General features: G+C 71.5%; 51 protein-coding genes, 1 pseudogene and 2 riboswitches (2 of these 54 running past the window's edge). Of the genes and pseudogenes, 24 read left to right on the forward strand and 28 right to left on the reverse strand.

Going from position 1 to position 56430, the window contains the following annotated elements; translation table 11 throughout:
- From PCA76_RS10440 to PCA76_RS10450, 3 genes are all read right to left on the reverse strand, one after another.
- A protein-coding gene (locus PCA76_RS10440; protein WP_272617020.1) for an ABC transporter substrate-binding protein crosses the window boundary here: on the reverse strand, nucleotides 1–794 show its 5' portion. The gene continues 67 nt to the left of window position 1, outside the view; only the first 794 of its 861 coding nucleotides appear in the window; its start codon is at nucleotides 792–794; its stop codon lies off the left edge, out of view.
- A 103-nt stretch (nucleotides 795–897) separates the two neighbouring features.
- Complete coding sequence (locus tag PCA76_RS10445; RefSeq protein ID WP_272617022.1) at nucleotides 898–1038, reverse strand: hypothetical protein; 141 nt, start codon at nucleotides 1036–1038, stop codon at nucleotides 898–900.
- A 32-nt stretch (nucleotides 1039–1070) separates the two neighbouring features.
- Nucleotides 1071–1182: riboswitch (SAM riboswitch) on the reverse strand.
- 87 nt (nucleotides 1183–1269) lie between these two features.
- Nucleotides 1270–3210, reverse strand: a complete 1941-nt coding sequence (locus PCA76_RS10450; RefSeq protein WP_272617024.1) for an amino acid transporter — start codon at nucleotides 3208–3210, stop codon at nucleotides 1270–1272.
- Nucleotides 3211–3430: 220 nt separating this feature from the next.
- Here PCA76_RS10450 and corA point away from each other — a divergent pair, with 220 nt between their 5' ends.
- Nucleotides 3431–4561, forward strand: a complete 1131-nt coding sequence (gene corA / locus PCA76_RS10455) for a magnesium/cobalt transporter CorA (RefSeq protein WP_272617027.1) — start codon at nucleotides 3431–3433, stop codon at nucleotides 4559–4561.
- 16 nt (nucleotides 4562–4577) lie between these two features.
- Here corA and PCA76_RS10460 read toward each other — a convergent pair whose 3' ends face one another.
- Nucleotides 4578–4763, reverse strand: coding sequence for a hypothetical protein (locus PCA76_RS10460; RefSeq protein ID WP_238677098.1), 186 nt, complete (start codon nucleotides 4761–4763; stop codon nucleotides 4578–4580).
- Nucleotides 4764–4993: 230 nt separating this feature from the next.
- Entirely contained in the window at nucleotides 4994–5509 is a 516-nt protein-coding gene (locus tag PCA76_RS10465; RefSeq protein WP_272617030.1) for a 2'-5' RNA ligase family protein, read from the reverse strand.
- 78 nt (nucleotides 5510–5587) lie between these two features.
- Here PCA76_RS10465 and PCA76_RS10470 point away from each other — a divergent pair, with 78 nt between their 5' ends.
- Nucleotides 5588–6097, forward strand: coding sequence for a mycothiol transferase (locus PCA76_RS10470; protein WP_272617032.1), 510 nt, complete (start codon nucleotides 5588–5590; stop codon nucleotides 6095–6097).
- Nucleotides 6098–6116: 19 nt separating this feature from the next.
- Here the strand turns inward: PCA76_RS10470 and PCA76_RS10475 are convergent, their stop codons facing one another.
- Nucleotides 6117–7163: an NAD(P)-dependent alcohol dehydrogenase gene (locus tag PCA76_RS10475; RefSeq protein ID WP_272617034.1), complete on the reverse strand. Its 1047-nt coding sequence runs from the start codon at nucleotides 7161–7163 to the stop codon at nucleotides 6117–6119.
- A gap of 166 nt (nucleotides 7164–7329) precedes the next feature.
- Here PCA76_RS10475 and PCA76_RS10480 point away from each other — a divergent pair, with 166 nt between their 5' ends.
- Both PCA76_RS10480 and PCA76_RS10485 read left to right on the forward strand, forming a co-directional pair.
- Complete coding sequence (locus PCA76_RS10480; RefSeq protein ID WP_272617036.1) at nucleotides 7330–7737, forward strand: SCP2 sterol-binding domain-containing protein; 408 nt, start codon at nucleotides 7330–7332, stop codon at nucleotides 7735–7737.
- Entirely contained in the window at nucleotides 7734–9791 is a 2058-nt protein-coding gene (locus tag PCA76_RS10485) for an amylo-alpha-1,6-glucosidase (RefSeq protein ID WP_272617038.1), read from the forward strand. The genes PCA76_RS10480 and PCA76_RS10485 overlap by 4 nt, the downstream gene beginning before the upstream one ends.
- A gap of 39 nt (nucleotides 9792–9830) precedes the next feature.
- On the opposite strand, the gene PCA76_RS10490 is transcribed toward PCA76_RS10485, so the two are convergent.
- Nucleotides 9831–10334, reverse strand: a complete 504-nt coding sequence (locus PCA76_RS10490) for a DinB family protein (protein ID WP_272617040.1) — start codon at nucleotides 10332–10334, stop codon at nucleotides 9831–9833.
- 197 nt (nucleotides 10335–10531) lie between these two features.
- Here PCA76_RS10490 and PCA76_RS10495 point away from each other — a divergent pair, with 197 nt between their 5' ends.
- Entirely contained in the window at nucleotides 10532–11449 is a 918-nt protein-coding gene (locus PCA76_RS10495; protein WP_272617042.1) for a DUF72 domain-containing protein, read from the forward strand.
- A 35-nt stretch (nucleotides 11450–11484) separates the two neighbouring features.
- Here the strand turns inward: PCA76_RS10495 and PCA76_RS10500 are convergent, their stop codons facing one another.
- Together PCA76_RS10500 and PCA76_RS10505 are read right to left on the reverse strand one after the other, a co-directional pair.
- Nucleotides 11485–11856 carry a hypothetical protein gene (locus tag PCA76_RS10500; RefSeq protein WP_272617044.1) on the reverse strand — a complete coding sequence of 124 codons (372 nt, stop codon included), beginning with the start codon at nucleotides 11854–11856 and terminating at the stop codon, nucleotides 11485–11487.
- A gap of 169 nt (nucleotides 11857–12025) precedes the next feature.
- Complete coding sequence (locus tag PCA76_RS10505; protein ID WP_272617046.1) at nucleotides 12026–12655, reverse strand: hypothetical protein; 630 nt, start codon at nucleotides 12653–12655, stop codon at nucleotides 12026–12028.
- A gap of 194 nt (nucleotides 12656–12849) precedes the next feature.
- Here PCA76_RS10505 and PCA76_RS10510 point away from each other — a divergent pair, with 194 nt between their 5' ends.
- The gene (locus PCA76_RS10510) at nucleotides 12850–13020 is read left to right on the forward strand and encodes a hypothetical protein (protein WP_272617048.1); all 171 of its coding nucleotides are present in this window, start codon (nucleotides 12850–12852) and stop codon (nucleotides 13018–13020) included.
- A gap of 46 nt (nucleotides 13021–13066) precedes the next feature.
- Here PCA76_RS10510 and PCA76_RS10515 read toward each other — a convergent pair whose 3' ends face one another.
- The 3 genes from PCA76_RS10515 to PCA76_RS10525 all read right to left on the reverse strand — a co-directional run bounded on the left by PCA76_RS10515 (nucleotide 13067) and on the right by PCA76_RS10525 (nucleotide 16146).
- Nucleotides 13067–13930 carry an alpha/beta hydrolase family protein gene (locus PCA76_RS10515; RefSeq protein ID WP_272617050.1) on the reverse strand — a complete coding sequence of 288 codons (864 nt, stop codon included), beginning with the start codon at nucleotides 13928–13930 and terminating at the stop codon, nucleotides 13067–13069.
- 99 nt (nucleotides 13931–14029) lie between these two features.
- The gene (locus PCA76_RS10520) at nucleotides 14030–15286 is read right to left on the reverse strand and encodes a hypothetical protein (protein ID WP_442930216.1); all 1257 of its coding nucleotides are present in this window, start codon (nucleotides 15284–15286) and stop codon (nucleotides 14030–14032) included.
- A gap of 176 nt (nucleotides 15287–15462) precedes the next feature.
- A complete protein-coding gene (locus tag PCA76_RS10525) occupies nucleotides 15463–16146 on the reverse strand; it encodes a hypothetical protein (protein WP_272617052.1) in 684 nt (227 codons plus the stop codon).
- A 370-nt stretch (nucleotides 16147–16516) separates the two neighbouring features.
- Between PCA76_RS10525 and PCA76_RS10530 the strand changes: the two genes are divergently transcribed.
- Both PCA76_RS10530 and PCA76_RS10535 read left to right on the forward strand, forming a co-directional pair.
- Entirely contained in the window at nucleotides 16517–18574 is a 2058-nt protein-coding gene (locus PCA76_RS10530; protein ID WP_272619288.1) for a DNA gyrase/topoisomerase IV subunit B, read from the forward strand.
- 32 nt (nucleotides 18575–18606) lie between these two features.
- The gene (locus PCA76_RS10535) at nucleotides 18607–21090 is read left to right on the forward strand and encodes a DNA gyrase/topoisomerase IV subunit A (protein ID WP_272617054.1); all 2484 of its coding nucleotides are present in this window, start codon (nucleotides 18607–18609) and stop codon (nucleotides 21088–21090) included.
- Between the two features lie 347 nt (nucleotides 21091–21437).
- Here PCA76_RS10535 and PCA76_RS10540 read toward each other — a convergent pair whose 3' ends face one another.
- Genes PCA76_RS10540 through pseB form a run of 7 tightly spaced genes read right to left on the reverse strand, consistent with a single transcriptional unit; the run spans nucleotide 21438 to nucleotide 28762 of the window.
- Nucleotides 21438–22073, reverse strand: a complete 636-nt coding sequence (locus PCA76_RS10540; protein WP_272617056.1) for an alpha-ketoglutarate-dependent dioxygenase AlkB — start codon at nucleotides 22071–22073, stop codon at nucleotides 21438–21440.
- Between the two features lie 45 nt (nucleotides 22074–22118).
- Complete coding sequence (locus PCA76_RS10545; RefSeq protein WP_272619290.1) at nucleotides 22119–23177, reverse strand: PseG/SpsG family protein; 1059 nt, start codon at nucleotides 23175–23177, stop codon at nucleotides 22119–22121.
- Nucleotides 23174–23926 (reverse strand): glycosyltransferase family protein, encoded by a 753-nt coding sequence (locus tag PCA76_RS10550; protein WP_272619292.1) that lies wholly within the window; start codon nucleotides 23924–23926, stop codon nucleotides 23174–23176. The genes PCA76_RS10545 and PCA76_RS10550 overlap by 4 nt, the downstream gene beginning before the upstream one ends.
- Before the next feature lie 20 nt (nucleotides 23927–23946).
- Nucleotides 23947–25773, reverse strand: coding sequence for a class I SAM-dependent methyltransferase (locus tag PCA76_RS10555; protein WP_272617058.1), 1827 nt, complete (start codon nucleotides 25771–25773; stop codon nucleotides 23947–23949).
- Complete coding sequence (locus tag PCA76_RS10560; protein WP_272617060.1) at nucleotides 25763–26611, reverse strand: hypothetical protein; 849 nt, start codon at nucleotides 26609–26611, stop codon at nucleotides 25763–25765. Before PCA76_RS10560 ends, PCA76_RS10555 begins: the two co-directional genes overlap by 11 nt.
- A gap of 10 nt (nucleotides 26612–26621) precedes the next feature.
- Nucleotides 26622–27779 (reverse strand): DegT/DnrJ/EryC1/StrS family aminotransferase, encoded by a 1158-nt coding sequence (locus PCA76_RS10565; protein WP_272617062.1) that lies wholly within the window; start codon nucleotides 27777–27779, stop codon nucleotides 26622–26624.
- Nucleotides 27776–28762: a UDP-N-acetylglucosamine 4,6-dehydratase (inverting) gene (pseB, locus tag PCA76_RS10570; RefSeq protein WP_272617064.1), complete on the reverse strand. Its 987-nt coding sequence runs from the start codon at nucleotides 28760–28762 to the stop codon at nucleotides 27776–27778. Before pseB ends, PCA76_RS10565 begins: the two co-directional genes overlap by 4 nt.
- 365 nt (nucleotides 28763–29127) lie before the next feature.
- Here pseB and PCA76_RS10575 point away from each other — a divergent pair, with 365 nt between their 5' ends.
- Nucleotides 29128–30864 carry a hypothetical protein gene (locus PCA76_RS10575; RefSeq protein ID WP_272617066.1) on the forward strand — a complete coding sequence of 579 codons (1737 nt, stop codon included), beginning with the start codon at nucleotides 29128–29130 and terminating at the stop codon, nucleotides 30862–30864.
- Nucleotides 30865–30965: 101 nt separating this feature from the next.
- Here PCA76_RS10575 and PCA76_RS10580 read toward each other — a convergent pair whose 3' ends face one another.
- On the reverse strand, nucleotides 30966–31475 hold the full coding sequence (locus PCA76_RS10580) for a GNAT family N-acetyltransferase (protein WP_272617068.1): 510 nt from the start codon (nucleotides 31473–31475) through the stop codon (nucleotides 30966–30968).
- Between the two features lie 100 nt (nucleotides 31476–31575).
- Here PCA76_RS10580 and PCA76_RS10585 point away from each other — a divergent pair, with 100 nt between their 5' ends.
- Genes PCA76_RS10585 through PCA76_RS10600 form a run of 4 tightly spaced genes read left to right on the forward strand, consistent with a single transcriptional unit; the run spans nucleotide 31576 to nucleotide 34345 of the window.
- Nucleotides 31576–31827, forward strand: coding sequence for an acyl carrier protein (locus tag PCA76_RS10585; protein WP_091401397.1), 252 nt, complete (start codon nucleotides 31576–31578; stop codon nucleotides 31825–31827).
- On the forward strand, nucleotides 31824–33107 hold the full coding sequence (locus PCA76_RS10590) for an AMP-binding protein (protein WP_272617073.1): 1284 nt from the start codon (nucleotides 31824–31826) through the stop codon (nucleotides 33105–33107). Before PCA76_RS10585 ends, PCA76_RS10590 begins: the two co-directional genes overlap by 4 nt.
- Nucleotides 33100–33855 carry an SDR family NAD(P)-dependent oxidoreductase gene (locus tag PCA76_RS10595; RefSeq protein ID WP_272617075.1) on the forward strand — a complete coding sequence of 252 codons (756 nt, stop codon included), beginning with the start codon at nucleotides 33100–33102 and terminating at the stop codon, nucleotides 33853–33855. The genes PCA76_RS10590 and PCA76_RS10595 overlap by 8 nt, the downstream gene beginning before the upstream one ends.
- Nucleotides 33839–34345, forward strand: a complete 507-nt coding sequence (locus PCA76_RS10600; protein ID WP_272617077.1) for a hypothetical protein — start codon at nucleotides 33839–33841, stop codon at nucleotides 34343–34345. Before PCA76_RS10595 ends, PCA76_RS10600 begins: the two co-directional genes overlap by 17 nt.
- A 64-nt stretch (nucleotides 34346–34409) precedes the next feature.
- Here PCA76_RS10600 and pseI read toward each other — a convergent pair whose 3' ends face one another.
- Nucleotides 34410–35462 (reverse strand): pseudaminic acid synthase, encoded by a 1053-nt coding sequence (pseI, locus tag PCA76_RS10605; RefSeq protein ID WP_272617079.1) that lies wholly within the window; start codon nucleotides 35460–35462, stop codon nucleotides 34410–34412.
- 134 nt (nucleotides 35463–35596) lie between these two features.
- Nucleotides 35597–36772: a glycosyltransferase family 2 protein gene (locus PCA76_RS10610; protein ID WP_272617081.1), complete on the reverse strand. Its 1176-nt coding sequence runs from the start codon at nucleotides 36770–36772 to the stop codon at nucleotides 35597–35599.
- Between the two features lie 312 nt (nucleotides 36773–37084).
- Between PCA76_RS10610 and PCA76_RS10615 the strand changes: the two genes are divergently transcribed.
- The 4 genes and pseudogenes from PCA76_RS10615 (at nucleotide 37085) to PCA76_RS10630 (ending at nucleotide 41255) form a co-directional block, all read left to right on the forward strand.
- Nucleotides 37085–38341, forward strand: a complete 1257-nt coding sequence (locus PCA76_RS10615) for an acyltransferase family protein (RefSeq protein ID WP_272617083.1) — start codon at nucleotides 37085–37087, stop codon at nucleotides 38339–38341.
- Between the two features lie 92 nt (nucleotides 38342–38433).
- On the forward strand, nucleotides 38434–38838 hold the full coding sequence (locus PCA76_RS10620; protein ID WP_272617084.1) for a hypothetical protein: 405 nt from the start codon (nucleotides 38434–38436) through the stop codon (nucleotides 38836–38838).
- 130 nt (nucleotides 38839–38968) lie between these two features.
- Nucleotides 38969–39739, forward strand: coding sequence for a hypothetical protein (locus PCA76_RS10625; protein ID WP_272617086.1), 771 nt, complete (start codon nucleotides 38969–38971; stop codon nucleotides 39737–39739).
- A 284-nt stretch (nucleotides 39740–40023) separates the two neighbouring features.
- Nucleotides 40024–40164: riboswitch (cyclic di-AMP (ydaO/yuaA leader) on the forward strand.
- A 243-nt stretch (nucleotides 40165–40407) separates the two neighbouring features.
- Nucleotides 40408–41255 (forward strand): annotated as a pseudogene (locus PCA76_RS10630) (C39 family peptidase).
- Nucleotides 41256–41328: 73 nt separating this feature from the next.
- Here PCA76_RS10630 and PCA76_RS10635 read toward each other — a convergent pair.
- Nucleotides 41329–42375 carry a hypothetical protein gene (locus tag PCA76_RS10635; protein WP_272617088.1) on the reverse strand — a complete coding sequence of 349 codons (1047 nt, stop codon included), beginning with the start codon at nucleotides 42373–42375 and terminating at the stop codon, nucleotides 41329–41331.
- Between the two features lie 157 nt (nucleotides 42376–42532).
- Between PCA76_RS10635 and PCA76_RS10640 the strand changes: the two genes are divergently transcribed.
- A complete protein-coding gene (locus tag PCA76_RS10640) occupies nucleotides 42533–43279 on the forward strand; it encodes an alpha/beta fold hydrolase (protein ID WP_272617090.1) in 747 nt (248 codons plus the stop codon).
- A gap of 4 nt (nucleotides 43280–43283) precedes the next feature.
- Here the strand turns inward: PCA76_RS10640 and PCA76_RS10645 are convergent, their stop codons facing one another.
- From PCA76_RS10645 to PCA76_RS10660, 4 genes are all read right to left on the reverse strand, one after another.
- A complete protein-coding gene (locus PCA76_RS10645) occupies nucleotides 43284–44954 on the reverse strand; it encodes a CDP-glycerol glycerophosphotransferase family protein (protein ID WP_272617092.1) in 1671 nt (556 codons plus the stop codon).
- 30 nt (nucleotides 44955–44984) lie between these two features.
- Nucleotides 44985–46502, reverse strand: coding sequence for a bifunctional cytidylyltransferase/SDR family oxidoreductase (locus PCA76_RS10650; protein ID WP_272617094.1), 1518 nt, complete (start codon nucleotides 46500–46502; stop codon nucleotides 44985–44987).
- Nucleotides 46503–46647: 145 nt separating this feature from the next.
- On the reverse strand, nucleotides 46648–47424 hold the full coding sequence (locus PCA76_RS10655; RefSeq protein WP_272619294.1) for an ABC transporter ATP-binding protein: 777 nt from the start codon (nucleotides 47422–47424) through the stop codon (nucleotides 46648–46650).
- A gap of 34 nt (nucleotides 47425–47458) precedes the next feature.
- Nucleotides 47459–48352: an ABC transporter permease gene (locus tag PCA76_RS10660; protein WP_272617096.1), complete on the reverse strand. Its 894-nt coding sequence runs from the start codon at nucleotides 48350–48352 to the stop codon at nucleotides 47459–47461.
- 178 nt (nucleotides 48353–48530) lie between these two features.
- On the opposite strand from PCA76_RS10660, the gene PCA76_RS10665 reads away from it, so the two are divergent.
- From PCA76_RS10665 to PCA76_RS10675, 3 genes are all read left to right on the forward strand, one after another.
- Nucleotides 48531–49169 carry a TetR/AcrR family transcriptional regulator gene (locus PCA76_RS10665; protein ID WP_272617098.1) on the forward strand — a complete coding sequence of 213 codons (639 nt, stop codon included), beginning with the start codon at nucleotides 48531–48533 and terminating at the stop codon, nucleotides 49167–49169.
- 124 nt (nucleotides 49170–49293) lie between these two features.
- Nucleotides 49294–51423, forward strand: a complete 2130-nt coding sequence (locus PCA76_RS10670) for a DUF6077 domain-containing protein (RefSeq protein ID WP_272617100.1) — start codon at nucleotides 49294–49296, stop codon at nucleotides 51421–51423.
- 226 nt (nucleotides 51424–51649) lie between these two features.
- Nucleotides 51650–53407: a CDP-glycerol glycerophosphotransferase family protein gene (locus tag PCA76_RS10675; RefSeq protein ID WP_272617102.1), complete on the forward strand. Its 1758-nt coding sequence runs from the start codon at nucleotides 51650–51652 to the stop codon at nucleotides 53405–53407.
- Nucleotides 53408–53519: 112 nt separating this feature from the next.
- Here the strand turns inward: PCA76_RS10675 and PCA76_RS10680 are convergent, their stop codons facing one another.
- Nucleotides 53520–53858, reverse strand: a complete 339-nt coding sequence (locus tag PCA76_RS10680; RefSeq protein ID WP_272617104.1) for a DUF952 domain-containing protein — start codon at nucleotides 53856–53858, stop codon at nucleotides 53520–53522.
- A 113-nt stretch (nucleotides 53859–53971) separates the two neighbouring features.
- Between PCA76_RS10680 and PCA76_RS10685 the strand changes: the two genes are divergently transcribed.
- The 3 genes from PCA76_RS10685 to PCA76_RS10695 all read left to right on the forward strand — a co-directional run.
- Nucleotides 53972–54283 carry a hypothetical protein gene (locus tag PCA76_RS10685; protein WP_110561958.1) on the forward strand — a complete coding sequence of 104 codons (312 nt, stop codon included), beginning with the start codon at nucleotides 53972–53974 and terminating at the stop codon, nucleotides 54281–54283.
- An 86-nt stretch (nucleotides 54284–54369) separates the two neighbouring features.
- The gene (locus tag PCA76_RS10690; protein ID WP_272617108.1) at nucleotides 54370–55026 is read left to right on the forward strand and encodes a response regulator transcription factor; all 657 of its coding nucleotides are present in this window, start codon (nucleotides 54370–54372) and stop codon (nucleotides 55024–55026) included.
- 9 nt (nucleotides 55027–55035) lie between these two features.
- A protein-coding gene (locus PCA76_RS10695) for a sensor histidine kinase (protein ID WP_272617110.1) crosses the window boundary here: on the forward strand, nucleotides 55036–56430 show its 5' portion. 42 nt of this gene lie beyond the right edge of the window; the window shows 1395 of its 1437 coding nt (coding positions 1–1395); it begins with the start codon at nucleotides 55036–55038; its stop codon lies off the right edge, out of view.

Consider the following 56430-nt stretch of genomic DNA (forward strand, 5'->3'; position numbering starts at 1 on the left):
ATCGGCCGGCCCGGGTAGTACTGCGCCTGCAACCGGCTCCAGGTGCCGTCCGCGATGACCTCGTCGAGGCCCTTGTTCAGCGCCTCGCGCAGCTTGTCGCTGCCCTTGGCGACCGCGTACGCGGTCGGTGCCGGGCTGAGCTGCTTGGCAGCCACGGTGATCTTGCCGTTGCTGTCGGTGGCCGACTTCTCGCCGATCTCCGCCGGAGCGATCCACGCGTCGGCCGTGCCGGCCTTGAGCTGGTTGATCGCGCCGTTGTAGTCCGGCACCCGCACCGGGTCGAGCTGCTTGCCGGTGGCGTAGTCGTCCTGGACGGTGCCCTGCACCACCACGACCCGCTTGCCGGTGAGCTGGTCGAAACCGGTGATGGGCGAACCGGCCGGGACGTCCAGGCCGAAGTAGCCGAAGTCGTAGCCGTTACCGAAGTCGACGGTCTTCTTCCGCGCCTCGGTGATGGTGATCGAGGAGCTGCCGACGTCGAACTTGCGGTTGTTGACCTGGGAGAGCAGCGCGGAAAAATCGGTGCCGACGAACTCGACCTTGAGGCCGAGCTTGCCGGCCACGGCGGTCAGCAGATCGTTGTCGAAGCCGGTGAACGTGCCGTCCTTGAGGTACACGTTCGGCGGGGCGTCGGTCAGCGTGCCGGCCCGCAGCACGCCCGGCTGCGCCAGGCCGTACGGGTTGGCGGTGGCGTCGGACGAGCTGTCGTCGCCGCAGGCGGTGAGCGCGGTGGCGGCGAGGATCGTGGCCGCGCCCAGGGCGGCGGCGCGGGTCAGGGCAGGAAGGAATCGCACGGGTGTCTCCGAAAGGGGTCGCGTCTCGGCGCGCACGGGCGTGCGCCGCCGACGGTGCGCCCGATGGGCGTACCGCTGGGAAGGGTTCGGGAAGAGGGGTGAGCTAGTGCGCGGTGCCGCGACGACAGGCGGCGCTGCACATTCGCATCATGTCCACGTGCCGTCGCCGGGTCAGTGCCGGCGAGGCCCAACCGGCGCGGAATTCCGCGACGTCGGTCGGTGGGGCGGTGCTGAGATTGCGCATGGTTCTCCCGGGTCTGTGCTGACCTGGGTGCCAGGCCACGCTTGCACCGACGTCGTGCCGGTGCCTGGTCTTCACCCGGGGCACCCCACCGCGGAGGAGGGTTGCCGGCCAGCGAGCCGGGGCTTCGCGCTGGCGCTCATGACCTGTGCCGAGGCTAGCAGCAGGACCGGGTGGGTCGTCCAGTCCTTATGACCACGCTCACCGTCCGCGGCGGGGTGCCCGGCGCGCAGGTCAGCCGGCGTGCACGTGCGGCCGGCGGCGCCGGTCGGGCTCCTGGCGACGCAGGATCTCCCGGGTGACCGACGCGATCTCACCTTGGCCGAACGCCAGGTACCGCAGGACGTTGAGGCCCGGGCCACCCTCGGTCCACTCGAAGTAGATGTGCGGGCGTCGGCGGGTCCGGTCGCGGATCTCCAGCAGCAGGGCCGCGAGCGCGTTGGGCACCGAGGAACTGGCCAGGCTGAGCACCGAAAAGCGGTCGTCCACCGTGCTGCCGCGTACCAGTAGCTCGGTCTCGAAGTCCGACGGGTCGGTGACGTGGACCTCGACGAAGATGACGTCGCTGTCGTCGGGGAAGTCGTTGTCCGCCATGGCCTGCGCCAGTTTGGCGCGGTACTCCGCCTCGTCCCGGCAGTCGGGCTCGTGCGCGATGAGGCGGATCCGCCGCCCGGCGCGTTCGTTGATCATCGCGGTGGCGGCCGGGTCCATCTGGACCTGGTCGACGCGCAGCTCGAAGGCCCGCATCAGCCGGGACAGCACCGACACCAGGATCATGCCGCCGATGAAACAAGCCGCTATCTTGACGCCGTCGGGGCGTTCGACCACGTTCGCCAGGGTGGTGTAGACGAAGAGCACCGCGATGGTCCCGAACGCGACCGTTCGGCCCCGCTGACGGCGGCGTCGCGCCGCGAGGGTCACCGCCGTCGCCGCAGAGGTGATCAACACCAGGACCCCCGTGGCGTACGCGCCGCCCTGCGCGTCCACGCTGGCCTTGAAGAGCACCGTGATCAGGAACGCCACCGTGGTGAAGACCAGCACCAGGGGCCGGACGGCCCGCGCCCAGGCGGGGGCCATGCCGTAGCGGGGCAGATAACGGGGTACGAGGTTGAGCAGCCCGGCCATCGCCGAGGCCCCCGCGAACCAGAGGATGCCGATGGTGGACAGGTCGTAGACCGTGCCGAACACCTCGCCGAGGTGCTCGTGTGCCAGGTAGGCCAGCGCCCGGCCGTTCGCCGGCCCGCCCGGCTGGAAAGCCTCCGGCGGGATGAGCACGGTGGTCGTCACGCTGCTGGTGATCAGGAAGACGCTCATGATCACCGCGGCGGTGGTGAGCAGCCGGCGCGCACCCCGGATGCGGCCCAGCGGCCGAGCCTCCGAGTCCTCTCGATCCCCACGGATGTGCGGCATCACGGCCACCCCGGTCTCGAAGCCGGACAGACCCAGCGCCAGCTTCGGAAAGACCAACAGGGACAGCCCGACCACCAGCAGCGGGTCGCCGTGCCCGGTGGTCAGCGCGGTGCTCCAGTCCGCGACCGCGCGGGGATGGGTCACCACCCGCCACAGCGCGTCGGCGATCACCACCGTGTTGAGCGTCAGGTAGACCGCGACCAGGACGACGGCGATCCCGATGGCCTCGCCGAATCCCTTGAGGAACACCCCGCCCAGCAGCGCTATCAGCAGCAGCGTGAGCAGCACCTCGTGCCCCTTGAGCCCGCCCGGTAGGAACGGATTCTCGTCGATGTGCGCGGTCGCGTCAGCGGCCGAGAGGGTGATGGTGATGATGAAGTCGGTGGCCGCGAAACCCAGCAGTACCAGCACCAGCAGCTTGCCCGGCCAGTAGCTCAACAGACGTACCAGCATCGCGATGGAGCCCTCGCCGTGCGGGCTCTCCACCGCCACCCGTCGGTAGACCGGCAGCGCGCCCAGCAGTGTCACCAGCACCAGCACCAGGGTCGCCACCGGCGAGAGCGCCCCGGCGGCCAGCGCCGCGATGCCGGGCTGGTAGCCCAACGTCGAGAAGTAGTCGACACCGGTCAGGCACATCACCCTCCACCACGGGTGCTGCCGATGCTCCGGCGGACGGCCATGCGGGCCCGGGTGCTGCGCGGGCTGCTCCGAGCCGGCGCCGAGCAACCACCCCCGCAGCCGGCCGGCGCGTCTGTCGACCTCCATCGACGCGTCCCCCGTCATCCCGCCCATGGTCACCGTGAGTATCCGCCCGTCGGGCCGCGCCCGTCCGCAGGTGCGCAGAACCCACCCGGCCGGGCGCCGGGTGCTGGGTGCTGGGCGTTGGGCGCTACGGCGAGTTTCGGGTCGAAGGCAGAGGGAAAGCAGCGCCCCGCGGTTGGCGGAAGAGCGCCGGACCGGACGTCACCGGGGGAGGGGACAGGGCATGGTCGGTGGCCGCCGCTTCCGCCCGGGTGATGGCTTCGGTCGCCAACTCGACGAGTACGAGACAAGGGTTGGCGTGCCGCCGTCCACGGAGTCGCCCACTCCGCCCGCCAATGGCCTGGTGGACAGCGCGGTCTACATCCGAGGGCACCGGTTCGCCTCGCCGTCCGGCCTCGCCGAGACGTACCGCTGCCTGCAGGAGCAGGACGGCGCGATGGCCTGGATCGGGTTGTACCGGCCCGACATCGACCAGATCACCTCGCTGGCCCGGGAGTTCCGGCTGCACGACCTGGCGGTCGAGGACGCGATCAACGCCCACCAGCGACCAAAACTGGAACGGTACGGGCACACGCTGTTCGTGGTGCTGCGGGCCGCCCGCTACGACGACCTGCGGGAGGAGGTCGAGTTCTCCGAGCTGCACCTGTTCATCGGGCCGGGCTTCGTGGTCACCGTCCGACACGGCGAGGCACCGGATCTGGCCGCGGTGCGGCGGCGGATGGAGACCGAGGCGCAGATGCTCGCCCAGGGCCCGGAGGCGGTCCTGTACGCGATCCTCGACCAGGTCGTCGACGGGTACGCGCCGGTGGTGGCCGGTCTGGAGAACGACATCGACGAGATCGAGACCCAGGTGTTCGGCGGTGACCCGAACGCGAGCCGGCGCATCTACGGCCTCAGCCGCGAGGTCATCCAGTTCCAGCGGGCCGCCCGCCCACTGCTCACCGTGCTCGACGCGCTGGCCGACGGCGCCGGCACCGCCAGCGCGGATGAGGAACTGCGCCGCTACCTGCGCGACGTGACCGACCACCTGACCCAGGTGGTGGAGCGGGTGGACGGTTTCCGACACCTCTTGCAGAACATCCTTACCGTCAACGCCACCCTCGTCTCACAGCAGCAGAACGAGGAGATGCGCAGCCTCACCGCGGCCAGCTACGCGCAGAACGAGGAGCTGAAGAAGGTGTCGTCCTGGGCGGCGATCCTGTTCGCTCCCACGCTCATCGGCACGGTGTACGGAATGAACTTCGTCCACATGCCGGAGTTGCACTGGCGCTTCGGCTACCTGTTCGCGCTGCTGTTGATGCTGCTGGTCTGCGGCACCCTCTATATGATCTTCAAGCGGCGCGGCTGGCTGTGAGCCGCGCGGCCGGGCATCACTCGATGCCGCGCAGGATGTGCCGTTCGTCCTCGACGTCGTCGTCGCCGGCACTGATCCGGCCGAGCAGTACGGCGGCGGCCCAGATCGTCAGTGGCGTGGCCGCCCCGGTCATGCCGCCGCCGGTCCGGTCGTCCCGGGTCTGGCTCCGCTCGGTGCGTGGTGGCCTGCGCTGAGCCTGCATGGGCCCTGCCTCTCCTCGTCGAAGCCGCCGCGGGCGGCGCGGCATACGCCCGCGCCACCGGCCGGGCGAACCGCGCGGGAGCGGATCGCCACCGGTACGACAGCCACCTCGAACCTTCCCACGCCTGGCCGCATCCGCACCGCTGGTTTTCGGGTTTCCGACTGTCGCCTGCCAAACCGGACATCTCGCATCCCGCGGCTGCCGGCCGGGTCGGACAGGGCAGCGGGTGGTCAGGGCAGCGGGTGGGCGATGCCGCGTGCGTGGTCGGTGAGGGCGGCGCCGACCACGGTCGCGGCCAGCGGCAACACCTCGAGGCAGCGCCGCACCGCGGCGGCCATCAGTGTGTTCGGTACCCGCATGGAGAGCGTGCAGTGCGGCACCCAACGGCCCGGCTGATAGTGCTCGTCCAGGGGGATGTCGGCGGCGGCGAGCCGGTCGTACACCAGCCGTTGGTGGGTCAGCAGCTCCGGGGTGGGTGCCGGGCCGAGCCAGAGCACCCGGCCGACGAACTGCCCGGCGTGCTGGAAGTCGAGTCGCAGCGGGGCGGCCACGACCGTCCCGCGCAGCGCATCGGCGACCTGTTCGGGGTTGAAGCGGGGCGCCACCGCGAGCGAGACGTGTGGGCGGTGGCGCCGCTCCCACAGCGACCGCATGCTCTGTACGCCCTCGGCTTCCAGCGCGTCCCAGAGCACCCGGATCCGCCGGGTAGCGTCCGGGTCCAGATACAGCTCCAACGCCGCGACCACGTGATCACCGTAGTGGCCGAGGTTTGCTGGTTGTCCATCGGCGGTACCCGAACGAAGACCAACCAGGAGGCGTGACCCGTGGACGTGAGTGATCTGCTGACCGAGACGTACGACCGGCTGCCCGACCTCGTTCGCGCGGCGGTCGACGGCCTCACCCCGGAGCAACTGCACTGGCAGCCCGGGCCGGGCGCCAACTCGATCGGCTGGCTCGTCTGGCACCTGACCCGGGTCCAGGACCATCACGTCGCCGACCTGCTCGACGCCGAGCAGGTCTGGGTCAGCGGCGACTGGGCGGGGCGGTTCGGGCTCACCGCCGACCCGGACAACACCGGCTACGGCCATTCATCGGCGCAGGTCGCGGCAGTACGGCCGGAGAGCGCACAGGCGCTGATCGACTACTACGAGGCGGTCGCGGCGCGTACCGGATCGTTCCTGGCCGGGTTGGGTCCGGCGGACCTCGACCGCGTGGTCGACGAGGCGTGGGACCCGCCGGTCACCCTCGGAGTGCGGCTGGTCAGCATCGCCGAGGACGACCAGCAGCACGTCGGCCAGGCCGCCTACGTCCGCGGCCTTGTCGCGGCCGACTGACCGGCGGCGTCCGCCGGGCTCACGGCACGATCACGGCCCGGCCCTCCATCGTCCCGTCGCGCATCTGGCGGTACGCGTCGAGGGCGTCCTCGAGCGCGAAGGTGGTGGTCTTCGGCCGGACCAGACCCCGGGCACCCAGCTCCAGCACCTCGACCAGCTCGGGACGACTGCCCCAGTAGGTGGTCGCGATGCTCACCTCGTACGGCACGGAGAAGAACGAGACCCCCACGGTGCCCCCGCCGATGCCCACGATCGTCAGGTCACCCACGGTGCGGGCCACCGCCACGCCGAGCGCCAGGGTGGCGTCCACGCCCACGAAGTCGAGCACGACGTCCGCGCCCCGGCCGCCCGTGGCCTCCCGGATCTCCTCGGCGGCGGTGGGGCCTGAGGTGACGGTCTGGTCGGCGCCGCACTCCTGCGCCAGCCGCAGCGCCTCGGCGCGCGTGTCCACCGCGATGATGCGGGCGGCCGTGGTGGCCTTGAGGATCTGGACGCCCACATGCCCCAGCCCGCCGACCCCGATCACCACGGCCGTGCTGCCGGGCGGCAGCTTCGGCCAGGACCGCCGGATCGCGTGGTACGGGGTGAGGCCGGCGTCGGTCAGCGGCGCGGCATCCACCGGATCCAACCCGTCCGGCAACGGCACGATGTGTCGCGCGTCCGGGACCAGCTCGAACTCGGCCATGCCGCCGTCCAGGCCGAGCCCGCCGCCCCCACCCGGCACCGGGGCGCCGGCCGGGTTCTCGCAGTACGGGTCGACGCCGACGCGGCAGCGAGCGCAGGTGCCGCAGCCCCACGGCCCGAAGACGGCGACGGGCTGGCCGATTGTCAGGCCGCTTACGCCGTCGCCGAGCGCGTGCACCCAGCCCGCGTTCTCGTGGCCGAGGGTGAACGGCGGGTTCCAGGGCATGGAACCCGGCTCGAAATCGTCCATCAGGTGCAGGTCGGAGTGGCAGGCGCCGGCACCGCCGATCCGGACCACCACCTGGCCCGGCCCGGGCGTCGGCTCAGGGACCTCGACCAACTCCGGTTCCGACTTCCACTCCCGCAATCGCAGCGCGCGCATCCGGTTCTCCCATCCCTTCTCGGCGTGACCGAGGGCTCCCCGCCTCCCCGCCGCGCAAACGCCCCCGTGCCGGCACGTGCCTCCGGGTCGGTCCTCACCCGTTTCAGGTGAACCGGGCTCACCCCGGCATGAGTGATCCTGCGAAGAACCGTGGGGAGGGGGCCTGATGGGCACGACGGCGGCGCAGTACCTGCAACAGTTCGACGCGGGCCGGCGAGCCAACCTGGCGGAAACCACGGCGGGAACCCTGCGACTGGACATACGCGGCGACGGCTGCACCGATCACTGGTACCTGACCGTCGCCGACCAGCACGTCCAGATCAACCGCTCCGCGGACGACGCCGACCTGGTGGTCCGCGCGGACCGGACGATCTTCGACCAGATGGCGAACGGCGAGATGCACCTGGCCACGGCTCTGCTGCGCAACGAACTGGTCGTGCAGGGCGACCTGCGACTGCTGACGCTGCTGCGGCGCATATTTCCTGGGCCAGCCGGCGCCCGCCATCCACGCGAGCTGGGTCGCGCCGCGCTGGAGGGTCGGGCTGCGGTTGACGATCGGGGTGTGCGCCCGTGAGACAGGAACTCGTGCATGTCATCGCCGGCAACGCGTTCGCGATCAGCGACGCCCAGGGTGACATCGAGGTCGACCCGCAGGCACCGACCGGTCTCTTCGCGTTCGACACCCGCTTTCTGTCCCACTGGGTGCTCCGGATCGACGGTGAACGGATCAACGCGCTCTCCCGCGACGACATGACGTACTTCGAAACCCGGTTCTTCCTGGTTCCCGGTGCGGCCAGTCACTACGTCGACGCCGACGTGTCGATCATCCGGCACCGCTCGATCCACGACTGCTTCCACGAGAAGATCATCGTGCTCAACCACTCGGCGCAGCCCGCCGAGTTCACCGTACGAGTGGAGATGGGCAGCGACTTCACCGACATCGCCGAGGTCGGGCAACTCAGGGGACGGACCGCCCAGATCACCGCCGACTCCGCGGGCCACCAACTCGAACTGCGCTACGCGCGGGAGCGGTTCGCGCGCAAGACCACGGTGCAAAGCACCGCTGCGGCGGACGTGGACGAGGGGGGCATGACCTTCTCGATCCGGATCGACCCCGGAGGCAGCTGGGAGACCGACCTGCACGTCAGCATGACCATCGGGGGCGAGGATGGCCGGGACATGCGCGCCGGCCTGCAGTCGCACCAGCAGGCCGTTCGTCGGGGAATGAGTGAGGACCTGGCGGACTGGCTGGACCGGGCACCGCAGCTGGTGGCCGATCGGGACGGGCTGGAGGAGACGTACCGGGGCAGCCTGGCCGACCTGGCGGCACTGCGGTACCAGCCGTTGGCGTTCAGCGAGCGGGTGCCGGTCGGTGGCCTGCCGTGGGCGATGGGGTTGTGCGGGCGGGACAGCATCATCGCCTGCCTGCAGACGCTGGCATTCACCCCCGAGTTGGCCCCCGCGACGCTGCGGACGCTGGCGTTCTTGCAGGGCGGCCAGCTCGACGACGAGCACGACGAGGAACCGGGCAAGATCCTGGCCCAGCTCCGCTACGGCGAGTCGGCCGCGTTCGGCGACCGACCGAACGCGCTGTATTACGGCGCGGCCGACACCACCCCGCTCTTCGTCGTCCTGCTGGACGAGTACGAGCGCTGGTCCGGTGACGCGGACCTGGTCCGCGAACTGCGCCACCCGGCCCGGATGGCGTTGGACTGGATCGACGAGTACGGCGACCTGACCGGTGACGGCTACGTGCGCTACCAGCGCCGAAACGAGCGGAACGGCACGATCAACCAGTGCTGGAAGAACTCCGCCGACGCGATCGTCGACGCGCACGGCCGACAACCCGCCTTTCCACGGGCCACCTGCGAGTTGCAGGGCTACGCGTACGACGCGAAGAGGCGCGGTGCCCGGCTGGCCCGGGAGTTCTGGGGCGACCCCGCGTACGCCGACCGGTTGGAGCGGGAAGCGGCAGCGCTGAAGGACCGCTTCAACCGGGACTTCTGGCTGCCACACCAGGACTACTACGCGTTGGCGCTCGACCCGTACGGCGAGCCGGTCGACGCGTTGTCATCCAACATCGGGCATCTGCTGTGGAGCGGGATCGTCGCGGACGACCGTGCGGAAGCGGTCGCCGAGCACCTGGTCGGGCCGCGGTTGTTCAGCGGCTGGGGGGTGCGCACCTTCGCCACCGGGCAGCGCACGTACAACCCGGTGGGCTCACATCTGGGCGCGGTGTGGCCGTCGGACAACGCGCTGATCGCCGCCGGGCTGCGCAAATACCACTTCGACGTGCAGGCGGCCCTGCTCGCGGGCGGCATCTTCGACGTGGCGCAGACGCTCGGTGGGGCGGTGCCGGAGCTGATCGCCGGCCATGAGCGCAGTCTGACGAAGTATCCCGTCCAGTTGCCGTCGGCCGGTCGCCCTCAGTCGTGGTCGTCGGGAGCGCTGCTGATGCTGCTGGGCACCATGCTGGGGCTACGACCCATCGGCGACAACCTGCTGGTGAGTCCGGCCGTGCCCCAGGGCTTCGGCCGGCTGGAACTGCTGGACATTCCCGGCCGCTGGGGTCATTCCGACGCCTACGCGAGAGACCGAAGCGCCGCCTACCGGCGCCACCCCCGCTGAGGCCCACCGGCAGCCGCCGCCCTGTCTCCCGCTGCCCGGTCAGCCCATGGTCTTGGCGCCGTCGATCGACTCCCGCAGGATGTCGGCGTGCCCGGCGTGCTGGGACGTCTCGGCGATCAGATGCAGCAGCACCCGACGGACCGTCCAGCTCGCTCCCGGCTCGAACCAGGGCTCCTGCGGCAGCGGGTGCGCCGCGTCCAGGTCGAGGGTGGCGATCAGCTCGTCGGTCTGGTCGGCCACCTCGCGGAACCGCTCGACGTGCCCGGCGAGGGTTTCGCCTGGCGCCATCCGGAACTGACCGGCCCAGTCGACATCCTCGCGCCCCATCGCCTCCGCGCCGCCCACGGCGAAGAGCATCCATCGGTGCTCGGTGCCGGCCACGTGCTTGATGAGGCCGCCGAGGCAGAGCTCGCTGACGGTGGTGCGGGCGGCCGCCTGCTCGTCGGTGAGCCCGTCGACGGTCTGCAGGAGGAAACCCCGGTGCTGGCGGAGTGTCTGCAGCAGGTCGGCCCGCTCACCGGTGAGCTGCCCAATGCTGGTCATGGTGCCACCCTTCCTCATTGTTCACTCGACATTGTTCACTCGACCTTGGAGGTCGACGTGACCCTCGATGTCCATTCGACGTCACCGTAGGACGAGGCACCGACACTTCCGGGCTCGACACTTCACGGGTCGACACGAGGGCGGCGTGGCGCCGCCAGCGGTTGCCGATCCGCGCCGGTAGCGGTCCACTGAATGACATGGGTGTGATTAAGGTGGGCACGTCCTCCTGGGCGGACCAGTCGCTGCTGCGCTCCGGGTGGTACCCGCGCTCGGCGAACACGCCGGCCCGACGGCTGGGTTTCTACGCTGGCCGGTTCCCGCTCGTCGAGGTGGACACGTCCTACTACGCGGTCCCCGTACCGGAAACCACGCAGGGCTGGGTGGACGCCACACCGGACGACTTCACCTTCGACATCAAGGCGTTCAGTCTCTTCACCGGTCACCCGACGCCGGTCGCCGCGCTGCCTCGGGACCTGCGCCCGACCGCCGGCCCGAGCCGGATCCGCCGTCGCGACCTGCCGGAACGGGCGTACGACGAGTTGTGGGCCCGGTTCCGCGCGGCCCTCGACCCGATCGCGGCGGCCGGCAAGCTGGGTGTCGTGATGTTGCAGTTCCCGCCGTGGCTGGCACGCGGCGACGCGGCCGAACGCCGGATCGTCGAGCTGGCGCAACGCTGCCGGCCGTGGCGGGTCGGCGTGGAGCTGCGGCACGGGTCCTGGTTCGACGGCACGGCCGCGTCGGACACTCTGGACCTGCTGCGCGCGCACGACCTGTCACTGGTCTGCGTCGACATGCCGCAGGGGCATCCGTCGTCGGTGCCACCGATCCTGATCAGGACGGCAGAGCCGGCGATCGTCCGGTTCCACGGCCACAGCGACGCCTGGCGCGACGGCGACAAGCAGGACAAGTTCCGGTACACGTACGCCGAGGACGAGCTTCGGCACTGGGCCGGACTGCTGGCCGATCTCTCCGACCCGGCCGACGACCTGCACGTGCTGTTCAACAACTGCTGTGCCGGTCAGGCACAACGCGACGCCACCCGGCTGGCGCAACTGCTCGCCGAGAGGATGCTCGTCGAGCGGGCTGTGCCGGCCCCGGCGACGTCGACCGGTTGACGGTCACGCCGGGGGCACGGCAGCCGTGGGTGGTGTCAGGAGCGCCGGCCCCGGGTGCGCAACGCGTCCTGCGTCGATTCGCCGACGTCCGCGTCGTCCGGGAAGGTTCGCCCGCTGGGCGCCGGGTCGGGTGGGGCTCCCGGTCCGGCCATCGTCGTACGGGTCGGCTCGACCGAGCCGAAGCCGTGTCGTCCCGCCGGGTCTGACCGGCCCGTCGAGGCGCCCGCACGCCGCTCACCGCGTCGTCCCTCGGGCACCGCGGTCTCCTCACTGCCCTCGTCCATCGGGGAGTCGTCACCCGTGCCCCAGGGCGCGTCGGCGTCGAAGCCGTCGCCGGTGCCCCATGGCTTGGTCGCCTCCGGCTCCAGCCGGTCGTTGTCGCCGCTGCGTCCCTCGTGTGCCGTCATGGCCACCCCGCTCGTCGGTCCGCCGCTGGTGGCGGACGATGTGCCGTCCTCGGGCCGGACCTGCCCGCCCGACGTCGCCCCACGCCATGCGTTGTCACGTCGGTGGGCGCGTAGGGCCGACCAGCGCCCCGCCGTCGAGGTGGCGGCGGGACGCCGGCCGGCCCGACGTTCAGCGCCCGGCCATCGCCATCGGCCGCTTGCCGTTGCTCATTCCCGCCATCTTGATCATGCTCTTCGAGGCGCTCTTCATCCCGCCGCCCCGGCCGAGAATCCCCTTGAACACCTGGCCGGGCTTCTGCTGCTCACTCATGTACGCGGTGACCACGACCAGGGTCCCGGTCAGCGCGGGGATGGCCCATTGGAGCAGCTTCATCTGCCGCTGCGACGAGGCCACGCTCGCCGGGGTCTGGTGGTTCGGCTCGGTGATACCGCTGACCGGCGAGGCACCAGCCTTTTCCAAGCGCATGCCGATCAACCGGCTGTAGCCGGTCACGGCGAGCGCGCCGATCGTCAACGCCGTCTTGATGGCGCTGGTGCGGCCGACCCCGGACTGAGCCGCCACGCGTGGACTCTCCGTCACCAGTTCGCCGACCGCCCCGGCCAGGTGCGCGCCGATGGCGGCGGCGTTGACCGGGGTCCATTTGGACCATCCGGCCGACGCGACCGGGAGTCGCTGGGTCGAGTCGCTGATCTTCCCCGCTGCGCCATTGACGCCGAAGGCCCCCATGAGGGAGCCGCCGAACCAGGCCGCCAAGCCCAGATCGTGCATGGAGCGCAGTGCGGTATGCCGTTCGGACATGTGATCCCCTTCCGCCGTGTTGGGCGGTGCGGCTTACCCGCCGGTCGGGCGGCTAACCCCGCCCCCTGCGGGCGATGCACGGCGTATCGGGCACCGGGGACGTCCATGCCGACGAGGTGCCGCATCGTCGCCGGCAGGAGTCGTCCGCGCGGTGGCGGGTAGATCCCGAGCGACGCCGACGAGAGGGGAACGACATGTCGCAGCCGGACGAAGTTCGGGAGAAGACCCCCAAAACCGACGCGGTGCTCATGCACCCCGACAACGACCCGCACAAGAAAACCGCGGAGGCCGCGCCGCGCAAGGATCACGCGGAGATCCAGGTGGAGCGCGACGGCGAACTGGTGCCGCTGGACCAGGACGAGTGAGGCGGCCGGCCGGCCCGTCGCACGCCGGCCGGCCGGCCGGTACGGCTCAGCGGGGCGGTAGGTCGTCGGCGAAACCGGCGATCCGCCGCGCCACCGGGGCGCACGCGCGGACCCAGGTGAAGTGGTCCAGCGCCGCACCGGCCTGAGCCACTGTGTACCGTTCCCGGGTCACCGGCGCGGCGGTGAGTTTCGCGCAGAGGTGGTCCATGGTCTCGTGCGGCGTGTACTGGTCGTCGTCCACGCTGATCGCCAGGACCGGGTGGCGCACCGCGCGTACGGCCGCCTCGGTGTCCGTGCCGTTCAGCCGGGGGAAACGGCCGGTCCGCGCGGTGTATGCCCAGTCGCGGATCACGCCGCGCGCCTGCCGGCCGCCGAAGCCCCAGCCCGGCCAGACCCCGAGCAGCGCCGCGGTGGCGGCGATCCCCTGGGTGTACGGCAGCACACCGAGGCCACGTCGGCCCGGGTAGCTGCGCCAGTAGGGGATGCCGACCGCGACCAGCGCCAACCCGTCGACCTCGTCGCCGCCGTGCAGAGCGAGGTGCAGGAGCGCGGCCTGCCCGCCGAGTGAATGGCCGAGCAGCAGCCGGGTACGGCCGTCCAGGCGCGGCTTGAGCGCGGCCAGAACGGCGCCGACATCGTCGGCCAGGTCGGGGTAGCCGTGTCGGTCTGCCCGGCTCGGCGCGGGGGTGCTCGTCCCGGTGCCACGCAGGTCGGCGACGATCACGGCCAGCCCGGCGGCGCGCAGCGCGGCGGCGAACGGCCGGTAGTAACGGGCCCGGACCCCCATCGCCGGCCAGATCACCACGACGGGGGCATCCGCCGGGCCGTCCGGCTCCGGATAGATCTGCACACCCAGCCGGGCGCCGTCGACGTCGACGAACTCCTGCGCGTACTCCGGGTCCCCGTTCATCGGCCCAGCTTACGGCCCGACGTTACCGACGGGTAGCCGCAGGTGGTCGGACGCGACGGAGGCCCCGCCGGGTGGCGGGGCCTCCGACGACGCGTCCGGTCAGGAGACGGAGATCGTCCCGTTACCGGCGCGGACGCAGGACACCGCTCGGGCGGCGGTGGCGGCGGCGCCGGCGAGGCACTGGCCGAGCACCTGGTGCCCGGCGGCGTTCGGGTGCCACGACTCCTGGCAGGTCTGGAAGTAGCTCACGCAGGTGTTCGCGATCCGCTGGATGTCGAGCTTGTCCTTGCCGGCGAGGCTGGTGACGAAGGTGCCGGTAGCGCCGTCCTGGAGCCGGATCGGAGTGGCCAGCGAGCCCGTCGGGCTGGTCGTCTGCTCACAGAGCCGGGCACCGTTGAAGGCCTGCTGCACGTTCAGGTAGACCAGGTCGTTGGAGGGGAACTCGGCGGCCAGGGTGTCCCGGGTGGTCTTCACGATGGTCCCCAGGCCCTGCGAGAAGCGGTGTCCGGGCGCGAGGCTGGCCCGGTGGATCGGGCAGCCGGCCGCGTACCGCTCGGCACCCAGGTCGCGGAACTTGTCCCGGGTGTCGTCCCGGCTGTCCTCCTCGTGGAACTGCGGGTTCAGGTCCAGCGGCAGCGGGTTGGTGTAGTCCTGGAACACCACCCGGTGCTGCCCGTCCGCGTCCACCTGGTTGAGGGTGGTCAGCAGTTGGCGTACGGCCGCGATGGTCTCCGCGGTGGCGGCGCTGACCTGTGCGGGGGTGGCCAGGTCGGCATCGCTGCACGGCTTCTGCTCCACCGGCCCGTTCAGGTACGCCCAGAACTCCCACCAGCCGGTCCAGGCGTCGGCGATGAACCGGTTGGCGCACTTCTCCGCGACGCTGCCGAAGGTGAACGAGCTGTTGTTCGAGCCCAGGCCGATCAGCACCAGGTCGATGTCCTGGGTCTGCGCGACGGCGCGGAGCTGGTCGATCTGCGCGGCCACCGTGCGGCCCTTCTCCCGGGCGGCGGAGGCGGTGGCGATGTCGCGTGGCTGGCCGCCGGAGCAGGCCAGGTTGAACCGGTTCTGGATGCCCGGCAGGTTGGCCTTGTTGAGCGAGGCGTTCGCGGATCGGTGGCAGAAGAACGCGTTGTTGTTCGCCGCCGTCCAGCCCGGGAAGCCCTGGGCGACGCCGTTGACGTCGACCACCGGGGCGTACGCCCCGGCGCCCTCGCCGCTGATGAAGCTGTCGCCAAGTGCCACCGCTGCCGTGGGCAGCGCTGCGGTGGCGGGTGCGGGCAGCGCGACGGCGGTCGACAGCGCGGCCATGGCAATCGTGAGTGCCGCAGCGAACGCGGTACGCCGGAATTTGAGCATGGGGCTCCCATCCATCGAAAGATGAAAGATTCTCTGAGAGCGCGATCAGATCACCCTTGTGCGACGGGCGTCAATGGCCCGTAACAGAATCGTTCGATGAAAGACACGCACGCCCCGGTGCACCACTCGGGTCGCGTTGGTCGACGAGCTGACCAGCACTGTCCTCGACAGTGGACCTAACGGTCGGACCGCCGGCGCCGCCCCAGCACCGCGGCGCCGGCGGCGTTCAGACCAACACCCCAGATCAGCAGTACGCAGAGCCACTGCGCCCACCGCAGCACACTCATCTCCCCCGAGAGCAGGTTGCGCACGCTGCCGTACGGGGTGAGCCACGCCTGCGCGGGACGGAGAGCGTCCACGCCCCCCAGCAGCGCGAACAGGCCCAGCGGCAGGACGATCGTGGCGAGGAACGCGACCACCGCCGAGCGCAGCAGCAGCCCCAGCCCGGTGCCCACCAGCCCGGCGACGACCTGCACCAGCACACTGCCCACCGCGACCGTCCCGGCGTGCCGCCACGGCTCGTCGGCGATGTCGGCCGGGGTGAGGGCGAGCGTCACGGCGCAGATCAGCACCCCGACGACGCCGATGACGACGGCTGGCAGCACCACCGCGAGCACCGTGGGGACGACCCGGATGGCACCGGGCGCCCGTCGCAGGTCGCGCGCCAGCAGGATGCCGAAGAGTGGCGTCACGACCGACATCAGGCTCTGGACCGTGTCGGAGAGTGCGGCGAACGTCCGATCGTCGGGAGCCGCCGCCGCGGTCAGCGCCACAGCGGCGAGGAGGCCCGCCAGCAGGGTGCCCGCGAGCAGCCACCGCCTTGCCCGCGTACCGAGGGGATTGTCGGTCGTGTGATCCACCGGTGCCGCCTCCGCTGGTTTCCCGGCGCGGTCACCGCGATGGCCCGCGGCCGCATTCGGCGCGCCAGCGGCGTACCCCGCTCTGGTCCTGGATCTCGACCTCGCCCACCGCGGCCGTCGTCGGGTGCGTCGACCGGCCACGATTGGCGGTCAGCCTACCGGCGGTGCGGCCGGCCCGTGGTCCGGCGAACACCCCGGATCGCCCTGCCGGACCTGTTTCCTGGCTCACGTTCGGGGCCTGCCGCGCGGCGGGTCGCGCGGGGCCTACGGAGGTTGTCCCAGCCTCGGGCTAGGCTCGCTGCGGCGCGCCACGCCGGCTGATGTCGCCGGTGACCGGTTGCACACCGCCGAGACCGGGGAGTACGACCAGTTGACCGCAGAGCCTGACACCCTGTACGGGGCCGATGACCTCACTCACCTTGAGGGGCTGGACGCTGTCCGCAAGCGGCCCGGCATGTACATCGGTTCCACCGACAGCCGTGGCGTGGGTCACCTCGTCAACGAGATCCTCGACAACTCCACCGATGAGGGTGTCGCCGGTCACGCCAGCAACGTCGAGGTGACGTTGCTGGCCGATGGCTCGGTGCGGGTCGACGACGACGGCCGAGGCATCCCCACCGACGTGCACGCCAAATCCGGCATCTCCGGCGTCGAGCTGGTGCTCACCCGGCTGCACGCCGGCGGCAAGTTCGGCGGCTCCGGCTACAAGACCTCCGGCGGCCTGCACGGCGTCGGCGCCTCGGCGGTCAACGCGCTGTCCCGTCGGTTCGACGTGACCGTCCGCCGGGCTGGCAAGATCCACGCGATGTCCTTCCGGCACGGCGTCCCGGGCATCTTCGACGGCGACGGGCCGGAAGCGCCCTTCACCGCCGGCCCCGGGCTCCAGGTCGTCGGCGCGATGAAGCGCGGCCAGCGCACCGGCACCTCGATCCGCTGGTGGCACGACGCCCGCTACTTCGAGACCGGCGCCGCACTCGACGTCGACGCGGTCCGCACGAAGCTGCGCAACACCGCCTTCCTGGTCCCCGGCGTGACCTACCGGCTGCGGGACCTGACCGGCGAGGCACCCGTCGAGGAGGGGTTCCACTACCCCAACGGGCTCAGCGACATGGTGGAGTTCCTCGCGCCGGCCGGCGACCGCCCGGTCTCCGGCACCCTGCTGGTCAACGGCGAGGGCACCTACCGGGAGAACGCCGCCGACGCCAACGGTGTCATGCAGTCCAACGTGCAGCGCCGCGCCGAGGTTGAGGTGGCGTTCCGGTGGGGCACCGGCTACGAGCGCACCCTCGAGTGCTTCACCAACACCATCCGCAACGCGCACGGCGGCACCCACCGCAAGGGCTTCGAGCGGGCCCTCGTCCGCGCCCTGGCCGACGCGGTCCGCAACACCCGCGGTCTGCTCAAGGCCAAGGAGGAGCCGCCCACCCTGGACGACGTCCTGGAGGGGATGACGGCGGTGGTGCACGTGCGGATCCCGGAGCCGCAGTTCACGTCGCAGACCAAGGACGAGCTCTCCACCACCGGCATCACCAAGGTCATCCAGACCCTCGTCGACGCGCACGTGAAGGCCTGGCTGGAGGACAAGCGCACCAAGGCCGAGGCCCGCGTCGTCCTGCAGAAGATCGTCGACGCGGCCCGGGTGCGGCTCACCCAGAAGCAGCAGAAGGACGCCGCCCGGCGCAAGACCGCCCTGGAGGGCGCGTCCATGCCGCCGAAGCTGGTCGACTGCCGAGCTACCGGCATCGACCGCAGCGAGATCTTCATCGTGGAGGGCGACAGCGCCCTCGGGACGAGCCGCATGGCCCGCTCCTCCGAATACCAGGCGCTGCTGCCGATCCGAGGCAAGATCCTCAACGTGCAGAAGGCCAACCTCCAGCAGGTCCTGGACAATGCCGAATGCGCGGCCATCGTGCAGGTTCTCGGCGCCGGCTCGGGGCGTACGTTCGATCTCTCCTCGCTGCGCTACGGCCGCGTGCTGATCATGGCCGACGCCGACGTGGACGGCGCGCACATCCGGACGCTGCTGATCACCCTCTTCGCCCGGTACATGCGCCCGTTGATCGAGGCCGGTCGGCTCTACGCCGCGATGCCGCCCCTGCACAAGATCACTACCAAGGGGCGTAACCCGCAGACCACCTACACCTACACCCAGGCCGAGATGGAGACGACGGTCCGCAAGCTGGAGAAGTCCGGCAAGCAGATCGTCACGCCCATCCCACGGTTCAAGGGTCTCGGTGAGATGGACGCCGACGAGTTGTGGGACACCACGATGAACCCGGCCACCCGTGCCGTTCGCCGGATCACCCTCGACGACATCGATGCCGCCGAGCGGATCCTCGAACTGCTGATGGGGGAGAAGGTCGAGCCGCGCCGCAACTGGCTCATCGACTCCGCAGACCGGGTCGACCGGGATGCGATCGACGCATGAGCGCCCGTTCCGTTCGAGTGGAGAGCTGAGTCATGGCACGCCGCAAGGAAAACAAGGTCGATCTCTCCTCGTTCGACCAGGCCGGCGCGCGGGTCTTCGACAACCCACTGGTCACCGAGGTCTCCGACTCCTACCTGGAGTACGCGTTCTCGGTCATCCACTCCCGCGCCCTGCCCGACGCCCGTGACGGTCTCAAGCCCGTGCACCGGCGCATCCTCTGGTCGATGTACGAGCAGGGCTATCGCCCCGACCGCGGGCACGTGAAGTCCGCCCGAATTGTGGGCGATACAATGGGTAAGTACCACCCGCACGGTGACACGGCGATCTACGACGCGATGGTCCGCCTCGCGCAGGGCTTCTCGCTCAACGTGCCACTCATCGACGGGCACGGAAACTTCGGGTCTCCCGACGACGGACCGGCGGCCTCGCGCTACACCGAGGCCCGGATGTCACGCGAGGCGATGCTGCTCGTCGGTGAGCTGGGCGAGGACACCGTCGATGTCGAGCCCAACTACGACGGGTCACTGACCCAGCCGACCGTGCTGCCGGCGGCCTTCCCCAACCTGCTGGTCAACGGCGCGTCCGGGATCGCGGTCGGAATGGCCACCAACATGATCCCGCACAACCTGGCCGAGGTGGTCTCCGCCGCCCGCTGGCTGATCAACCACCCGGACGCCACACTGGACCGGCTCATGGAGTTCGTCCCCGGCCCCGACCTGCCCACCGGCGGCGTGCTGCTCGGCCTGGACGAGGTGCGCCGGGCGTACGAGACCGGCCGCGGCGTGGTGCGGATGCGCGGCAAGGTGGAGATCGGCCCGATCGAGGGCAGTCGGGGTCGCCAGGCGATCACCGTGGTCGAGCTGCCCTACGGCGTCGGCGCGGAGAAGGTCATCGCGGCCATCACCAACGAGGTCACCAAGACCAAGCGGCTGACCGGCATCGCCGACGTCAAGGACCTCACCGACCGGGAGAGCGGCACCCGACTCGTCGTCGAGTGCAAGGTCGGGGTCAACCCGCAGGCGCTGCTCGCCGACCTCTACCGGTTGACCCCGCTGGAGCAGTCGTTCGGCGTCAACAACCTGGTCCTGGTCGACGGGCAGCCGCGCACGCTGGGGCTGAAGGCGCTGCTGGAGGTCTTCCTCGCCCACCGGTACGAGGTGGTCACCCGACGCACCTCGTACCGTCGGCGCAAGCGTCAGGAGCGGCTGCACCTGGTCGACGGTCTGCTGATCGCTCTGCTGGACATCGACGAGGTGGTCCGGCTGATCCGGGGCAGCGACGACGCGCAGGCCGCGAAGGACGGGCTGATGAGCCGGTTCGGTCTCTCCGACATCCAGGCCACCTACATTCTGGACACTCCGCTGCGCCGGTTGACCAAGTTCGACCGGATCGAGCTGGAGGCCGAGCAGGAGCGGCTGCGCGCCGAGATCGCCGAGCTGAGCGCGATCCTCGACGACGAGCGGGTGCTCAAGAAGCTGGTCTCGGACGAGCTTGCGGCCGTGGTGAAACAGTTCAGCACCGAACGGCGTACGACGCTGGTCGACGGGGACCTCAAGGAGGTGCTGGCCGCGTCCGCGCCGGCCGGCCCCCTGGAGGTCGCCGACGACCCGTGCCAGGTGATCCTCTCCGCGACCGGGCTGGTCGCCCGGACCGCGGCCGAGTCGGAGGAGAGCGCCGAGGGGCGTCGGCGCAACGGCCGGGTCAAGCACGACACCGTACGCGCGATCGCGCACTCCACCGCCCGTGGCCGGGTGCTGTTGCTGACCAGTGCCGGCCGGGCCTTCAAGGTCGACGTCCTGCCGCTGCCGGTGCTGCCCGAGCAGGCCGGCACGGTGTCGCTGCGGGGCGGCATGTCCGCGGCGGAGCTGGTGCCATTGGAGGCTGGGGAGACCGTCGTCGGCTTGGCCCCGCTGGGCGGGCAGGCGGAGGGCTCACCGGGGCTGGCGCTGGGCACCCGGCAGGGCGCGGTGAAGATCTGCGCTCCGGAGTGGCCGGTGCGCTCCGACGAGTTCGAGGTGATCGGTCTGCGTGACGGTGACGAGGTCGTCGGGGCGACCTGGCTGACCGACGGCGACGAGACGCTGACCTTCGTCACCTCGGAGGCGTCGCTGTTGCGCTTCCCCGCGAATCTGGTTCGTCCGCAGGGCCTCAAGGGCGGCGGTATGGCGGGCATCAACCTGCCGGCCGGAGCGCGGGTGGCGTTCTTCGGGGCGGTACGCACCGACGACCCGGGGCATGGCGAGCCGATGGTGGTCACCTCCACCGGCGCGACGGTCAAGGTGACGCCGTTCAAGGCGTACCCGCCGAAGGGCCGGGCGACCGCCGGCGTGCGCGCACACCGCTTCCTCAAGGGTGAGACGGACGTGGCCGTTGCCTGGGTGGGTCCGCGCCCGGTCGGCGCGACCGGCACCGGTGACCCGGTGGAGCTACCTGCGGCGGACCCACGCCGCGATGGGTCCGGCTTCGCGGTCATGCTCGGCCCAACGGTGGTAGGCCACCTGATCGAACGCGACTAACCCTCCCCCCTGTCGGTCGACCTCGGAACGCCCGCCAAGCTCGCCCGACAGGGGTCGGGACCCGCCCGCGCCCCACCCCGCCCGCACCCCGCCCCACCCCGCCCGCACCCCGCCCCACCCCGCCCCGCCCCGTCGATCATGGACTTGTGGTGCCCGATGTGCCCCGGTCAATGCCTTTTATCCCCCACCACAACTCCATGATCGACCAGGTGCTGGTCCGTCGGTCCCTGTAGTCCGTTCGGCATCGCCGATCTTGCACTTTCTGCCCCGACATGCCGCGCAAAAGGGGCAATTCGAGGTTCGAAAGTACAAGATCGCGGGCGCGTCGCGGGCGAGCGCGCGGGGGGTTAGGCGACGTTGTGGGGGCGGAACTGGACGCTTACTCGGGGGCCTACTGGGCGAGTGGTTTTCGGGATGGCGTGTTCCCAGGTGCGTTGGCACGAGCCGCCCATGACGATCAGGTCGCCGTGGCCCACCGGGAAGCGCAGGCTGTCGCCGCCGCCGCGTGGGCGTAGCAGCAGCGGTCGGGGTGCTCCGAAGGAGACGATCGCGACGATGGTGTCGCTGTGTGCGGAGCGACCGATGGTGTCGCCGTGCCAGGCGACGCTGTCCCGACCGGTTCGGTAGAGGCACATGCCGGCGGTGACGAAGGGTTCGCCCAGCTCGGGCGCGTAGTGCTGGGTCAGCGCGGCCTGCGCGGCGGTGAGCACGGGGTGGGGGAGTTGCCTCTCGCCGTCGTACCAGCAGAGCAGGCGGGGCACGTCGACCTCGGTGTCGAACATGGTGCGCCGCTCGGCACGCCAGGGCACCTCGGTGAGCAGGGTGTCGAGGATCGTGTCGGAGCCGCGCACCCAGCCGGGGAGGTGGTCGACCCAGGCGCCTCGGCTGAGCTGGTGCCGGCGGATCAGGCCGGGCAGTGGCCCCAGGGACGGCCCGGCATCGGCCAGGTCGAGCATCGACGGCTGGTAGGCGGCCTGCGTCATGCGGCCACCCTAGCAGCACTTTCGTACACCCGTGCCAATGGGTGGTCAGCCGGTGACGGCGGCGGGGCGTACGGAGTCGAACACCGCGTCCACGACTCGTGCCCGGCCCTGCCCATCGACGGTGGACCAGGCCTTTTCGGCCAGCGTGGCGCGCCGCTGCGGCGAGCTGAGCAGCCCGTGCAGGGTCCGCGCCGCCGCCGCGCGGGCGGTTCGTCCGGCGACCCCGGCGGCGTCCAGCTCCGGTAACTTGCCGAGGCCGGCGGCCAGGCCGTGCCGCACCACCCGGGCGTACGACTCGCGTTGGTTGTCGACCACGCAGACCAGCGCGGCGGGTGCGCCGAGGCAGCAGAGTTCCCAGGTGGACGTGCCGGCGGCGCTGACCACCAGGTCGGCTCCGGTGATCAGTGCCGGCAGCGAGGTGGTGGGCGGGACCGGCCGGATGATCTGCCCCCGACCGGGTTTGACGTCCTCGACCTCCGCCTCGATCTCGGGCCGGCCGACGATGACCGTGAGGTCCATGGGGTGGCCGGTGGCCACCAGCACCCGGGTGAGTACCGGGGCCGCGCCGACCGCGTCGGTGCCGCCGAAGAAGGCCAGCACCCGGGGTCGGCTGACCGCCGTGCGGGGCGGGGGGACCGGCGGTCGGGCGGTGATCACGGAGTCGCGCAGCAGGGCGTACCCGCTGCCGGCGAGCAGACGACCGGGCAGCCCCGGGAGGTCCGCTCCGAAGTTCTGGTCGAGGTAGAGGTCGGCGACCTGGCCCCGGCTGTCCCCGTCGATCACGGCGAGGGTGAACACGCCGGCGGCGCGCAGGGCGCCCGCCCCGGCCGGGTCCAGCTCGTAGGAGTCGAGGACCATCACGTCCAGCTCGTGGCGGCGGGCTGTCTCGACCAGTTCGGCCGGCGAGTCCGGGCCCGGGTGCAGGGGGATGCCCCGCGCGGCAAGCTCCGCGGTGGCCCAGTCGAGCCGTTCGACGGTGCCGAACACCGTGACGTGGGCGCCCCGGGCCAGGAACTCCTCGGCGAGCGCCAGGCAGCGGACGAGGTGGCCGACACCGCGCTGCGGCCCGGCGTCGCAGCGCACCCCGACCCGGAGGGTGCTCAGGACTCCTCCAGTTGCTTCTGTCGTACGTCGGCGTTGAGCACGCGCAGCTGGGGCTGCCCGTGGAGCCAGTCGGCGAGCGTGGCCAGCGGCACGCTGACGTCTCCGAAGTGGTCGATGACCGCGCTGACCAGCGCCCAGTCCTGCTCGGTGTCGAGGGTCAGCCGCAGCGCGGACCGGTCCGGGGTGAGTGTCACGCCGAGCACCCGGAACAGCTCCGGATGGGTGTACGCGTACGAGGTCACATGCACCCGGTGGTGGTCGGTGGCGAGCCGGCCCAGGGTGCGCAGCGTCTCCGCTCGGATGATCTCGACGTCCAGCCCTCGGGGCAGGGTGCGGGCGATCGACGTGCTCGCGTAGTCCAGCCCGGGGACTGCCCGGTACACCGACGCGACCAGGGTGATGATCTCCGGGTCGAGCAGCGGGCAGTCGGCGGTGAACCGCATGACCGCGTCCCCCGGGTGCGCCGCGAGAGCACCCACGAATCGACCCAGTACGTCGTCGACCGGCCCGCGGTGGCACGGCACGCCCAGCCGCTCGCACTCGGTCACCACCGCGTCGTCGACCGCGTCCGTGCTGGTGGCGACCACCAGGTCGGCCAGGACGCCGCTGTCGCGGGCGGCGCGCACCACCCGGCCCAGGACGGAACGCCCGGCGAGCGGGCGGAGCACCTTGCCGGGCAGCCGGGACGAACCCATCCGAGCCTGCACGATGCCGACGATCCGTGGCCCCGCGTCGTCCGTCGGGGCCAGCCCTCGCGCCGGTACGCCGGTCACTGCTGTTCCTCCTGCTTCGGGGCGAGCACCGCGGTGGCCCGGCGCTTGGCGGCACGGGCACCCCGCTTGGCGAGCCGGGCCGGGGTGATGGCGAGCCGGCCGACCCGGTAGCTGATCGACCCGCTGAGCAGGCCGATCGTCGTCTCGGCCCGGCGCAGCGCCCGTTCCCGCGAGGTGAGCAGTTCCTCGGTCCACGCGGTCAGTGCCGCCAGCCGGGTGAGTTCCTCGCGCTGGCGCAGCCACGCCTCGCGCAGCTGCTGGTAGCTGTGCGAACCGACCGGCGGGTCGGTCGGTGCGACGGCGTGCAGCTCGGTGGCGAGGTCGACCCGGCCGTCGGTGTCCAGCCCGTGCAGCGCGGCGGCGATGGCCGCCTCGGCCTCCACCGCCTCGTCGACGGTCGCGCGGTCGAGGTCGTTGCCGGCGAGGCCGCCGAGCACGACGGTCAAACCCGCGACATCGAGGGTGGATGACCACGGGTGGGCGTACCCGCCGGTGAGCAGGGCCGCCGCGAAGCGCCACAGCCCTCGGGCGAGCACCACGTCGGCGGGCAGCGCGACGGTGGCCCGCCAGCTCGGGTCGAGCACCGCGTAGCGCTCGCCGTCGATCACCACGTTGTCGGTACCGGCCAGCGCCGCCGCGCCGGCGATCCGGCCGGCGCTGTCGGCTTGGTCGGCGAGCCAGACCGCGTACCCGTGCAGCAGCGTGCGCAGGGTCGCCAGGTCGCGGCGGAGGGCCGCGTCGAGCAGCAGGGTACGCAGCAGCCGGCCGGACGGCACCGGCCCGGACAGCGCGTCCGCGTCCCGGTACGCGGCTTCGCGGCTGGCGAACGGCGCGGCGCCCGGCCCGTTCGGGCCGGTGGTCGCGGTGAGCCCCCAGCGCCACCCCGACGGGCCGTGCAGCACCTCCAGCACGCCGATCCCGGGGCGCCCGGTCTGCATGAGAGCCACCGGCAGGTCCCGGTCGGTGGCCGGTGCGGTCAGATCCGCAGAGCTGGCGGGCCGCTGGGCGAGCATCAGCCAGCCCGGTGCGAGGTCGGCGGCGCGTCCGGCGTGCAGCGCGTCCACCGCCAGCCGGGCCGGGTCCTGAAGCACGGTGGCGCTGGTGAAACCTCCGGCGCAGGCGCCGTGCAGCACCGCGTCGAAGAGGCCGGAGCCGGTGTCCCGGTCGAGGTGGTCGGCGTCGAGCAGCGCCGTCGGGGTGTTGACGTCGGGGTACGCGGCCCAGCACGCGGCCGGCCGCAGCCCCGCTGCGGTGAGCCGCTCGCGCAGTTGGTCCCGGTTGGCCGGGTGGGCGCGGTCCAGCACGCCACCGATCACCCAGGCGGCATCGTCCCGCCCGGCGTACCAGGGGGTGGTGTCGACCAGCCGGTGCAGGCCGAGCGGGTTGTCCAGGCGCAGCAGCAACGCGCCACCCGGTCGCACCGTGTCGACAAGTCGGGCCAGCACACCGTCCCAGCCGAGCCGGATGCCCTCCACCGACTCCACCGGGTCCAGCCCGGCACCGGCGATCACCAGGTCGTACGTCTCGCCGGCGGGCAGCCCGGCCGGGCCACCCACCACCACGTGGGTGGCCCGCTCGGCCAGCGCCACCGCGTCCGGGTGGCTGCGCAGCAGGCAGGTCACCTCGGCGTGGGCCAGCTGGTCGAGCAGCGCCGGGTCGTGCGGACCGGCCACCAGGACCCGGGCGCCCGGCGACACCAGCCGTGCGGCCAGCGCGGCGAGGGGCCCACCGTCGGACAACCGTTCCTGCGGCAGGTCCGACCAGGCCAGCATCTCGCCGCCCGGCAGGGTGATCCGGCCGGCGGGTGCCGTCTTAGTCGTCACGGTCTTCCTCTTCCTCCTGGAGGTTCGCCCAACCGAGCAGCTCGCGCAGCTCGGCCGGGGTGCAGCGGTGGTCGGTGCCGAGCTCGGAGCGGGCGATCTGGACTGCGGTGGACAGGTCGATCGCGGCGCCGTGCAGCTCCGGCCACTGCCGCCGGATGCGGGCGGTGCCGCCGAAGGTCGGGTCCTCGTTGGACAGGATCATCGGGTCGCCGTAGACAGCCGGTTCGCACCCCGCAGCGATGCCGTAGAAGATCGCGCTGGTCAGCCGGTTGGATGCTACCCGGCGGTGGCGGCGCAGCTCGGTGAGCTGTTTGTCGAGGAACTCCGGGTCGGTGTCCTTCCACCAGTGCCCCCGGTAGCCGTGGCAGATCACCCGGAACCCGGCGCGCTCGTAGAGCCGGCGAACGTTGCGCATCCGGTATTCGTGCCAGTAGAGGCACACCGTGACCGGGCCGGTCTCGGTGTCCTGGATGAGGGCGATCAGTTTGCGGTGGTCGCCCTTGACGTGCTGGCCTTCCCAGCCGTGGAACGGGTACCAGATGGTGCCCTCCCGCTCCTCGGCCGGTGGTTCCTCGGGCCGCATGGCCAGCAGGTAGACGAACGGCGCTCCGATGACGACCACATTGCGCCGCCCCACCGACCAGGCTCGGCGACTGGTCTGTTCCGACCAGAGCAGGCTCGGGGTGCGTTCGGCGTACGGGTGGCCGGGGGCGAGGCCGTCCCCGATGTTCCAGCCGTGCTGCACGTACCCGTTGATCCGCGGTGGGTGCCGGTCGCCGAGGCCGGCGTAGCGGGCCAGCACATGGGCGTGCCCGTAGAAGTGGTTGGCGTGGTGCATCAGGTTCCCATCAGGCGGCGGAACGCACCGAGCCGACCCGCAGGGCCGCGGCGAGCGCGTCGATGACGCGGTCCTGGTCGGCGTCGCTGAGTCCCGGGTAGAGCGGCAGCGACAGCTGCTGAGCGTAGAACGACTCGGCCACGGGGCAGGATCCGCGCCGGTAGCCCAGGTCGGCGAAGGCCGGGTGCCAGTGCGCGGGGATGTAGTTGACCTGGACACCGATGCCGGTGGCGCGCATCCGGTCGTACACCTGGCGGCGTCGCCCGTCGAGCACCCGGATCGGGTACAGGTGCCAGGCCGGGTCGGCCCACGACTTGCGGGCCGGCAGCAGTACGCCGTCCAGGTCGGCGAGGGCCTCGTTGTACCGGGCCACCAGCGCGCTCCGGCGGGCGATGAAGTCGCCGAGTCGGCGTAGCTGGCTGCGACCCAGGGCGCAGAGCACGTCGGGGAGGCGGTAGTTCAGCCCGAACTCGTGCACCTCGTGGTACCAGCCGCCCTCGTCCTGCAAGCGCAGTGCGTCGCGGTCGCGGACCACGCCGACGCTGCGGAACCGGCGGGCCCGTTCCAGGACCCGCGGGTCCAGTGCGGCGACCGCGCCACCCTCGGCGGTGGTCAGGTTCTTCGTGGGGAAGAACGAGAAGGTGGTCAGGTCGGCCAGCGAGCCGACCGGTCGGCCGTGGTACGTCCCGCCGATCGAGTGCGCCGCGTCGGCCAGCAACAGCGCGTCGCTGCCATCGATCGACGTGCGCAGGGTGTCGTAGTCGGCCGGGTGGCCGGCGTAGTCGACCGCGGCGACGACCTTGGTCCGCGAGGTGACGGCCGCGGCGGCGGCCGCCGGGTCGAGGCAGAAGGTTTCGTCCTCGACGTCGGCGAACACGACCTTCGCGCCCAGGGCGACCGCGCTGCTGGCGGTCGCCACGAACGTCATCGGCGGTACGACCACCTCGTCACCCGGGCCCACCCCGGCAGCCGCGTACGCCACGTGCAGCGCCGCGGTGCCGTTGGAGACGGTGGTGACGCCGACCCCGCCGGTCCACCTGGCGAGATCGGCTTCGAAGGCGTCCACCTGCGGACCGGTGGTGAGCCAGTCGCTGTGCAGCGTGTCGACCACCGCGGCGACGTCCTCGTCGGTGACGGACTGCCGCCCGTACGGGAGCATCGCGGTCACGCGCCGGTGATACCGAGCATGTCGCGCAGTTGCTCGACGGTGAGCCACTCGTCGTTGGTGTCGGACTGGTAGGCGAAGCCGTCCGGCACCGGGTCGCAGTCGACCGGCGGCTGGTAGCCCCAGGTGGCGATGGTCGGCTGAACGATGAACCGGCCGTCGGCGCGCAGCGTCCGCCGGCTGTCGTCGGGCGCGATCATCTCCTCGTGCAGCTTCTCGCCCGGCCGGATCCCGATCTCGTGGGTGGTGGCGTCCGGGGCCACGGCCTCGACCAGGTCGAGGATGCGCATGCTCGGGATGCGCGGCACGAACAGCTCGCCACCCTGCATCTGGTCGAACGAGTCCATGACGAACTGCACGGCCTGGTCGAGCGTGATCCAGAAGCGGGTCATCCGCTTGTCGGTGATCGGCAGGCTCTTGCCCTCAGCGGCCAGCCGGCGGAACAGCGGGACAACCGAGCCGCGGCTGCCCACCACGTTGCCGTAGCGGACGACGGAGAACCGGGTCGGGTGCTGGGCGGCGTAGTGGTTGGCCGAGACGAACAGCTTGTCGCCGACCAGCTTCGTCGCGCCGTACAGGTTGATCGGGCTGGACGCCTTGTCGGTGGAGAGCGCGATGACCTTCTTGACACCGGCCTCGATCGCCGCGTCCACCACGTGCTGGGAGCCGGTGATGTTGGTGGCGATGAACTCGGAGGGGTTGTACTCCGCGGTGTCCACCTGCTTGAGCGCGGCGGCGTGCACCACGTGGTCCACCCCGTGCATGGCCCGGGTGAGGCGGTGCCGGTCCCGGATGTCACCGATGAACCACCGCAGCCGTGGGTCGTCACCGAGTTGCTGGCGCAGCTCGTACTGCTTGAGTTCGTCACGGGAGAACACCACCACGCGGGCGGGGTCGGCCTCGTTGAGGATGTGCCGGAGGAACGTCCTGCCGAAGGAACCCGTTCCCCCGGTGATCAGAATGGACGATCCATTCAACTCACTCAATGTGGTGCTCCCGTGTTCGTGGATGAACGAGCGGCCCTGGGCCGGCCGACCGGGGTGACACGCTAGCCATGGCGGGTTAACTCCTCGACGCTCGCGGGTTAACCACGACCCCTGCTCCTGTGAATGCGGGGCACCGGGTAGGCAAACACTCTCGGCCAGCCCGTAACGGGCCTGACCTGGCCCGATCGGGCCGTTAGAGTGACCGCGCGAGCGACCCGGTGACCCTTGCGCGCACCGGTCTCCGCGTCCACCCGACATCCGCACCGGCTCGGTGCGAGCGGGTCACCCCGAGCGTCACCGACGCGGGCTCACGTGCCCGTCGGGTCCGCGCGGGCCCGGTCCGGCCGGCGATTCTGGAGGCGTTGATGGCATCCGGTGGCGACGTGATCGAACGGCCGGCCGTGGTGGTCGAGACGCCGGGCGCCGCACCCGCGCGACGCTGGCTGGTGCCGCTGCTGCTGGCCGTCGGTTGGGCGCTCAGCGTGGCCTGGCGGATGTGGCTGTCCCGGCACATCGTGCTGCCGATTGCGCACACCGACGAGGACAGCTACCTGAACACCGCCCGCGCGCTCGCCGGTGGCCCGGGCGGCTTCAGCAGTGAGAACGACCTGCTGCGCCGGGTCGGCTACCCGATGCTGATCTCGCCGGCGTTCCTCGGGGACCGGGACTTCGCCGACAGCTACCGGATCGTCCAGCTGATCAACGCGATGGTGAACTCGACGCTGCTGCCGCTGGCGTACCTGCTCGGTCGCCACCTGCTCCGATTGCGCCGGTCGTACGCGCTGCTCGGTGCGGTCGTGGCGGCGACCCTGCCAGCCACCGTCTTCTACGCGGGCATCGCGATGATCGACACGGTGATGGCGCCGCTGGTGGTGGCCTGGCTGCTCGCCGTGCACCGCTGGATCACCCGGCCCGGCCCGCTCGCCGCCGCCACCGTCGGCCTGTTGGTCGGCGGGTTCCACCTGCTGCACTCGCGCGGCCTGGTGATCGTGGCGGTGCACGCCGGGTTGGTCCTGCTGCTGTTCATCCGCCGCCGGATCAGCCCGCTCGCGGTGCTCGCGGCGCTGCTGCCGGTGCTCGCCATGGCGCTCGTCAACGAGGCCGCCATCCACTACCTCGGCAACAAGGTCTACCTGCTCGGCAGCCCTCCCGGGGGCAGCACGTTCGAGGCGCTCGCCTCCGTGCAGGGTGTGGGTCGCGCCGGCGCGGCCATCGCCACCCAACTCTGGTACCTCGTGGTGATCACGTTCGGGATGGCGGGGGTGGCCTGGGCGGCTGCCGTCCGCGAGCTGTGGCGCCCACGGCACGGTGACGCCGCCCGGTGGACGATGGGCGTCGCGCTGGTGGTGACCGTCGGGGTGGCCGGCGGCGCGTCGGTGATCCTGGCCGGCATCACCGGCAAGCCGCTGGACGCGATCTACGGCCGCTACGTGCAGATGCTGGCGCCGTTCTGGCTGCTGGTCGGGCTCGGGGTGGTCCTCACCTCCGGGCGCCGGGTGGTGCTGCGCCGGGCGGCCGTCGCGGTGGCCCTGCTGGCCGGCGGCGGTGCGCTGATCGCCGTCCGACTCGCATACGTGGCCAGCCAGGGCCACCGGTTGCGCTACGGCGGCTTCAGTGCCCCGGAGCTGGTGGCATTGACCGGGAGTTTGCGGGAGATGCGGCCGGTGATCGGGTCGCTGGTCGGCATCGCCGGCTGTCTGCTGCTCGTCGCCGCCGTCCTGGTGCCCCGACTGCGGCTGCCGGTGCTCGGCGTTCTCGTCGTGGTCAACCTCGTCACCATGCAGGTGATCGACCAACGGGTCGTGCGGCCGGCCGTCGCGACCGGCGCCCCGACGCCCCGGGTGGCCGACGTCGGCGTACGCCCCGGCGAGCGGGTGTGGGCATCGACGGGTGTGCACTACGTCCTGCGGTTCAACCTCAGCCACCAGGTGACCTGGGCAGACGTTCGGTGGTTCGGCGAGCAGCAGCCGCCGGCTGCGGCTCAGGTGGTGTTCGCCCGTTGGGCGCCCGGCGAGGCCGACGACTGGGACGGGACGGCGTACGGCTTCGTCCGACTGGGCGGCAACCCGGAGCAGCACTGGGCGGCCTGGCGGCGGGCCTGACCCGCCACGCCCCGGTTGACACCGCTATTCGTGAACGGCGGATGTCCACCGGGAACACGGTCGGTTAATGATTATCGTCCACGGCGGAAATGGTTGGTCAATCAGCGCTGACGGCGGTCGGCGCGAGCCAGGGAAATCGGGATGACGGTGATTTCCCGGCCGTCGGACAGCTCCTGTCGTGGGGTGCCCTCCACGAATCGGAAACGCCGGTTCATCTGTCGTACGACGGTATTGTGGCCGAGCACCTCGCCGTCGAGGCGGTCCAGGTGCAGCCCGTCGAAGGCGTACTCGACGGCCTCCCGCATGACCCCCAGCCAGGCGGGCAGCGTCTCGCCCCGCGCGTCCAGCCCGTCGGCGTCCAGATAGAAGCCCCACGAGCCGGTGCGAGGACCGTCCAGCCGCAGGTCGAAGAAGGTGACCACACCGCAGGGCAGGCCGTCGCGGACGTACACCAGCACTCGCCGGGACGGGTCGGTGCGGACCGTCGACCACCACCGGGCGTGCTCCTCGGCGGTGATCTCGTGACTGGTCTTGCTGACCTGGCGGTTGGTCTCCTGATTACGCCAGGACAACATCAGATGAACGTCGTCCGCCGTCGCTTCGCGCAGCACGTGCGTCTCGCTTTCTTATCTGTTCACGTCGGGTCCCGGCACCTTACCCGGGCCTACCGGGAAATCAGATATCCATTCGTGGGGTTGTAGACTGCGGCGCATGAACGAATTGAGTCGCGCGCAGATCCGCGACCTCATGGCTCAGGTGCTGAAGAACCAGGACAAGGAGCTGCCCGCGGACGACGCGGCGCAGTTGCGGGAGATCGGGTTCCGGTCGCTCGACTTCTCCGAGTTGGCCCTGCGGGTGGAGGACGAGACGGGGGAGGAGCTCAACTTCGACGCCCCCGGCCTGCGCCGCATCGCCACCGTCGGGGACGTCCTCGACTTCCTCGTCGAGCTCCAGCACCAGTGACCGTCGCGACGTCGCGCGACCCCGCAGCCGCGCACCCGGAGCCGGCCGGTGCCGACAACCGGGTCGTCGTCGGTGGCACCGCGCTGACCTGGCGCTCCCTGCCGACGCCGACGCTGCCCGACCCCGCAGCCGTGCTCGCCCACGCCGCCGTGCACGCGCTCACCGCCGCTCGGCAGCACGCCGTGCACGGCACTGAGCTGCTGCTCAGCACCGCGAGCCGGGTCGACGCGGCGATGCGTACGGAGCTGTTGGAGGCTGGGTTCATCGTCAGCGTCCTCGACGACGACGGAGTGCACTCGAGCGTCCCGGCCCAGCCGCGAGCCGCCGAACCCGGCCGGCTCTGGCTGCTGACCTCGGGCTCGACGGGGCGTCCCAAGCGGGTCGGGCACACCCTCGACACGTTGACCACCGTACGGGCCGACCAGCCCGATCGGACCTGGCTCTGCCCGTACGCCCCGGGCACGTACGCCTGGTGGCAGGTGGTCACCCTGTCGCTGACCCAGCCCGGCCAGCACCTGGTGGTGGTCGAGCCCGACGAGCTGGACGACTGGCCCATGGTGGCGACTTCGTACGGGGTCGACGCCGCCTCCGGCACCCCGACCTTCTGGCGTCGCACCCTCTACCGCGACGCCGCCGCGCTGGCCCGCGTGCCGTTGCGCCAGATCACCCTCGGCGGAGAGCCGGTGGACCAGGCGATCCTGGACCAGCTGCGGGAGGTCTTCCCCGCGGCCCGGATCTCCTGGATCTACGCGTCCTCCGAGGTGGGGGCGTCCATTGTGGTGCACGACGGGCGGGCCGGGTTCCCGGTCGACTGGCTGGACCGGGAAACCCCCGGTCGGCCGACGCTCTCCGTCCGCGATGACGAACTGGTGGTCACCTCTCCGTACCACGGGGCCGGTCTGGCTGGCCCGATCCGCACCGGCGACCGGGTGCAGGTGCTCGACGACCGCGTACTGATCACCGGCCGGCTGGATTCCGACGAGATCAACGTCGGTGGCAGCAAGGTCTCCGCCGGCGTGGTCCGCAATGTGCTGGCCGGGCATCCGGCGGTTGCCTGGGCCCGGGTGACCGGCCGCCGTGCCCCGGTGCTCGGCCGGATGGTGGTCGCTGAGGTGGTCCTCGCTCCCGCCGACCCGTCCGATCCGGCCGACCACCCGGACACCGACGAGGCCGCGCTGGTCCGCTGGTGCGCCGACCGGCTTCCCGAGCACGCGGTGCCACGACGGATCCGCGTGCTGACCGAGATTCCCGTCAAGGAGACCCTGAAGAGCGATGTCTGACCCCGCCGACACCCAGCTCGTCCCACCCAGCTCCGTGGTTCTCGTCTCCGGCGGCTCCCGAGGGCTTGGCCTGGCCGTCGTGACCGACCTGCTCGACGCGGGCGTCAAGGTGGCCGCGTTCGCTCGCACCATCACCCCGGAGTTGGAGAAGCTCGCCGCCGAGCACCCCGACCGGGTGCACGTCGGCGCGGTGGACGTCACCGACCTGCGCGCCGTGCAGAGCTTCGTCCGGGAGGTGGAGCAGCGCCTCGGCCCGATCGACGGCATCGTCAACAACGCCGCGATGGGTCAGGACTCGCTGCACGCGCACACCTCCACCGAGGACATCGCCCGGATCATCGAGACCAACCTGACCGCCCCGCTGCAGCTGACCCGGCTGGTGATCCGCCGGATGCTCGCCAAGGGGCTGCGCGGGCGGATCGTCAACATCACCTCGATCTGCGGGCAGCGCGGTTTCCCGGGCCTGGTCGCATACTCGGCCACCAAGGGCGGCATGGACGCCGCCACGCGCTCGCTCGCCCGGGAGTTGGGCGGCCGGATGCTGGTCAACTCGGTCGCCCCCGGCTTCTTTGCCTCGGAGATGTCCGCCGTGCTCGGCCCGACCCAGCTCGACCAGATCGTGCGCCGCACCCCGACCGGTCACCTGACCGAGCCGGTGGAGGTCACACCGGTGGTGCGGATGCTGCTGCGGGAGCACACCAACATCAACGGCCAGGTCATCGTGGTGGACGGTGCCGCCGCCATCTGACCTGGCCCGGCCGGTCCGGCCCCGTCCGGTGCCAGGGTTGCTCGCCGCCGCCGAGCGGCATCTGCGTATCGGCGCCCCCGCCGACCTGGCCGATGCGGTGACCCGCAGTCACCTCGACGACGGGCGCTGCGTCGGCTGGTACGGCCCGCCGACACCCGGGTGGCGGCTGGCCATCGACGCGGAACGCGTGGACGCTCCGGTGCCCCCGGCGCTGGCTCGCCGGTTCGGGGTGGAGGACTTCTGGGCGCGGTGGACCCGCGCCGAGTGCTGCTGCAAGTTGACCGACGTGCCGATGGTGGCCTGGTGGCGTCGCCACGGGCTGAGCACGCCAGCCGACGAACCTACAGTCTGGCGCACCCTACGGCTAGCCAACCTGGTGGTCACCGTAGGCGTCGTCCCGACCCACCCTCCCCGGCCCCTACCATCAATCCCGGTAGGCCCCGCCGATCATGGAGTTGTGGTGCCTCACAAAGCAGGCACGGAGGCATGAAACCCCCACCACAACTCCATGATCGGCGCGGCAGTGTCGACGCAGCCCAGCCCTGTGCCGACGGCTAGATCAGGTCCCAGCTCAGGGGGGTGCCTCGGGGGACGTCGGTGGCGAAGGTGCGGCCCAGCACCCGGTCGATGTCCACAGGGGCCAGCCCGCCGGCTGGCCGGATCGAGCGAACGTTGTGCGCGGTCACCGGGTCGCCGGCGCGGACGTCCTCGACCACGAAGAGCGAACGGCGGAACCGCAGCCCTTCCCGTTCCGCCGGGGTCGGGCCGATCGCGGCACCGCCCAGCGCCGCGTACGCGCGGCCCGACTCGGCGACCAGGGCCGTGAGCTCCGCCGGGTTCAGGGAGAAGTCCGAGTCCACCCCGCCGTCGGCCCGGTCCAGCGTGACGTGCTTCTCGATGAAGCAGGCGCCGAGCGCCACCGAGGCGACCGCCACCCCGATGCCGGGCGTGTGGTCGGAGAGCCCGACCGGCACGTCGAACGCACCGGCCAGCACCGGCAGTCGGCGCAGGTTGCTGTCGGCCGGCGGCGCCGGGTAGGACGCGGTGCACGCCAGCAGGACGATGCCCGCCGCGCCACCGTCACGGGCGGTTCGCACCGCAGCGTCGATCTCCGCGACCGTCGCCATTCCCGTGGAGATCACCATCGGCTTGCCGGTGCTGGCCACGAGCCGGATCAGCGGCAGGTCGACCAGCTCCGACGAGGCGATCTTGTACGCGGGTGCGTCCAGCGACTCCAGCAGCTCCACGGCGGTCGCGTCGAACGGTGACGAGAAGACGGTCAGCCCACGCTCGCGGGCCCGCTCGAAGATCGGGGCGTGCCACTCGTACGGGGTGTGGGCGCGCTCGTAGAGGCGGTACAGGTTCTCCCCGCCCCACAACTCGTGCCCGCTGGAGATCCGGAACGCCGGAGTGTCGACGTCGATCGTGATCGTGTCCGGCCGGTACGTCTGGAGCTTCAGCGCGTGCGCCCCGCTCTCGGCCACCGCGTCGACGATGGCCAGCGCCCGGTTCAGATCGCCGTTGTGGTTGCCGGACATCTCGGCGACCACGAACGGTCGCTCCCCGGCACCGACCGCGTGCGGTCCGATCTTGATTGTCGCCGTCATTCCGACCTCTGCTCAGGTACGTCCGCACCGGGGTGCGGTGGTGCTGTCGTCGTCCACCCGGCGGGGGGGACGACCTGGAGAACCAGGGCGCCGGGAGCCGACCCGGCTCCCGGCGTGGTGTGCGGTGGGGGCGGTCACGGCCGGCGGCCCCCGGCCAGCGCGTCACGTCGCTCCGTCGCCATGGTGAGCCCGCCGTCCCGCGTCGTCGCGGTGCCCGCCCCTCGGCCCGGGTCCTCGTCGGTGGTGACCGAACCGGTGTCGGTGCCGATGCCACCCGCCGGGCCGGGCCGGCGCAGGCGACCAGCGACGCGGTGTGCCTGCCGCAGTGCCGAGTACGCCAGCCAGTCACCGCGCCCGACGAGGCGGTGCTTGAGCCCGTTCGCGCCCGGGGGCAGGGGGTAGCCGCCGGTGGGCAGGTACCGACGGTAGTGCTCGGCGGCCCGGTGGAAGAAGTCCCGCCGCAGGTGTGGGTGCAGCCGGTCGTCGTTGCCCACCACCACCAGGTAGTGGCTGATCATCAGCTGGAACAGTTCGGACTGCAAACGCTCGTCCGGGTGCTTGCGGGCGACCCAGTCCAACAGCCGCTCGTACTGGGCGAATGCGTCGAAGTGCCGGCCGCTGCGGGTGGAGGTGATCGCGCCCTGCCGGCCCTGCCGGTACAGGTAGCAGATCCGGTCCAGCACGGAGATCCTCTCCGCCCCGATCAGCAGCGGGTGGCTGAACGGGATGTCCTCGTACCAGCCGGGGAAGAACCGCAGCTCCAGCTCGTCCAGGAAGTCCCGGCGGACCACCTTGTTCCAGGCGGTGTGCTGCACCCGCAGCAGTTGTGGCTGGTCGGCCAGCCGGGTGACGGCGGGGATTCCGCGCAGCAGGTGACTGCTCGCGTCGACCTCCCGCCGGCCGTCCTCGTGCACCCGCAGGTGGTCCAGCATGAGCACGTCGGGCTGGTGCTGGCGCAGCCGGTCCAGCACCGCCGCGATCGTGCCCGGCGGCAGCCAGTCGTCGCTGTCGATGAACCAGACGTACCGGCCGGTGGCCACGTCGAGCCCGGCGTTGCGGGCCAGGCCCAGACCCACGTTGCTGCTCAGGTGTACGACGCGGACGCCGTCGCGGCTGACCGCGTACGAGCGGAGCATGTCGCCGCAGCCGTCCGGAGAGGCGTCGTCGACCGCGATCAGCTCGACCGCGTCCGACTCGCCTGCCGGGACGTCGGCCCGGATCGACGCGAGGCACTGGTACAGGTACGCCTCGACGCCGTACACGGGCACGACGATGCTCAGCAGCGGTGCGTGCGTCGGCTCATTGACCACGCTCGCCACCTTCGACGACCCGGGTGGCCGGTCACGGAACCTGACGTGGCCACCGGTGGTGGAGTCTCTGAACTCCCGCCCAGCGGGAGGTTAACGCCGGGCCGGCGGGCCGGTCCTCGAAGCAGGGGACCAGGACTGCTCCGACCGGCATTTGGCGGGTGGGACACGTCCGGTTCACCCGGTAGTGACCCGGTAGGGTGCCCCGGGTGCGGCCCTGCCGGGCCGTCGCGGGCGTCGCCGTCGCGTCGTCCGACGCCGCGCCGAGGAGGATACGAACGTGCTGGTGACCCTGCCGAGCTTCGGGATCCCGGCATGACGAGCGCCGCCGAGGTGCCGGCTGTCCAGCCGGCCCCCGCACCAGCCCGGCTGCCCTCGCTGACCGGGCTGCGCTGGATCGCCGCGTTGCTGGTCTTCGGATTCCACGCGGGCACCATGCGGATCATCGCCGAGCCGGACTACAAGGCTGTCGTCGACGCACTGTTCACCCTCGGCCTGTCCGGGGTGCAGTTCTTCTTCATCCTCAGCGGCTTCGTGCTGGTCTGGTCGGCCCGCGCGGGCGACTCCCGGCGCATCTTCTGGCGACGACGGGTCGCCAAGATCTACCCGAATCACCTGGTGCTGTGGGGAGCCACGCTGCTGGTCGCCTGGTGGTTCGCCGACCCGGTCCTCCCGGCGGCCGCACTGGAGAACCTGGTGCTGTTGCAGGCCTGGGACCCCCGGCCGGGCTGGTTCTACAGCATCAACACGGTGAGCTGGTCGCTGTCCTGCGAGTTCTTCTTCTACCTGTGTCTGCCGCTGGCGCTGCCACTGCTGCGCCGGGCCCGGCCGAAGCTGCTGTGGGTGCTGATCGTCGCACTGCCGCTGCTGATCCTCGCGCTCTGGCCGGCTCAGCAGTTGGTGCCGGAGGTGAGCCGATGGTGGTTCACCCAGGTCTTCCCACCCGTGCGGTCGCTGGAGTTCTGGTTGGGCGCGGTGGCGGCCGAGTTGATGCGCCGTGGCCTCTGGCGCGGCCCGGGGCTGACCGTGGCCAGCGGGATCTTCCTGGCCACCTGGGTGGCAGCCACGGAGTTCATCCGCGCCGAACTGTGGACCACGCTGCTCGCGGTCGCGTACCTGCTGGTGATCACCGCCGCCGCGGACGCGGACGTGCGGGGTCGGCGCTCGCCGTGGCGGTCCCGGCCGCTGGTCTGGCTCGGTGAGGTCTCCTTCGCCTTCTACCTGGTTCACGTGCTGGTGATGACGAGCGTGTTGCGCTGGAGCGGTGACTGGGGGACCGGCTTCGAGGGCTGGCGTGGCCCGGCCGTGGTGCTCGGCTTCCTGGTGGTGAACCTGGTCCTCGCCGGGTTGCTGCATCGCTTCGTCGAGACCCCGATGATGCGCCGACTCGCGCCGCGCCGTCCGGCCCGACCGGTGTCCGTCCCCGGACCCGTGTCCGTCCCCCGACCGCGCACGGCAGGCAGCGAAGCCCCCGACAGCGATGCCCCCAACGCCGCTGGCGTCGGGCCTCGAACCGGGGCCGGCGGGGCCGACCCAGCCGACAGCCGAGCAACGTACGTGGACTCGCGCTGACACCATCCACCCTGGTCAGCGGGGTCGGCGCGGCGTGAGCCGACACGCCCGTGGTCGGTGCGTCCGGGTCGGCGCGACGGTAGCGTGGGGACGTGCTTCCGGTCGCGCTCACCTGTCCGCTGTGGTGGGTGGCGCGCTGGGCGACACGGGTGCTGACCAGCCTCGCCGTCGCTGCGGCCCTGGCGCTTGGCGCGGGCCCGGCCACGGCCGTCGCACCGACGCTCAGCGCCGTGCCGAGCGCCGTGCCGATCCCGTTCGCTGCCGGATCGCTGGCGGCGTCGTGCCGGCCCACCGTGGCACAGGGGCCCGCGCAATCGGCCCGGGCGGTCCCTGAGCGGGCCGCCGAGAAGCCCCCGGCCTGGTCGGTCGACTCGCTGCCCGGCGGCCAGGTCACCGTCGCGACCGGCGTGCTTCCGGTGTGCGCCCCCGGGCCCGACCCGCTGCCCCTCGTCGGCGGTCCGAGCAGTCGGGCGCCCCGGGCCCCACCCGGGCGCTGAGCCACCGGGACGAGCGTCCCGCCGCCGCGCCCTGTCGACCCACCAGCTCTGCCCCCGCCGATCCGTGGCCCGCCGTGGCCAGGTTGCCGGTCGGGCTCCACCGCATTGCTCTCTCCCCGAGGTGCCGACCATGGAGACCGTTGTCTTCTACCAGTTCGTGACCGAGGTTCCGCAGGCCGCCGCCATCTGGTCGGCCCTGTTCCTGCTGACACTGGGCGTACTCGCCGTGCTGGTCGCTCGCCCCGAGCGGGACCGGCCCACGGACGACCCGCTCCCGGCCGCGCCCACCGCTCGGGAGGTGGCCGAAGCCGAGGCCGTCGACCTGCGCCGGTACGCCGAGGAGGTGGCCGTCGCTGCGGCCGGCGCGGCGACGACCGCGCGGCGGCGACGCGCGGCCTGGCTGACCGCTCAGGAGGAGATGGAGCGGGCCTGGACCGGGTACGACGAGGCGGACACCGCCGCCCGTCGGTTCGCGGGTGCCGGGGCGCTGCCCGCCCCGCATACCCCCCGCACCCCTGCCGAGTACGCCCTCCGGGAGCGCTACCTGCTCCGCGCGGCGACTGCGGCGCACTGGCGGGGCGACCTGAGCATGGCGCAGTTGGGCGACGTGTTCGGGCACCGGCGCGGCTGGGATCCCCGGCGGCACCCGGTCGAGCAGGAGGTGGTGCTCAGCCGGGCGATCCGGGACGCGAGGCGGGCCGACTACGAGGCCGCCGCCACCCGGGAGCGGGCCGTGTGGCGGGACGCGGAACTGGCCGCCGAGGCGGCGCGCACCCTCGCCGACGAGGCGTACGCGGCAGCGGCCCGGCTGCGGCCGAACCCGGTCCCCGCTCGCCGGGCGGCGAACGGGACGGTCCGTCCTGCGCTCGTGGCACGCTGGCGGCCGGCCCGCGTGGGTTGAGCCCGATCCGTGATGTGAGCCCGGTCACGCCAATGCGAAATCGGGCGTCCGGCGCGATCGGCGCGATTTTTCCCGGAATTGTGACCGCATTATCGGCGGCCTGTCCGGTTGTCGCCCGCAGGCGTCGCCGTAACCGCTTGTCCCATCGAGTCACATCATCGGCAATACGCGCAGAAATTGTCGTGCCAGATCAGGTTTACGCAGGTGAACCTGGCTTGGCAGGGTGCGAACAGGCCAGTAGTGTCGTCCCGTCCGGTGCGGTAACCGATCGCAAGAGGCGACGCCGCGCCGACCCGCTCAATCGTGAAAACGAACCGGGGACCCATCAGTAAGTCCGGGGTGAATCCGCGAGCCATGGCCCGCGGTAGGGCGATCTTCCCGCCCGAATCCGTCAGCTAACCCGGTAGGCGGTGTCGGAAGGAGTTCCATCCTCGTGCAGCTCTCCACCCCTCGGTTGTTCCCTCGCCTCCACGGCGCAGCGGTGCCCCCGCTCATTCGTCCAGTGACGGTGAGCTGACCCCCGGGTCATCGCCTATCCCGCCCGGCAGCACCGGGCGTTCCCCTGAGCGGTTCACCATCCGCGGACCACGGTCCGCGCGCTGGCGCCTGCCCGGATATACCGGTCCGGCCCCGGTGTGCCGCTCTCCCCCCGATCCGTGGAGGACCCCGTGAAGCACACCCTGCAGCGTCAGCTCCGCCGCATTGCCACCGAGCGCCCGTACCAGATCGCCGTCGCCTCCGCCGCGGCCCTCGCGATCGCCACCACCACCGGCGCCCTTGTCACCGCCACCGACGACGCCCCGGCCAGCCAGCGCACCGCGACCACCGTCGCCGAGATGCGCAGCGACACCGCTGCCTCCCGCGGTGAGGCGCGCGACGCGTCCCCTCCGCCAGCGCCGCGCCGACCGCCGCCGCCACCAGCGCTGCCCCGGCCACCACCGCCGCGTCACCCGCCGCCAAGGCCAGCAGCAACCCGGACCTGACCCGTAAGCCAGCCCCGCCGAAGCCGCCTGCGACGAAGGTGCTCGACTACGACTACGAGGCGCAGAACACGTACTACAACTGCGGCCCGGCAGCCACCCGTAACGCGCTCAGCGCCACCGGCATCGACCGCACCCAGGACGAGCTCGGCGCCGAGCTGGGCACCACCGAGATGGGCACCAACTCGGCCGAGGACACCACCCGGGTGCTCAACGCCGAGGTGAAGGGCTCCCCGTACCGGACCCGGATGTTCGCCGGCGCGCCCAGCTCGGCCCAGATGGACCGGCTCCAGGCCGACGTCGTCAAGGCCATCACCGACGGCCGCGGCGTGGTGGCCAACGTCGTCGGCGACGCCACCGACACCAACGGCGGCTGGCACTCCTACGGCGGCGGGCACTACATCGCCGTCGTGGGCTACAAGGACAACGGCCGGACCGTGCGGATCGCCGACTCGGCGAACGCGGCCGACCCGTCGTACTGGATCACCACGATCGACCTGGCCAACTGGATCGCCAGCCGGGGCTACTCCGCCTGACCCAGGCGCGCAGACCGCCGCGGGCGCCGTCCCCCACAAGGGGCCGGCGCCCGCGGCGTCTCTGCCTGTGCGGTCAGTAGGTGATGAAGCCGTACAGCGCGAGGTGGTTCGATTTCGTCCCACCGACCGTGTGGTCGATGCTGGACGGCTGCACCCCGCCCTTGACGAAGAGATAATCGATCTTGCTGGAGCCGTTGGTGGCCTTCGATCCGTAGCCGGTCATGCCGTAGCCGCTCAGCGTGCCGGATGCGATGCCCGTACGGTTCGCGTCGATCCCCACGACGCGGATCGTGGAGGCGTTGAGCAGGCTGGTCGCGTCCGCGCCGAGATGGATGCCGGTGTTGGCGATGCCCCGGTCACCGTCGCCGGCGCAGGCGTTCTGCCGGTTCTCCTGCGGCAGGTGCATGGTCGCGGCGAACACGCTCGTGCCGGTCGCCTTGATGGTGAACCGGGCCGCGATGGCGCTGGTCCGCTTCCACTTGTGGTAGTCGGTGCTGTCCGGGTCGCTGTTCGGCGGCTTGTACAGCGTGCATCCGGCACCGTTGGCGTACGCCGTGCCCGGCTTGAGCCAGCCCGCGCTCCAGTACTTCGAGATGTCGCCAGTGGCGAGGCTGAGCGTTTGCTTGTTCCAGATGATGCCGTTGGTCTGCTTCTTCTTGAGGTCGCCGAGCGACTGCGAGCTGCACTTGTGCGTGCCGCCCCAGGGCTCCGGGTCACTCCACGCCACGATCGCCCCGTAGGTGCCCGCCGGGTAGCCGAACTTCGCCGACAGTTGGTCGGCGTACGCCTCGGCCTGGCCGGTGCCGCGCACCTGCTGCACGATCAGGATGTCGGGTGCCACCACGCCGCTGGTGCCGGTGCGACCGGCGTCGTCGACCAGGATCGAGGTCAGGTGGTCCGGCCCGGGGATTCGGGTGCAGCTCCCGTCGGAGTTGTTCAGCACCAGGTTCTCGATGTTGTTGTTGTAGACCCGCAGGACCCGGTCGGCCGCCGCGACCGCCTCGGCACCCGACCCGCCGCCGTCGGTGGAGACGTCCGTCGGTGTGCCGAGCGCGGGGTGGGTCGGCGGCGCGCCGAGCGCGACGGCCGCCAGGGTCGCGGCCAGTGCTGATCCGAGCATCCTGAACACGGTGGGCTCCTCTGCGCGAGGGGATCGACAAGTGACGCTCCCCGTCCAGGCGCCGAACTCTACAGTGGATCTTGCTTGGTCGGTGTCCCCGCGAGTGGCGCCGATGACGACTCTCGTACCCGGCCCTGAACCGTGGGAGACTGCGGCCGTGGTGGATGAATCGGGTGGTCACGCTGGTCGAAGGCCGGTCCTGCTGCTGCTGCACGGCATGGGGGCGACGGGCGACGTGTGGTTGCCCTGGGCGCCATACCTCGAACAGCGCTGGCCCGGGCGGTGGCTGGCACCGGACCTCGCCGGTCACGGCTGGGCGGCGCCGCTGTCGTCGTACTCCTTCGAGGGTTTCGCCGGCCGGATCGCCCACGGCCTCGCCGCCGACGACCGGCTCGTCGTGCTCGGGCACTCACTGGGTGGGGTGGTCGGCCTCGCGCTGGCCGCCCGCACCGCCGGGATGCCGGTGGACGCGGTGGTCGGTCTGGGCATCAAGGCATCCTGGTCGCCCGCCGAGCTGGCCCGCGCCGCCGAGCTGGCCGCGCGCCCGGTGAGCTGGTTCGCCAGCCGCACCGAGGCGGCTCGCCGCTACCTGCGGGTCTCCGGACTGGTCGGCCTGGTCCCGCCGGACGACCCGGTCGTGGACGCCGGGCTGCGTCAGGTCGACGGCCGGTGGCGCCTCGCCATGGACCCGACCGCCTTCGCGGTCGGTGAGCCCGACCTGGCCGCGCTGCTGGCGGCGATCGACGTGCCGGTGGTGCTGGCGCGCGGGGAACACGACCCGATGGTCACCGACGAACAGCTCAAGGAGTACGGCGTACCCGTTGCCACGCTGCCCGGTCTCGGCCACAACGCCCACGTGGAGGACCCGGCGGCCGTGCTGGCGCTGCTGGACCCGTACCGCTGATCGGTTACACCGGTGCGGGCGCGGTCAGTTCCGTCGCGGGCGCCAGCTCCCGGCGGGCCGCGGTCAGGAACGCCTCAGCGTACGAGTCGGCCGGGAAGTCACCCAGGTAGCGGCGGCGGGTGGCCCAGCGGGCCTCGGCCAGCGGGTCGGTGTCCAGCAGTGCGTTCAGCACTTCGTCCATGTTGGACATGTCCCGGCGCAGCACGTAACCCGACCCGGCCAACGGGAAGCGCTCCACGAACCGGGCGCCCTCGTCGCCCATGTCGGTGACCGCGTACGGCTTGCCGGAGTAGAGGTAGTCGGAGATCACCCCGGACACGTCGGACACCAGCGCGTCCGAACGGTTGACACATTCGGTCAGGCTCAGCTCCCGAGCGGCCGCACCGACCACGTGCTGGCGACCGGTGCGGGCCCGGTCGGCGACGAGCAACTCGGTCAGGCGGCCCAGTTGACGTGCCGACGCCGGGTTCTGCGCGGTGTACGGGTGGGCCCGCAGGATCACGGTCGCGCCGCGCTCCAGCAGGCGATGCAGAAGACCCTCGACCACCGGCAGCGAGCAGTAGTCGGCGTCGGCGTGGTGCCCGGTCCAGGTCGGGGTGTAGAGCACGGTCGGGTGCGTCAACCCGTGCGCCGGCTCCGGGCGTACCTCGATCGACTCGACCTGCGGGCGGCCCACCACCACGAACTTGTCCGCCGGGATCTGCACCCCGGCGCGGGCGTACCGGTCGATCGCCGCCGGACCGGCCACGAAGATCCGGTCGAAGATCCCCGACACCGGGTTGGCGCTCGGTGCCTTGTCGCTGTCGCCGTGGTGCAGCTGGACATGGGTGAGCTGGGTGAAGCGGATGCAGTGGCTGTTCTTCGCCCCGTGGTTGACGTAGAACGCGGCCCGCAGACTCGGCACCAGCGCCTCGTCCATCGCCCGCAGGGTGGGGCAGTAGACCACCGGCGCGTCGGTGGCCGCGGCGATCGGGGCCAGGAACTCCGGCTCGCGCAGCACGACCATGAACGGCCGGCCGATCCGTTCCAGGTAGGGCAGCCACATGGTGACCTGGTATTCCGACCCGGGAGGCGCCGAGAAGTAGAGCAGGAACTCCGGCTGGTGCCGGCGCAGCGCACGGGCCACCGGCCCGCCACCAGCCGTCGGCCGGAACCGCCGCCGGGCCAGGTCCAGTGCGACCGCATCGGCGCCCGCGCCGACCAGCAGACTGGCGGCCAGCGCCACGCCGGCCGGCAGGGCGAGCGCGGCAGCGAGCGCCACGGCGGCGAGCAGCCCGAGCAGGGCGGTGCCGAGCCGGTCGGCGACCAGCGGCGTCCAGGCGCGTACCGGCAGGTTGGCGGCCCGGATCTCCAGGTTGCCGGCGGTCCGCAGGGGCCCCACCAGCAGCACCAACCCCAGCAGGACCAGTGCGGTGGCGACCAGCGCGAGGTTGAGCCCGTCGTCCAGCCGCCGGGAGTAACCGACCAGGAGCGCAGCGGCGATCAGCGTCGTCTCCGCGACGAGGTCGGCGCTGGGCCGGACCCGTTGCTCAGCGGCCGAGGCGGCCAGCGCGGCGACCGCCAGCGCCAGCCCCCACCCGGTGGCGCCGGTGAGCGCCAGCACGACGAAGGCCAGCACGGCCAGCCCGATGCTCAGGCACCGGGCGGCCAGCTTTCGGACCAGGTCGCCGCGCATGTCGCTCCGTTCGTGGTTCCGCCGCCGCCGTCAGTTCGCGGTCGAGGCACCGGCCGGCGCCTCGAACCGACCCGGCCCGGACTGGGCCGGCACGGTCGGTGTGGGCCCGTCACCGGGTGCCCGGCGTACGTCGATGACCTGGCCGGTCAGATCGGAGATCAGCACGTCCAGCGACGACTGGGCGACAGCCTCCGCGGCGAGCAGGGTGTGCTCCGGCTCCTCGCCGAAGGCCCGCGTCCGCATCGGGGTGGCGGTCCGCTCCGGGTTGATGCAGTTGACGCGTACGCCGACGTCGGCCCACTCGTCGGCGAGCGCCTGGGTGAGGTTGACCAGGGCGGCCTTGGTGGCCGAGTAGAGCGCGTAGCGGGCCCGCCCCCGGGTGTAGGAGCTGGAGGTGTAGAGCAGCAGTTGGCCCTTGGTCTGTTGGAGATATGGAAGAGCCTGGCGGGCGATGGTCACCGGGCCGACGAAGTTGACCTGGAGCACCCGGTCCATGGTCTCCTCGTCCATCTCGGCGAGGGCGCCCTTCTCCAGGATTCCGGCGGTGACCACCACGTGGTCGATCCGGCCGGTGGCCTCGAAGGCGGTCGTCAGCGCGGCCTCGACGTCCCCGGCCCGCTCGACGTGGGTGCCGGTGCTGGAGCGGCTGAACGGGAAGACCTGGGCGCCGTAGCGCCGGGCCAGCTCGGCCAGCTCGTGGCCGATGCCGTAGCTGCCGCCGAACACCACGATGGTGCGGCCGGTCAGCTCCTCGCTGTAGCTGCGGTGGTCGGTCAGCCGGGGCGCCTGCGCCGCGGCGAGCTGGAAGAGCTTGTCCGCCAGGTGCACGTCGACCGGGTGGGTGACCTTGATGTTCTCGTCCGAACCGTCGATCACCTTGATCGGGGTGCCGGGCAGGTAGCGCAGCACGACACCGCAGTCGTCGGTGGCGGCGAAGTTCGGGTCATCCTCGGCGATCCGGTACGCCTCGCGGATGGTGGGGGAGCGGAACGCCTGCGGGGTCTGCCCACGGCGCAGCCGGGACCGCACCGGAATGTCGGTGATGCAGTCGTTGTCGTCCACCTGGATGATCGTGTCCGCGGACGGGATGGCCACGTCCACGGCGTCATAGGTCCAGAGCGCGTTCACGCACTCGCGCACGATTCGGCCGCTGAGCAGTGGGCGTACCGCGTCGTGGAAGAGGATGTTGCAGTCCGCCGGGCCGACCGCGTCCAGCGCGATCCGGGTGGTGGCGTTGCGGGTGTCGCCGCCCTCGATCACCTGGGTGACCTTGCGCAGGCCGGCCTTCTCGACGATCTGCTTGGCGTCGTCGACGTGGCCGGTCGCCATCAGCACGATGATCTCGTCGATCTCCGGCGCCGTCTCGAAGACCGCCAGGGTGTGCTCGATGATCGGCTTGCCGGCGATCTTCAGCAGTTGCTTCGGGATGCCGAGACCCAGCCGGGTGCCGGTGCCCCCGGCCAGAACCACCGCCACTGTCCGCGAGGGCCGCCACGGCTCCGGGTTCTCCGCTGCGGCGTCCGGGCCAGTGGTCTGGTCCTGCGTCATTGCCGGATCCTCACTCTCAGGGATGCGTTAACGGAAGGTTCCGCCCGAGCGGCGACGGAATGAACCTTAACGCGCGGACCGCGCCGCCCCAACGCGGGCGACGCGGTCCATGGCGCCGTGTCGATGCCGGACGTGCGCCGGCGTACTACTTGCTGTTCGCGTACGCCTCGTAGGCCCGAATGACCTCGTCGGTGGGCCCGTCCATCCGCAGGACGCCCGATTCCAGCCAGATCGTCCGTTCGCAGGTGTCCCGTACGGAGGAGAGCTGGTGGCTGACCAGGAACACCGTGCCGGCCCCCTCCCGCAGCTCCCGCACACGCTGCTCGCTGCGCTTGCGGAAGCCCTTGTCACCGGTGGCGAGCGCCTCGTCGATGAGCAGCACGTCGTGCTTCTTGGCGGCGGCGATGGAGAACCGCAGCCGGGCAGCCATGCCGGACGAGTACGTGCGCATCGGCAGGCTCGCGAAGTCGCCCCGCTCGTTGATCCCGGAGAAGTCGATGATCCCCGCGGCCTGCTTGGCCACATCGTCGGGGTGCATCCCCATGGCCAGGCAACCGAGGACGACGTTGCGCTCACCCGAGAGGTCGTTGAGCAGCGCGGCGTTCACGCCGAGCAGCGACGGCTGGCCCTGGGTGTAGATGGCACCCCGGTTGACCGGCAGTAGGCCGGCGATGGCCCGCAGGATGGTGGACTTGCCGGACCCGTTGCTGCCGATGAGCCCGATCGCCTCGCCCCGGTACGCGGTGAAGGACACGCCCTTGACCGCGTGCACCTCCCGCACGTTCGGCGCCTTGGTGCGCTTGACCAGCCGCCGCAGCGCGGCCACCGGCGTGGTGCCACCGGCGGCGCCCTGGTGCACCCGGTAGATGATGTGCGCGTCGTCCACGACCACGGTCGGGATGCGCTCCTGCGTCCGGGTCATCGTCGCGTTCGCCTCGACGGGAGCGTCGAATTGCTCAACCACGGCCGTACTCCTGTTCGCCGCGCCAGAAGTAGATGAAACCGCCGATCCCGGCCACCAGCGCCCAACCGGCACCGACCAGCCAGAGCTGGGTCAGCGACTCGTTGAGCAGCGGTGCCTCCTCGAGCAGCGTGTACCGGGCCAGCTCGATGTAGACCAGCAGCGGGTTGTACTGCACCAGCGTCGTCGCCCAACTGGGCAGCCGTTCGAACAGGCTGACGCTGTAGAGGACGCCGGAGCCGTACATCCAGGTGCGCATGATGAACGGCATCACCTGCTTGAGGTCGCTCGACTTGGCGCCCAACCGGGCCACCATCAGCACCACGCCGGCGTTGAACAGCGCCTGCAGCAGCAGGGCCGGCACCAGCAGCAACCACTCCCACGTGAGCGGCTCGCCGGTGACCAGCACGATGCCGATCAGCACCACCATCGAGGCCAGCAGTTGCTGGAACTGCGTCATCGTGGTGGACAGCGGCAGGCTGGCCCGGGGGAAGTGCAGCGCCCGGATCAGCCCCAGGTTGCTGCTGATCGACTGGGTGCCGGCCAGGACCGCGCTCTGGGTGAAGTTGAAGATGAACAGCCCGGTGGTCAGGTAGGCGATGAAGTTCGGGATGCTGTTCTGGGCCAGCACCACCCCGAAGATCAGGTAGTAGACCGCCGCGTTGGTCAGCGGGGTGAGCACCTGCCAGAGCTGCCCGAGCTTGGCATTGCTGTACGAGGCGACAAGCTTGGCGTTGGCGTACGCGGCGATGAAGTGCCGGTAGGCCCATAGTCGGCGGCTGTACTCGGCGAGGCTGGGTCGCTCACCGGCGACCCGTAGACCGTGCCGAGCGGCCAGCTGCGCCTGGGTCAGGCCCGTTTCGGGGTCGACCAGCGCGGTGGTGGCCATGGAAATGGCGCTCCGATCTTTCGTGCAGACGGGTTGCTCGCGACGATGGGATCCTAGTGGGAAGTGTGCGCGGGGCGCCGCCTCGTCGCTGCGTGGACAGTAGTCCGAAACACGTCGGGACGCAACCGTATCGTCGTTGCGCTACTCTGGTCGCCGTGACCTGCGATAAGAGCCCTCGATGACCACCGAGAAGAGGCGGGCCCCGGCCGGAGCGGCGGTGCTTCGTGACGAGATCACCACGGCTATCCGGCATGCGCTGATGCAGGAGCTCGCCGCGGTCGGCTACGGCCGGCTCTCCATCGAGGCGGTGGCCCGGCGGGCCGGCGTCAGCAAGACCGCCATCTACCGGCGGTGGAACTCGAAGCTCGACCTGGTGCTGGAGATCGTCGCCGCGGCGGCGCAGGGAAAGCTGCCCGCGCTGGACACCGGCACCCTGCGCGGCGACCTCGCGCTGCTGTTCCAGGCGGTGGCGCACGCGCTGCGCCACCCACTGGCGTCGCAGATCATCCCGGACCTGCTGGCCGAGGCCGCTCGCAACCCCAGCATCGATGCGACCCTGCGTCAGGTGCTGCACGCCCGACAGCAGGAGATCGGCGGTCGCCTGGTGGCCCGTGCGGTGCAACGCGGTGAGTTGCCGGCCGACACCGACCCGGACGCCGCGGTCGACCTCATCGTCGGCCCGCTCTACTGGCGGCTCGCCATCGCCCGACTCCCGCTCACGGACGGCTACCTCGACAATCTGGTCGAATCCGTGGCCGCCGGGCTCGGCGCCGACAGCGCCGTACCCCGTCCCCGGGCAGCCCCGATCTCGGGTTGACCAGGCATCCGACACCCGCCTCACGCAGCAGCGGTCCCCCTGCCCAATTCCGCTAGGCTGCCCCCTTGACACCCGGCCGTCACCGCGCCGAAGCCCCGCATCCGCCTGACGAGTAAGGACGCACGTGGCCAACGTCGACAGCATCGCCGGAGCGCCCGCCGATTCGGATCCGACGCCTCGGAGCGAGCAGGCAACCCGGCCCGCCGACCGTCGCGCCGTGGGGTCCCGGGTACGCGCGTTGGTGGCCGTCGCCCCGGCGGTGCTCACCGATGGTGCGGTGCTCGCGTTCGCGCTCTTCACCGTGCTCTACCACCTGGCCTTCCTGGGGGACCTGCGTCCGTCGGTGACCTTCCGGATCTGGCTGGTCGCCTGCGCGGTGCTCGCGGTCGTGGCCGTGCTGCGCGCCCGCCGCCGGTTCACCCGCACCCGCGGAGTTGGCGCCGGCACCCCGGGCGACGGCGAGCGGGCGGCAACCGTCGAGCCAACCGGCCCGCGGCCCACCGTCGACCGCCGCCTCCTGATCGGGGTGCTGGTCGCCGCGGCCGTGGCCGCCGTCACCGCCGGTCTGGCCGGGACCGAAGCCGACGTCTCCTGGTGGATCCCGGCGGTGGCCGGCCTGCTCGCGGCGATCGGCGGGATCCTGCTGGTGCGCCGGGCCTGGCTGGGCGGCACGGTCTCCACCCAGGCCGCCGTCCCGGCGCCCACCGCGGTGCAGTCGGCGTACGCGCTGGCCGTCTCGGTGCTGGTCGGAATCTCCTCGCTGTTCATGGCCCGCAACACCCCCGACGACGTCTACTACGTCGGCAAGTCGGTCTGGATCGCCGAGCGTGACCTGATTCCGCTCAACGATTTCCTGTTCTCCGAGAACGTGCTGCCGTCCATGGGCTCGCAGCCGCCGATCCCGTCGTTCGAGGTCTTCGACGGCGCGTTCGCCAACGTCGTCGGCATCCACGCCAGCTCGGCGCTCTGGTTCGTGCTGCTGCCGATCATGGCGGTGTTCGCGGTGTTGGCACTCTGGCGGCTGACGCACCGGTGGGCCCCGCGCCGTCCGATGCTCGCCTTCACCGTGGCGGTCGCGTACCTGTATCTCGTCGCCGGCGATGACGCCGCACTGGGCACGTTCCACCTCATCCGGCTCCACGAGGGCAAGGGCATGTTCGTCTCGGCGGTCATCCCGCTGATGTGGCTCTACCTGACTGAGTGGTTCGACAGCCGGTCGCGGCGCAGCCTGCTGCTCATCGTGGCACTCTCGATCACCGCGATCGGCCTCACCAACACCGCGGCGATCATCCTGCCGATGCTGGTCGGCGCCGCCAGCTTCGCCATGCTGCTGGTCGGCCGGTGGAAGGTTGCCATCGTCGCCGCCGTCGCCGCCCTCGCGTACCCGATCGGCTCGCTGGTCGTCTCCCGACTGGTCCTCGGCGGGATGACCGCAACCGGCGCGGACGACGAGTTCTTCGACGCGGCGTCCACCTACCGACGGACCCTGCTGTTCGGTGTGGTCGGGGTGATCAGCGGCCTGGCGCTGTGGTGCGGTCCGCTGCTCGCCCGGCGGCGTACGCCCGCGCTGCTCGCGGCCGGTGCCACCCTGGCGATGAGCGTGATGTTCGTGCCCGGGGTGCTGGAGGTGTTGAGCGCGTTGAGTGGCATCTCGGTGGTGCTCTGGCGCGTGCCGTGGCTGCTCGCCCTACCGACGCTGATCGGTCTGCTCTGCACCGTGCGCGTGCCGGCACCGACACCGGCGCTGCGCCGCGCCGCGGCCGGCGGGATCGCGGTGCTGCTGGTCGCCGCGTTCGCTCTGTTCGCCACCCCGATGTGGTCCTCGAAGAGTTGGGTCGACGTGCACGACCGCCCCACCTGGAAGCTTCCGCAGCAGCGTCAGGCGATCGCGTTCTGGATCAAGGGGCTGGACCGCCCGGAGGGCATGCTGCTCGCCCCGAAGACGATCATGCGAACCTCACCGATTGTCACCAGCGAGGTCCGGGTCGTCCTGCCCCGCGACTTCTACCTCCTCGAGTACGACCTCACATCCCAGTTCTCCAAGGACCGGCTGTTGCTCGCCGGCTTCGCCGACGGTGACACCACCCCGGCGCCGGCCGAACTGACGCCGGCGCTGGACCGCCTGGACGTGGGCACCATCTGCGTCTACAACGGCAACAGGTACGCCCGCGACACCGCGCCACAGCTCGGCTACCAGGAGTTCGCGACGCGCCCGGCACCCGGGGCGATGACCTGCTTCCGGCGGGTCACCTGAGCGTTTTTCCCGCTGAGCAACCCGACCCTGGTGGCAGGGTCGGGTGCACCGAGGCGCGGAGCTTTGACCGAAATGGTGCCGGATACCCGAGCGACACCGAGCTGTCCCCTCGCGTTAAGGTCGCAGTCACACGCAGCCGGCCGCGGTCGATTACTGCGCGACGGTGAGTGACGTCGATTCAGCACGGGCACAGCCCGCAACGAAATCTTGTAGGGAGCGAACTCGTTTGTTCGGCACGTTGACAGGACGTCTCGGAGTGGCCGCCCAGAGTGCGCTGCTGGTGCTGGCCTACCTGGTCATGCTCGTCAGTGGCGCATTCGGCTGGGTCGGCCTGTTCGCCGTCGCGGGGCTGGCCGCCATCATCGGCGAGTTCGCCGTCGCCCGCTGGTCACCGCCGTCGCAGCTGTTGTTGGAGAAGGTGGGTCTGCACTGGTCGTACCGGCAGTTGACCCGGGACCTCGCGGCCGTGCTGCTCGTCGCCGCCGAGGTGCGGCTCAGCGGCGGTGAGCTGACCCTGCTGCTGGTGCTGCCCGCCGCGGTGTGGGTCGTGTCGGTCTTCGCCGGGGCGTTCTCCACCATGATCGAGCGTCGTAACCCGCTCTCCGCCATGGTGCGCAACATCGAGCTGGGTCCGCTGTCCGCCGCCCCTCAACCGCCGGCGTGGGCGGCGGCGGTCGCCGGTGACCGGATGCCCCTGCTCAATCTGCTGCTGGTGCCGGCCGCTGTGGCCGCCGCGGTGCAGCACGATCCGACTCCGTTCTTCGTCGCCGCTGCCGTGGCGGTCGTGGCCACCGGCGTGGTGGGCGCCATCATCGCGCTGACCTGGCTCCGGGGTCGGGGCGCGGGGCAGGACCCGCTGCTGCCCGCCGTCCAGCGTTGGCTGGACACGAACCGGCCCGAGGTGGCGCTCTATTTCGCCGGTCCGGCCAAGGACGTCTACCAGGCGAACATGTGGCTTGCCCCGACCGAGGCGCTTCAGCAGCGCGCGGTGGTGCTGATGCGGAGCCGGGATGCGTTCCTGGAGTTGGCCGACACCCGGCTGCCGGTGATCTGCGTACCGACCGGGGTCGACTTCATGAACCTCGAACTCAGCGGCATCCGCGCGGCGCTCTACTCCGCGAACGTCGGCGCGAACATCCACATGCTCCGTGAGCCGAGCACGAAGCACGTCTTCATCGGGCACGGCGACAGTGACAAGCAGGCCAGCGTCAACCCTTACAGCAAGGTGTACGACGAGGTCTGGGTCGCAGGCCTGGCCGGCCGGGAGCGCTACGCCCGGGCCGGTGTGGGGGTGCTCGACTCGGACATCGTCGAGATCGGTCGACCGCAGTTGGCCGGGGTGCACACCTTCGGCGCCGAGTCGGTGGACCGGCCGTTCACCGTGCTCTACGCCCCCACCTGGGAGGGCTGGCTCGACGACGACCCGTACCACACCTCGCTGGTGCTGATGGGCGAGCGGATCGTCAAGGGGCTGCTCGCCACGACTCCCCGGCTGCGCGTGATCTACAAGCCGCACCCGCTCACCGGGTCACGGTCCAGGGCGGCCAGGGCTGTGCACGAGCGGATCGTGGCGGCCATCCGCGCCGCCGGTGGCAACCCGGACGCGTCCTCCCTGGACGGCACCGCGCACCTGGTGGTCACCGGCCGTACGCCCGGACTGTTCGACTGCTTCAACCAGACCGACCTGCTGATCAGTGACGTGTCCAGTGTGGTCTCCGACTTCGTGCAGAGCCAGCGGCCGTACGTGGTGGCCAACCCGGCCGGCCTGCCGGAGGACGACTTCCGCCGGGAGTACCCGACGGCTCGGGCCGCGTACCTGCTCTCCAAGGACTGCGGTGAGCTGGAGAAGATCGTGGCGGTCACCCGGGCCGGCGACGACCCGATGACCGAGGCCCGCCGAGAGCTGAAGACCTACCTGCTCGGCCCGGCCGAGGCGAACCCGATGGACCGGTTCCAGGAGGAGATCGGCCGGCTCTGCCGCTGAGCCTCGCGTACGGCGTTCCGCGCCCGGTCCGACACCTCTCGGGCCGGGCACGTCCGTGTAAGCCAGCAGAGCCGTGTCAGCCAGCGGAGCCGTGTCAGCCAGCAGAGCCGTGTCAGCCCAGCAGGGCGGCGACCGCGTCGGCGGCCGACGTGTCCGCCGGCAGTGCCTGCGCCGCCACCACCGCCGTGACCGGCAGCGGGCCGTACACGTGGGGGAAGAGTTGCCCGCCGCGCGACGGCTCCCAGCGCAGCGCGTCGCCGAGCCGCTCCTCCTTCACGCTCAGCAGGGTCAACCCGGTCGCCCCGGCGAAGTGCCGGCGCGCCGTCTCCACCACCTGGTCGCCGCCGGAGAGGTGGATGAACCCGGACTCGTGGTCCAACGGCGTGCCGGTGAAAGCGCCAGCGGCGAGGGCGTCGTCCCATTCCGTGGTCGACAGCAGTTTGTAGATCACAACGGCAGCCTACGGGGGTGCCGCCGCCGTGCTCGCCCGGTTTTCGCCGGTACCGCCGCGCCCGTCGCCCCCCGCCGGGCATGCTCAGGTCAAGGGCCGCGGAGGGATGGGCGATGCAGAGCTACGACGACGACTGGACCGACAGCCAGCGCGCGCTGTACGACGAGTGCTACCGGGCTGGCGGCGAGTGGGCCGAGGACCCGGACACTCCGTCCGATGACGTCCAGCATGTGATCAACCTGGCCGAGGCGGACGATGACGCCTTCCAGGACGCCGAGATCGACTATCCGCCCCTGGTCGACGCGGTCACCCAGGCCAGCGGGGTCACCGTCACCAGCGTGCCGGCCAGCCACGAGGATCCGGGTTTCCGCGGCTTCACCGACGGCGTCCGGGACGCCACCGCCGACGACGTCTTCGGTCTGTAGCCGGCCCGTCGCGGCAGGCGGCCTCCCGCTCCGCGCATGCTTCTGCCACCATTCGCAGAACGGCGCGGCGACGGATGGGGGCATGGGTGCGGATCCTGCTGGTGGAGGACGACCGCCGGGTGGCCGCTGCGCTCTCCTCAGCCCTCACCCGCCGTGGGTACGAGGTCGAGCACGCGGCCACCGTCGCCGCCGCGCTCTCCGCTGCCCCGTGCGACCTGGTGCTGCTCGACCTGACCCTGCCCGACGGCGACGGCACCGACCTGTGTCGGGAGCTGCGCCGGCGGAGCAGCCAGCTCGGCATCATCGCGGTGACCGCGCGGGGCGAGGAGCGCGATCGGGTGCTGGGCCTGCGCCTCGGCGCGGATGACTACGTCGTCAAGCCGTTCTCGATGGTGGAGTTGCAGGCCCGGATCGAGGCGGTGCTGCGTCGGGCCGCGAACGCTGCGCCGGAGCGCCACCTCATCGAGGCCGGAGCGGTACGCATCGACGTGGCCGCGCGGACGGTGACCGTGGACGGCCGGGCCGTCACGTTGACCCGCAAGGAGTTCGACGTGCTGCTCTCGCTGGCCCGCCAGCCGGGGGTGGCGGTGCCCCGCGACCGCATCCTGCTGGACGCCTGGGGCACCACCTGGGCCGACCGGCACACGGTCGAGGTGCACGTCGGGTCGCTGCGCGGCAAGCTCGGCGACGCCCGCCTGGTGGAGACCGTACGCGGCATCGGCTACCGGCTGCGCGATGCGTGAGGGGCTGACGTGCGCCGTCGACTGGTGATCAGCTATCTGCTGCTGATGGTGCTCGTCCTCATCGCGTTGGAGACACCGTTCGCGGCCACCATGGCCAGCCGCGAAACCGAACGGGTCCGTGCCGACCGGCTCGCCGACGCCACCCGGTTCGCCTCGCTGGCCGGGCCGGCGTTACGCGACGGCGGGCCGGGCCCGATCGAGTCGGAGCTGACCAGCTACGACAACCTGTACGGGATCGGCGCGGCGGTCGTCGACCGGGACCGGAGCACCCCGGTCGCGTCGCCGAGGTGGCAGCCCGGCCCGGGGACCGCAACGGTTCTGGACATCGCGCTGTCCGGGCAGCAGACCAGCGCCCCCGAGTCGGTCTGGCCCTGGACGACCAGCCCGGTGGTGGTGGCGGTGCCGATCAACGACGGTGGTGAGGTGCTCGGCGCGGTGGTGATCGTGACCCCGGCCGGCCCGATCCGCCGAGCTGTCATCGCGTGGTGGCTGCTGCTCGCCCTGGCTGGTCTGCTCGCCGTGCTGGCCTGCGTGCTCACCGCGTTCGGGCTGGCCGGTTGGGTGCTGCGCCCGGTCACCGAACTGGACGCGGTCACCCACGAGATCGCCGAGGGTGACCGGGGCGCCCGGGTGCAGCACCGCCTGGGCCCGCCGGAGCTACGCCGGCTCGCGGCCAGCTTCAACCACATGGCCGACGTTGTCTCCGACGTGATGGACCGGCAGCGCGCCTTCGTCGCGCACGCCAGCCACCAACTGCGCAACCCGCTCACCGCGCTGCGGCTGCGGGTGGAGGAGTTGGGGCCCAGCCTCACCGACCCGGACGGCCGATCCGAGCACCGGCTGGCACTGGAGGAGACCGACCGGTTGGCGTTGGTGCTCGACGCGCTGCTCACCCTCGCCCGCGCCGAACGGGAGGAGAACGAGCGGGTCACCGTGGACGCCGCTGCGGTGGCCGCGTCCCGGGTGGCCGCGTGGGCGCCGCTGGCCCGGCACCGTTCGGTCGCGTTGCGGCTGGCCGCGACCGACGCCCCGGCGTACGCCCAGACCGTGCCGACCGCCGTTGACCAGGCGCTGGACGCTCTGATCGACAACGCGGTGAAGTTCAGTGGGGCCGGCGGAGCGGTGACGGTGGCGGTGGCCCGCCGCGACAACGGAGTGTCCCTGGAGGTGCGTGACTCCGGGCCGGGCATGACCGAGAGTCAGCTCGGGCAGGCGACCGAGCGGTTCTGGCGGGCGCCGGACGCGCAGAACGTCGACGGCGCGGGGCTCGGCCTGACCATCGCCGCCGTGCTGGTGGACGCGTCCGACGGGCGGCTCACCATGCGCCTGGGGGAGTCGCGCGGGCTGATCGCCGCCCTGTGGTTCCCGGCGCCTGAGCCCGACCCGTCACCGGAGCCTGCGGAC

It is taken from the genome of Micromonospora sp. LH3U1 (assembly GCF_028475105.1).
GTDB lineage: Bacteria > Actinomycetota > Actinomycetes > Mycobacteriales > Micromonosporaceae > Micromonospora.

What these genes read in the sequence shown, in the direction of transcription:
- PCA76_RS10445 (WP_272617022.1), bottom strand. Translation starts at nt 1,038, where the DNA reads ATGCGCAATCTCAGCACCGCCCCACCGACCGACGTCGCGGAATTCCGC.
- PCA76_RS10450 (WP_272617024.1), bottom strand. Translation starts at nt 3,210, where the DNA reads ATGGAGGTCGACAGACGCGCCGGCCGGCTGCGGGGGTGGTTGCTCGGC.
- corA (WP_272617027.1), top strand. Translation starts at nt 3,431, where the DNA reads ATGGTCGGTGGCCGCCGCTTCCGCCCGGGTGATGGCTTCGGTCGCCAA.
- PCA76_RS10460 (WP_238677098.1), bottom strand. Translation starts at nt 4,763, where the DNA reads ATGCAGGCTCAGCGCAGGCCACCACGCACCGAGCGGAGCCAGACCCGG.
- PCA76_RS10475 (WP_272617034.1), bottom strand. Translation starts at nt 7,163, where the DNA reads ATGCGCGCGCTGCGATTGCGGGAGTGGAAGTCGGAACCGGAGTTGGTC.
- PCA76_RS10480 (WP_272617036.1), top strand. Translation starts at nt 7,330, where the DNA reads ATGGGCACGACGGCGGCGCAGTACCTGCAACAGTTCGACGCGGGCCGG.
- PCA76_RS10490 (WP_272617040.1), bottom strand. Translation starts at nt 10,334, where the DNA reads ATGACCAGCATTGGGCAGCTCACCGGTGAGCGGGCCGACCTGCTGCAG.
- PCA76_RS10495 (WP_272617042.1), top strand. Translation starts at nt 10,532, where the DNA reads ATGGGTGTGATTAAGGTGGGCACGTCCTCCTGGGCGGACCAGTCGCTG.
- PCA76_RS10500 (WP_272617044.1), bottom strand. Translation starts at nt 11,856, where the DNA reads ATGACGGCACACGAGGGACGCAGCGGCGACAACGACCGGCTGGAGCCG.
- PCA76_RS10505 (WP_272617046.1), bottom strand. Translation starts at nt 12,655, where the DNA reads ATGTCCGAACGGCATACCGCACTGCGCTCCATGCACGATCTGGGCTTG.
- PCA76_RS10510 (WP_272617048.1), top strand. Translation starts at nt 12,850, where the DNA reads ATGTCGCAGCCGGACGAAGTTCGGGAGAAGACCCCCAAAACCGACGCG.
- PCA76_RS10515 (WP_272617050.1), bottom strand. Translation starts at nt 13,930, where the DNA reads ATGAACGGGGACCCGGAGTACGCGCAGGAGTTCGTCGACGTCGACGGC.
- PCA76_RS10520 (WP_442930216.1), bottom strand. Translation starts at nt 15,286, where the DNA reads ATGCTCAAATTCCGGCGTACCGCGTTCGCTGCGGCACTCACGATTGCC.
- PCA76_RS10535 (WP_272617054.1), top strand. Translation starts at nt 18,607, where the DNA reads ATGGCACGCCGCAAGGAAAACAAGGTCGATCTCTCCTCGTTCGACCAG.
- PCA76_RS10540 (WP_272617056.1), bottom strand. Translation starts at nt 22,073, where the DNA reads ATGACGCAGGCCGCCTACCAGCCGTCGATGCTCGACCTGGCCGATGCC.
- PCA76_RS10560 (WP_272617060.1), bottom strand. Translation starts at nt 26,611, where the DNA reads ATGCACCACGCCAACCACTTCTACGGGCACGCCCATGTGCTGGCCCGC.
- PCA76_RS10575 (WP_272617066.1), top strand. Translation starts at nt 29,128, where the DNA reads ATGGCATCCGGTGGCGACGTGATCGAACGGCCGGCCGTGGTGGTCGAG.
- PCA76_RS10585 (WP_091401397.1), top strand. Translation starts at nt 31,576, where the DNA reads ATGAACGAATTGAGTCGCGCGCAGATCCGCGACCTCATGGCTCAGGTG.
- PCA76_RS10595 (WP_272617075.1), top strand. Translation starts at nt 33,100, where the DNA reads ATGTCTGACCCCGCCGACACCCAGCTCGTCCCACCCAGCTCCGTGGTT.
- pseI (WP_272617079.1), bottom strand. Translation starts at nt 35,462, where the DNA reads ATGACGGCGACAATCAAGATCGGACCGCACGCGGTCGGTGCCGGGGAG.
- PCA76_RS10615 (WP_272617083.1), top strand. Translation starts at nt 37,085, where the DNA reads ATGACGAGCGCCGCCGAGGTGCCGGCTGTCCAGCCGGCCCCCGCACCA.
- PCA76_RS10625 (WP_272617086.1), top strand. Translation starts at nt 38,969, where the DNA reads ATGGAGACCGTTGTCTTCTACCAGTTCGTGACCGAGGTTCCGCAGGCC.
- PCA76_RS10635 (WP_272617088.1), bottom strand. Translation starts at nt 42,375, where the DNA reads ATGCTCGGATCAGCACTGGCCGCGACCCTGGCGGCCGTCGCGCTCGGC.
- PCA76_RS10645 (WP_272617092.1), bottom strand. Translation starts at nt 44,954, where the DNA reads ATGCGCGGCGACCTGGTCCGAAAGCTGGCCGCCCGGTGCCTGAGCATC.
- PCA76_RS10650 (WP_272617094.1), bottom strand. Translation starts at nt 46,502, where the DNA reads ATGACGCAGGACCAGACCACTGGCCCGGACGCCGCAGCGGAGAACCCG.
- PCA76_RS10655 (WP_272619294.1), bottom strand. Translation starts at nt 47,424, where the DNA reads ATGACCCGGACGCAGGAGCGCATCCCGACCGTGGTCGTGGACGACGCG.
- PCA76_RS10660 (WP_272617096.1), bottom strand. Translation starts at nt 48,352, where the DNA reads ATGGCCACCACCGCGCTGGTCGACCCCGAAACGGGCCTGACCCAGGCG.
- PCA76_RS10665 (WP_272617098.1), top strand. Translation starts at nt 48,531, where the DNA reads ATGACCACCGAGAAGAGGCGGGCCCCGGCCGGAGCGGCGGTGCTTCGT.
- PCA76_RS10685 (WP_110561958.1), top strand. Translation starts at nt 53,972, where the DNA reads ATGCAGAGCTACGACGACGACTGGACCGACAGCCAGCGCGCGCTGTAC.